Annotated in this window: 63 protein-coding genes and 3 tRNA genes (1 of these 66 only partly in view); 46 read left to right on the plus strand and 20 right to left on the minus strand. The window is 61.3% G+C overall.

What is annotated here, in order from left to right:
* Nucleotides 1-320 precede the first annotated feature (320 nt).
* From rnr to DIE08_RS29595, 6 genes are all read left to right on the plus strand, one after another.
* The gene (gene rnr, locus DIE08_RS29570; protein ID WP_124905107.1) at nt 321-2,774 is read left to right on the plus strand and encodes a ribonuclease R; all 2,454 of its coding nucleotides are present in this window, start codon (nt 321-323) and stop codon (nt 2,772-2,774) included.
* Nucleotides 2,775-2,925: 151 nt separating this feature from the next.
* Nucleotides 2,926-3,669, plus strand: coding sequence for a 23S rRNA (guanosine(2251)-2'-O)-methyltransferase RlmB (gene rlmB / locus DIE08_RS29575; protein ID WP_059467602.1), 744 nt, complete (start codon nt 2,926-2,928; stop codon nt 3,667-3,669).
* Between the two features lie 100 nt (nt 3,670-3,769).
* On the plus strand, nt 3,770-4,642 hold the full coding sequence (locus DIE08_RS29580) for an N-acetylmuramoyl-L-alanine amidase (protein ID WP_124905109.1): 873 nt from the start codon (nt 3,770-3,772) through the stop codon (nt 4,640-4,642).
* Nucleotides 4,643-4,749: 107 nt separating this feature from the next.
* The gene (gene rpiA / locus DIE08_RS29585) at nt 4,750-5,442 is read left to right on the plus strand and encodes a ribose-5-phosphate isomerase RpiA (RefSeq protein WP_124905111.1); all 693 of its coding nucleotides are present in this window, start codon (nt 4,750-4,752) and stop codon (nt 5,440-5,442) included.
* 283 nt (nt 5,443-5,725) lie between these two features.
* Entirely contained in the window at nt 5,726-6,442 is a 717-nt protein-coding gene (locus tag DIE08_RS29590) for a FadR/GntR family transcriptional regulator (protein ID WP_059603302.1), read from the plus strand.
* Between the two features lie 101 nt (nt 6,443-6,543).
* On the plus strand, nt 6,544-7,530 hold the full coding sequence (locus DIE08_RS29595; protein ID WP_124905113.1) for a Gfo/Idh/MocA family protein: 987 nt from the start codon (nt 6,544-6,546) through the stop codon (nt 7,528-7,530).
* 63 nt (nt 7,531-7,593) lie between these two features.
* On the opposite strand, the gene DIE08_RS29600 is transcribed toward DIE08_RS29595, so the two are convergent.
* From DIE08_RS29600 to DIE08_RS29630, 7 genes are all read right to left on the minus strand, one after another.
* A complete protein-coding gene (locus tag DIE08_RS29600) occupies nt 7,594-8,286 on the minus strand; it encodes an amino acid ABC transporter permease (RefSeq protein WP_059684552.1) in 693 nt (230 codons plus the stop codon).
* Between the two features lie 122 nt (nt 8,287-8,408).
* Entirely contained in the window at nt 8,409-9,203 is a 795-nt protein-coding gene (locus DIE08_RS29605; RefSeq protein ID WP_059603294.1) for a cystine ABC transporter substrate-binding protein, read from the minus strand.
* Nucleotides 9,204-9,305: 102 nt separating this feature from the next.
* On the minus strand, nt 9,306-10,343 hold the full coding sequence (locus tag DIE08_RS29610; RefSeq protein ID WP_059603292.1) for a quinone-dependent dihydroorotate dehydrogenase: 1,038 nt from the start codon (nt 10,341-10,343) through the stop codon (nt 9,306-9,308).
* A gap of 179 nt (nt 10,344-10,522) precedes the next feature.
* On the minus strand, nt 10,523-11,353 hold the full coding sequence (locus DIE08_RS29615) for an arginyltransferase (protein WP_059603289.1): 831 nt from the start codon (nt 11,351-11,353) through the stop codon (nt 10,523-10,525).
* Nucleotides 11,354-11,386: 33 nt separating this feature from the next.
* Complete coding sequence (aat, locus tag DIE08_RS29620; RefSeq protein ID WP_059532910.1) at nt 11,387-12,151, minus strand: leucyl/phenylalanyl-tRNA--protein transferase; 765 nt, start codon at nt 12,149-12,151, stop codon at nt 11,387-11,389.
* A gap of 11 nt (nt 12,152-12,162) precedes the next feature.
* Nucleotides 12,163-12,708, minus strand: a complete 546-nt coding sequence (locus DIE08_RS29625) for an NUDIX hydrolase (RefSeq protein WP_059603283.1) — start codon at nt 12,706-12,708, stop codon at nt 12,163-12,165.
* A 172-nt stretch (nt 12,709-12,880) separates the two neighbouring features.
* Nucleotides 12,881-12,957, minus strand: a tRNA-Met gene (locus DIE08_RS29630).
* A gap of 216 nt (nt 12,958-13,173) precedes the next feature.
* On the opposite strand from DIE08_RS29630, the gene DIE08_RS29635 reads away from it, so the two are divergent.
* From DIE08_RS29635 to DIE08_RS29645, 3 genes are read left to right on the plus strand one after another with little or no spacing between them, the layout of a single operon-like run.
* Nucleotides 13,174-13,671 carry a heme-degrading domain-containing protein gene (locus DIE08_RS29635; RefSeq protein WP_124905115.1) on the plus strand — a complete coding sequence of 166 codons (498 nt, stop codon included), beginning with the start codon at nt 13,174-13,176 and terminating at the stop codon, nt 13,669-13,671.
* A gap of 3 nt (nt 13,672-13,674) precedes the next feature.
* Nucleotides 13,675-14,013 carry a multidrug efflux SMR transporter gene (locus DIE08_RS29640; RefSeq protein WP_034186989.1) on the plus strand — a complete coding sequence of 113 codons (339 nt, stop codon included), beginning with the start codon at nt 13,675-13,677 and terminating at the stop codon, nt 14,011-14,013.
* Between the two features lie 31 nt (nt 14,014-14,044).
* Nucleotides 14,045-15,193 carry an enoyl-CoA hydratase/isomerase family protein gene (locus tag DIE08_RS29645; RefSeq protein WP_124905117.1) on the plus strand — a complete coding sequence of 383 codons (1,149 nt, stop codon included), beginning with the start codon at nt 14,045-14,047 and terminating at the stop codon, nt 15,191-15,193.
* A 124-nt stretch (nt 15,194-15,317) separates the two neighbouring features.
* Here DIE08_RS29645 and DIE08_RS29650 read toward each other — a convergent pair whose 3' ends face one another.
* Complete coding sequence (locus tag DIE08_RS29650; RefSeq protein WP_124905119.1) at nt 15,318-15,746, minus strand: hypothetical protein; 429 nt, start codon at nt 15,744-15,746, stop codon at nt 15,318-15,320.
* A gap of 341 nt (nt 15,747-16,087) precedes the next feature.
* Between DIE08_RS29650 and ssuD the strand changes: the two genes are divergently transcribed.
* The 8 genes from ssuD (at nt 16,088) to DIE08_RS29690 (ending at nt 21,200) form a co-directional block, all read left to right on the plus strand.
* Nucleotides 16,088-17,245: an FMNH2-dependent alkanesulfonate monooxygenase gene (gene ssuD / locus DIE08_RS29655; protein ID WP_124905121.1), complete on the plus strand. Its 1,158-nt coding sequence runs from the start codon at nt 16,088-16,090 to the stop codon at nt 17,243-17,245.
* A 16-nt stretch (nt 17,246-17,261) separates the two neighbouring features.
* Nucleotides 17,262-18,074, plus strand: a complete 813-nt coding sequence (ssuC, locus tag DIE08_RS29660) for an aliphatic sulfonate ABC transporter permease SsuC (RefSeq protein ID WP_059603273.1) — start codon at nt 17,262-17,264, stop codon at nt 18,072-18,074.
* On the plus strand, nt 18,071-19,030 hold the full coding sequence (locus DIE08_RS29665; RefSeq protein WP_124905123.1) for an ATP-binding cassette domain-containing protein: 960 nt from the start codon (nt 18,071-18,073) through the stop codon (nt 19,028-19,030). Before ssuC ends, DIE08_RS29665 begins: the two co-directional genes overlap by 4 nt.
* Before the next feature lie 58 nt (nt 19,031-19,088).
* Nucleotides 19,089-19,304, plus strand: a complete 216-nt coding sequence (locus tag DIE08_RS29670) for a molybdopterin-binding protein (protein ID WP_006400187.1) — start codon at nt 19,089-19,091, stop codon at nt 19,302-19,304.
* Between the two features lie 140 nt (nt 19,305-19,444).
* Nucleotides 19,445-19,642, plus strand: coding sequence for a hypothetical protein (locus DIE08_RS29675; protein ID WP_124905125.1), 198 nt, complete (start codon nt 19,445-19,447; stop codon nt 19,640-19,642).
* Nucleotides 19,643-19,697: 55 nt separating this feature from the next.
* Nucleotides 19,698-19,952 (plus strand): hypothetical protein, encoded by a 255-nt coding sequence (locus DIE08_RS29680; RefSeq protein WP_059524526.1) that lies wholly within the window; start codon nt 19,698-19,700, stop codon nt 19,950-19,952.
* A 126-nt stretch (nt 19,953-20,078) separates the two neighbouring features.
* Nucleotides 20,079-21,065 carry a tRNA dihydrouridine(20/20a) synthase DusA gene (gene dusA / locus DIE08_RS29685; RefSeq protein WP_059603269.1) on the plus strand — a complete coding sequence of 329 codons (987 nt, stop codon included), beginning with the start codon at nt 20,079-20,081 and terminating at the stop codon, nt 21,063-21,065.
* Nucleotides 21,066-21,124: 59 nt separating this feature from the next.
* A tRNA-His gene (locus tag DIE08_RS29690) sits at nt 21,125-21,200 on the plus strand.
* Nucleotides 21,201-21,225: 25 nt separating this feature from the next.
* On the opposite strand, the gene DIE08_RS29695 is transcribed toward DIE08_RS29690, so the two are convergent.
* Nucleotides 21,226-22,404, minus strand: coding sequence for a site-specific integrase (locus tag DIE08_RS29695; protein ID WP_124905127.1), 1,179 nt, complete (start codon nt 22,402-22,404; stop codon nt 21,226-21,228).
* Nucleotides 22,380-22,589, minus strand: a complete 210-nt coding sequence (locus DIE08_RS29700; RefSeq protein WP_124629681.1) for an excisionase — start codon at nt 22,587-22,589, stop codon at nt 22,380-22,382. The genes DIE08_RS29695 and DIE08_RS29700 overlap by 25 nt, the downstream gene beginning before the upstream one ends.
* Before the next feature lie 36 nt (nt 22,590-22,625).
* Between DIE08_RS29700 and DIE08_RS29705 the strand changes: the two genes are divergently transcribed.
* A complete protein-coding gene (locus DIE08_RS29705) occupies nt 22,626-22,835 on the plus strand; it encodes a hypothetical protein (protein ID WP_124905129.1) in 210 nt (69 codons plus the stop codon).
* Nucleotides 22,836-23,103: 268 nt separating this feature from the next.
* On the opposite strand, the gene DIE08_RS29715 is transcribed toward DIE08_RS29705, so the two are convergent.
* Nucleotides 23,104-23,874, minus strand: a complete 771-nt coding sequence (locus tag DIE08_RS29715; protein ID WP_221622480.1) for a hypothetical protein — start codon at nt 23,872-23,874, stop codon at nt 23,104-23,106.
* Between the two features lie 32 nt (nt 23,875-23,906).
* Here DIE08_RS29715 and DIE08_RS29720 point away from each other — a divergent pair, with 32 nt between their 5' ends.
* Nucleotides 23,907-24,149, plus strand: coding sequence for a hypothetical protein (locus DIE08_RS29720; protein ID WP_124629684.1), 243 nt, complete (start codon nt 23,907-23,909; stop codon nt 24,147-24,149).
* 5 nt (nt 24,150-24,154) lie between these two features.
* On the opposite strand, the gene DIE08_RS29725 is transcribed toward DIE08_RS29720, so the two are convergent.
* The 3 genes from DIE08_RS29725 to DIE08_RS29735 form a co-directional block, all read right to left on the minus strand.
* Nucleotides 24,155-24,505 (minus strand): hypothetical protein, encoded by a 351-nt coding sequence (locus DIE08_RS29725; RefSeq protein WP_124629685.1) that lies wholly within the window; start codon nt 24,503-24,505, stop codon nt 24,155-24,157.
* Nucleotides 24,505-26,103 (minus strand): hypothetical protein, encoded by a 1,599-nt coding sequence (locus DIE08_RS29730; RefSeq protein ID WP_124905131.1) that lies wholly within the window; start codon nt 26,101-26,103, stop codon nt 24,505-24,507. Before DIE08_RS29730 ends, DIE08_RS29725 begins: the two co-directional genes overlap by 1 nt.
* A 176-nt stretch (nt 26,104-26,279) precedes the next feature.
* Nucleotides 26,280-26,897, minus strand: a complete 618-nt coding sequence (locus DIE08_RS29735) for a 1-pyrroline-5-carboxylate dehydrogenase (RefSeq protein WP_124629687.1) — start codon at nt 26,895-26,897, stop codon at nt 26,280-26,282.
* On the opposite strand from DIE08_RS29735, the gene DIE08_RS29740 reads away from it, so the two are divergent.
* A complete protein-coding gene (locus tag DIE08_RS29740) occupies nt 26,884-27,738 on the plus strand; it encodes a hypothetical protein (protein ID WP_124629688.1) in 855 nt (284 codons plus the stop codon). The genes DIE08_RS29735 and DIE08_RS29740 overlap by 14 nt on opposite strands.
* Nucleotides 27,739-27,762: 24 nt before the next feature.
* On the opposite strand, the gene DIE08_RS36385 is transcribed toward DIE08_RS29740, so the two are convergent.
* Together DIE08_RS36385 and DIE08_RS29745 are read right to left on the minus strand one after the other, a co-directional pair.
* A complete protein-coding gene (locus DIE08_RS36385; RefSeq protein WP_260436586.1) occupies nt 27,763-27,885 on the minus strand; it encodes a hypothetical protein in 123 nt (40 codons plus the stop codon).
* 137 nt (nt 27,886-28,022) lie between these two features.
* Nucleotides 28,023-28,316, minus strand: a complete 294-nt coding sequence (locus DIE08_RS29745; RefSeq protein WP_124905133.1) for a hypothetical protein — start codon at nt 28,314-28,316, stop codon at nt 28,023-28,025.
* Between the two features lie 258 nt (nt 28,317-28,574).
* On the opposite strand from DIE08_RS29745, the gene DIE08_RS29750 reads away from it, so the two are divergent.
* Complete coding sequence (locus DIE08_RS29750; RefSeq protein ID WP_124629690.1) at nt 28,575-28,754, plus strand: hypothetical protein; 180 nt, start codon at nt 28,575-28,577, stop codon at nt 28,752-28,754.
* Here the strand turns inward: DIE08_RS29750 and DIE08_RS29755 are convergent.
* Entirely contained in the window at nt 28,738-28,920 is a 183-nt protein-coding gene (locus tag DIE08_RS29755) for a hypothetical protein (protein WP_124905135.1), read from the minus strand. The two genes, DIE08_RS29750 and DIE08_RS29755, sit on opposite strands and share 17 nt — an antisense overlap.
* Before the next feature lie 983 nt (nt 28,921-29,903).
* Here DIE08_RS29755 and DIE08_RS29760 point away from each other — a divergent pair.
* Nucleotides 29,904-33,791, plus strand: a complete 3,888-nt coding sequence (locus DIE08_RS29760) for a hypothetical protein (RefSeq protein ID WP_124905137.1) — start codon at nt 29,904-29,906, stop codon at nt 33,789-33,791.
* Nucleotides 33,792-34,273: 482 nt separating this feature from the next.
* On the opposite strand, the gene DIE08_RS29765 is transcribed toward DIE08_RS29760, so the two are convergent.
* Nucleotides 34,274-34,654, minus strand: a complete 381-nt coding sequence (locus DIE08_RS29765) for a helix-turn-helix domain-containing protein (protein ID WP_124905139.1) — start codon at nt 34,652-34,654, stop codon at nt 34,274-34,276.
* Between the two features lie 72 nt (nt 34,655-34,726).
* Between DIE08_RS29765 and DIE08_RS29770 the strand changes: the two genes are divergently transcribed.
* Nucleotides 34,727-34,933: a helix-turn-helix transcriptional regulator gene (locus DIE08_RS29770; protein WP_124905141.1), complete on the plus strand. Its 207-nt coding sequence runs from the start codon at nt 34,727-34,729 to the stop codon at nt 34,931-34,933.
* A gap of 206 nt (nt 34,934-35,139) precedes the next feature.
* On the opposite strand, the gene DIE08_RS35795 is transcribed toward DIE08_RS29770, so the two are convergent.
* Both DIE08_RS35795 and DIE08_RS29775 read right to left on the minus strand, forming a co-directional pair.
* Complete coding sequence (locus tag DIE08_RS35795) at nt 35,140-35,625, minus strand: hypothetical protein (RefSeq protein WP_185633862.1); 486 nt, start codon at nt 35,623-35,625, stop codon at nt 35,140-35,142.
* A gap of 208 nt (nt 35,626-35,833) precedes the next feature.
* On the minus strand, nt 35,834-36,085 hold the full coding sequence (locus DIE08_RS29775) for a hypothetical protein (protein ID WP_124905143.1): 252 nt from the start codon (nt 36,083-36,085) through the stop codon (nt 35,834-35,836).
* A gap of 143 nt (nt 36,086-36,228) precedes the next feature.
* Here DIE08_RS29775 and DIE08_RS29780 point away from each other — a divergent pair, with 143 nt between their 5' ends.
* The 23 genes from DIE08_RS29780 to DIE08_RS29890 form a co-directional block, all read left to right on the plus strand.
* Nucleotides 36,229-36,528 carry a DNA-binding protein gene (locus DIE08_RS29780; RefSeq protein WP_081056699.1) on the plus strand — a complete coding sequence of 100 codons (300 nt, stop codon included), beginning with the start codon at nt 36,229-36,231 and terminating at the stop codon, nt 36,526-36,528.
* 82 nt (nt 36,529-36,610) lie between these two features.
* Entirely contained in the window at nt 36,611-36,784 is a 174-nt protein-coding gene (locus tag DIE08_RS35800; RefSeq protein WP_156429861.1) for a hypothetical protein, read from the plus strand.
* 10 nt (nt 36,785-36,794) lie between these two features.
* Complete coding sequence (locus DIE08_RS29785) at nt 36,795-37,601, plus strand: ParB N-terminal domain-containing protein (RefSeq protein WP_124905145.1); 807 nt, start codon at nt 36,795-36,797, stop codon at nt 37,599-37,601.
* On the plus strand, nt 37,598-38,605 hold the full coding sequence (locus tag DIE08_RS29790; protein ID WP_124905147.1) for a helix-turn-helix domain-containing protein: 1,008 nt from the start codon (nt 37,598-37,600) through the stop codon (nt 38,603-38,605). The genes DIE08_RS29785 and DIE08_RS29790 overlap by 4 nt, the downstream gene beginning before the upstream one ends.
* Nucleotides 38,602-38,778, plus strand: a complete 177-nt coding sequence (locus DIE08_RS35805) for a hypothetical protein (RefSeq protein ID WP_185715914.1) — start codon at nt 38,602-38,604, stop codon at nt 38,776-38,778. Before DIE08_RS29790 ends, DIE08_RS35805 begins: the two co-directional genes overlap by 4 nt.
* Nucleotides 38,775-39,338, plus strand: coding sequence for a hypothetical protein (locus DIE08_RS29795; RefSeq protein WP_124905149.1), 564 nt, complete (start codon nt 38,775-38,777; stop codon nt 39,336-39,338). Before DIE08_RS35805 ends, DIE08_RS29795 begins: the two co-directional genes overlap by 4 nt.
* Entirely contained in the window at nt 39,338-39,670 is a 333-nt protein-coding gene (locus tag DIE08_RS29800) for a hypothetical protein (protein ID WP_124905151.1), read from the plus strand. Before DIE08_RS29795 ends, DIE08_RS29800 begins: the two co-directional genes overlap by 1 nt.
* The gene (locus DIE08_RS29805; protein WP_124905153.1) at nt 39,667-40,110 is read left to right on the plus strand and encodes a nuclease domain-containing protein; all 444 of its coding nucleotides are present in this window, start codon (nt 39,667-39,669) and stop codon (nt 40,108-40,110) included. The genes DIE08_RS29800 and DIE08_RS29805 overlap by 4 nt, the downstream gene beginning before the upstream one ends.
* Nucleotides 40,111-40,172: 62 nt before the next feature.
* A complete protein-coding gene (locus DIE08_RS29810) occupies nt 40,173-40,445 on the plus strand; it encodes a hypothetical protein (RefSeq protein ID WP_260436587.1) in 273 nt (90 codons plus the stop codon).
* Nucleotides 40,442-40,690, plus strand: a complete 249-nt coding sequence (locus DIE08_RS29815; protein WP_124905155.1) for a phage portal protein — start codon at nt 40,442-40,444, stop codon at nt 40,688-40,690. The genes DIE08_RS29810 and DIE08_RS29815 overlap by 4 nt, the downstream gene beginning before the upstream one ends.
* A 44-nt stretch (nt 40,691-40,734) precedes the next feature.
* A complete protein-coding gene (locus tag DIE08_RS29820; RefSeq protein ID WP_124905157.1) occupies nt 40,735-41,181 on the plus strand; it encodes a hypothetical protein in 447 nt (148 codons plus the stop codon).
* A 315-nt stretch (nt 41,182-41,496) separates the two neighbouring features.
* On the plus strand, nt 41,497-41,982 hold the full coding sequence (locus DIE08_RS29825) for a hypothetical protein (protein WP_124905159.1): 486 nt from the start codon (nt 41,497-41,499) through the stop codon (nt 41,980-41,982).
* A 570-nt stretch (nt 41,983-42,552) separates the two neighbouring features.
* The gene (locus DIE08_RS29830; protein ID WP_124905161.1) at nt 42,553-43,503 is read left to right on the plus strand and encodes a DUF2971 domain-containing protein; all 951 of its coding nucleotides are present in this window, start codon (nt 42,553-42,555) and stop codon (nt 43,501-43,503) included.
* Nucleotides 43,504-44,242: 739 nt separating this feature from the next.
* Nucleotides 44,243-45,202, plus strand: a complete 960-nt coding sequence (locus DIE08_RS29835; RefSeq protein ID WP_124905163.1) for a hypothetical protein — start codon at nt 44,243-44,245, stop codon at nt 45,200-45,202.
* A gap of 276 nt (nt 45,203-45,478) precedes the next feature.
* Nucleotides 45,479-45,778, plus strand: a complete 300-nt coding sequence (locus tag DIE08_RS29840) for an H-NS family nucleoid-associated regulatory protein (RefSeq protein ID WP_059684580.1) — start codon at nt 45,479-45,481, stop codon at nt 45,776-45,778.
* A 142-nt stretch (nt 45,779-45,920) separates the two neighbouring features.
* Nucleotides 45,921-45,997: transfer RNA gene (locus DIE08_RS29845), tRNA-Met, on the plus strand.
* Between the two features lie 282 nt (nt 45,998-46,279).
* Nucleotides 46,280-46,636, plus strand: coding sequence for an HNH endonuclease (locus DIE08_RS36590; RefSeq protein WP_124905165.1), 357 nt, complete (start codon nt 46,280-46,282; stop codon nt 46,634-46,636).
* A 152-nt stretch (nt 46,637-46,788) separates the two neighbouring features.
* Nucleotides 46,789-47,265: a phage terminase small subunit P27 family gene (locus tag DIE08_RS29855; protein WP_124626012.1), complete on the plus strand. Its 477-nt coding sequence runs from the start codon at nt 46,789-46,791 to the stop codon at nt 47,263-47,265.
* Between the two features lie 3 nt (nt 47,266-47,268).
* Nucleotides 47,269-50,031, plus strand: coding sequence for a terminase TerL endonuclease subunit (locus DIE08_RS36395; RefSeq protein ID WP_260436588.1), 2,763 nt, complete (start codon nt 47,269-47,271; stop codon nt 50,029-50,031).
* Nucleotides 50,028-50,213: a hypothetical protein gene (locus DIE08_RS29875; protein ID WP_124626014.1), complete on the plus strand. Its 186-nt coding sequence runs from the start codon at nt 50,028-50,030 to the stop codon at nt 50,211-50,213. Before DIE08_RS36395 ends, DIE08_RS29875 begins: the two co-directional genes overlap by 4 nt.
* Nucleotides 50,214-50,217: 4 nt before the next feature.
* A complete protein-coding gene (locus DIE08_RS29880) occupies nt 50,218-51,477 on the plus strand; it encodes a phage portal protein (RefSeq protein WP_124905167.1) in 1,260 nt (419 codons plus the stop codon).
* Nucleotides 51,474-52,442 carry a S49 family peptidase gene (locus tag DIE08_RS29885; RefSeq protein WP_124905169.1) on the plus strand — a complete coding sequence of 323 codons (969 nt, stop codon included), beginning with the start codon at nt 51,474-51,476 and terminating at the stop codon, nt 52,440-52,442. Before DIE08_RS29880 ends, DIE08_RS29885 begins: the two co-directional genes overlap by 4 nt.
* A gap of 103 nt (nt 52,443-52,545) precedes the next feature.
* Nucleotides 52,546-53,736, plus strand: the 5' portion of a protein-coding gene (locus tag DIE08_RS29890) for a phage major capsid protein (protein WP_124905171.1). 117 nt of this gene lie beyond the right edge of the window; 1,191 of the gene's 1,308 nt are visible here — the first part of the coding sequence; it begins with the start codon at nt 52,546-52,548; the stop codon falls past the right edge of the window.

Genomic DNA, 53,736 nt, shown 5'->3' on the forward strand with positions numbered 1-53,736 from the left:
ACTCGAACCTCCACGGTGTTGCCACCGCTAGGACCTGAACCTAGTGCGTCTACCAATTCCGCCACCTGGGCACGTTTTGCAGTAGCTGCTTGCTGCAAAGAAGTGAAATTATAGCGCCCCAATTAATTGTGTCAACATTTTTTTGCAATGCACTGCAAACCCGCCGCTGCGGCGCCGGCACGCGGCATTCGCGTCTTTTGGCAACACAGGCGGGTGATAGAATGATCCGCCGCCGTCACTATAGAACTGTCTGACGGACACTTCTATGTTGATGCCGTGCACCATCAGTCAACGCAACGAGAACAATCATCGACAAACCCTTGAGCAAATATCCGTACCCCATTCCGAGCCGTGAAGAAATTCTCGGCGTGCTGCGTACGAGCGACGCGCCGCTGGCAGCCAACGACATCGCCGAAGCGTTGTCGATCAAACGCCAGGAACGCGAAGGGTTCTTCCGGCGTGTCGCCGCGATGGAACGCGACGGCCAGATCCGCCTCGACAAGCGCGGCCACTATCAGCTCACCCATCCGTCGAATTTCGTCGCCGGCCGCGTGCAGGGGCATCGCGACGGCTACGGATTCGTGATCCGCGACGACGGCCAGGACGACCTGTTCTTGCCGAACGCCGAAATGCAAAAGGTCATGCACAACGACCGCGTGCTCGCGCGGATCGTCGGCTACGATCGCCGCGGCCGTCCGGAAGGCCATGTCGTCGAAGTGACCGAGCGCGCGAACAAGCGCGTGATCGGCCGCCTGCTCAACGAGAACGGCGCGCTGATCGTCGCACCCGAAGACAAGCGCATCGGCCACGACATCCTGATCACGCAGAACGTGAAGAAGGCGAAGGTCGGTCAGGTCGTCGTCGTCGAACTGACCGACTTCCCGAGCCGCCATTCGCAACCGCTCGGCCGCGTCGTCGAGGTGCTCGGCGACATCGACGATCCGGGCATGGAAATCGAGATCGCGGTGCGCAAGTACGGCGTGCCGCACGAATTCGGCCAGCGGGCGCTCGACGATGCCGCCGCGCTGCCCGACGCGGTCCGTCCGGCCGACCTGCGCTTCCGCGTCGATTTGCGCGACGTGCCGCTCGTGACGATCGACGGCGAGGACGCCCGCGACTTCGACGATGCCGTCTACTGCGAGCCGACCAAGGTCGGGCGCGGCGACGGCTACCGCCTGATCGTCGCGATCGCCGACGTGTCGCACTACGTGCAGCCGGGCAGCGGCCTCGACGCCGACGCGCTGGAGCGCAGCACGTCGGTCTATTTCCCGCGCCGCGTGATCCCGATGCTGCCGGAGAAGCTGTCGAACGGGCTGTGCTCGCTGAATCCGCAGGTCGACCGCTGCGTGCTCGTGTGCGACATGGTGATTACTGCGCGCGGCGAGATCAAGGCGTACCAGTTCTATCCGGCGGTCATCCATTCGGCCGCGCGCCTGACGTACACCGAAGTCGCGGCCGTGCTGTCGAACACGAAGGGGCCGGAGGCCGCGCGCCGCGCGGACCTGCTGCCGCACCTGCAGGATCTGTACGGCGTCTACAAGTCGCTGTTCGCCGCACGCCAGAAGCGCGGCGCGATCGACTTCGACACGACCGAGACGTACATCGTCTGCAACTCGCAGGGCAAGATCGAACAGATCGTGCCGCGTCAGCGCAACGATGCGCACAAGCTGATCGAGGAATGCATGCTGGCCGCGAACGTCTGCGCGGCCGATTTCCTTAAGCGCAACAAGCATGCGGGCCTGTACCGCGTGCACGCGGGGCCGACGCCGGAAAAGCTCGAGAACCTGCGCGCGTTCCTGCGCGGCATGGGCCTGTCGCTCGGCGGCGGCGAGAAGCCGCATGCGAGCGACTATGCGGCGCTGATGGCGCAGATTCGCGACCGGCCCGACGCGCAGATGCTGCAGCCGATGCTGCTGCGCTCGATGCAGCAGGCCGTCTACAGCCCGGACAACATCGGCCACTTCGGTCTCGCGTATGAGGCGTACGCGCACTTCACGAGCCCGATCCGCCGCTATCCCGACCTGCTCACGCACCGCGCGATCTACGCGATCCTGTCGGGCAAGAAGTACACGCCGAAGGCACCGGACGGCTTCGAGCTGAACACCGCGCTGTCGCCACGCGCCCGCGCGATGCAGCAGGCCGACGACGAAGCGCGCGGCCGTTCGCGCGTGAACACCGCGATCTGGGAAGAGCTCGGCCTGCATTGCTCGGCGAACGAGCGGCGTGCCGACGAAGCGTCGCGCGACGTCGAGGCCTGGCTCAAGTGCTACTTCATGCGCGACAAGCTCGGCGAGGAATACGGCGGGATGGTGAACGGCGTCACGTCGTTCGGCATCTTCGTGCAGCTCGACACGCTGTTCATCGAAGGGCTCGTGCACGTCACGGAACTCGGCTCGGACTACTTCCAGTACGACGAGATCAAGAACGAGCTGCGCGGCGAGCGCACGGGCATCCGTTATCGCCTGTCGGATCGCGTGCGCGTGCAGGTGAGCCGCGTCGATCTCGATGCGCGCAAGATCGACTTCCGCCTCGTGCGCGACACGCCGGTGAAGGCGCCGCGTCCCGCATCGGCGCCGGTTGCTGTCGGCAACGGCAACGATCGCGGCGGCCCGCGCGTGCGCTCGTTGCCGCCGGTGGAGGAAGCCGCGCCGCGTCGCAAGCGGACGGCCAGCGCACCGGCCGCCGCGGTAAACGACACGCGTGCGGCGAAGAAGAAGGGCGGCGTGGCGGCGAAGACGGCCGCGAAGAAGGTACACGCCCGCAAAAAGTATTGAGCGTTTGGGGCAGCGCACGCGCGTGCCCCTGCAGTATCGAGAGACGCCGCGTTCTACCGGTCACCGGCCGGCAACGCGGCGCTTTCCTTTTCCATGGATCGCGGCTGCGCCCATCGCGCGGCCGCACGTTTGATCGAAGGTTGTTCCAGTCATGTCACGTCTGAAGGTTCTTTACGGTTTTCATGCGGTGACCGCACGTTTGCGGCACGATGCGTCGACGGTTGCGGAGGTGCTGTACGACCAGACGCGCCGCGACCGCCGCATGCAGGACTTCCTGCACGCCGCGAAGGAAGCGGGCGTGCGGCTGATCGCAGCCGATGAAACCCGCCTGTGGGGTCTCGCGCATACCGAGCGCCACCAGGGCGTCGTCGCGCGCGTCGAGGACGTTCCGCTCGCACAGAACCTGTCCGAACTGCTCGACGGCATCCAGGGTCCAGCGCTGCTGCTGGTGCTCGACGGCGTCACCGATCCGCACAACCTCGGCGCATGCCTGCGTGTCGCCGATTCGGCCGGTGCGCATGCGGTGATCGCCCCGCGTGACCGCGCGGTCGGCCTGAACGCGACCGCGGCGAAGGTCGCAAGCGGCGCGGCCGACACGGTGCCGTACATCACGGTCACGAACCTCGCCCGCGCGCTGCGCGAGCTGAAGGAGGCCGGCGTGTGGATCATCGGCACGTCGGACGAGGCGCCGGGGACGCTGTACGACACGAAGCTCGATGGTCCTGTCGCCATCGTCATGGGTGCGGAGGGCGAAGGCATGCGTCGGCTCACGCGCGACACCTGCGACGAAGTGATGAGCATCCCGATGGCCGGCAGCGTCGAAAGCCTGAACGTGTCGGTCGCGAGCGGCGTGTGCCTTTACGAAGCGGTGCGGCAGCGGCGCGTGAAGGGCTGATATACGGGCTGACCCACGCGGCCCGATGCGCGGGCCGTTACGCCCCGAACGACGCGTGCCGCGACTGCGCGCGGCACGCGGCTCCCGGAACTCGCGGACCATGACCCTGTTTCGCCTCGGCGCATTGTGCGCCATCCTCGGCCTGCTGGCCGCCTGTACATCGCCGTCGCTGGTCGAGCGCGGTGCCTACTACGCCGATACGAGCCTGCATGCGCGCGGCGCCGATTCGCGGATCCGCTTTCTCGTGATGCATTACACCGAAAGCGACGAAGCGAGATCGCTGAGCACGCTGACGGGCGATTCAGTCAGCGCGCACTACGTCGTGCCGCCGCAACCACGCGTCGAACACGGGATGCCAGTCGTCTACCAGCTCGTTCCCGAATCGAAACGCGCATGGCATGCGGGTATCAGCGAATGGCAGGGCACGACCGAGCTCAACGCGGCGTCGATCGGCATCGAGAACGTGAACCGCGGCCCGCTCGATCCGCAAGACCGCACGTGGCAGCCGTATCCGCCCGAACAGGTCGATGCGCTGATCCGCCTGTCGAAGGACATCGTCGCGCGCTACGGAATTTTGCCGACGCGCGTGGTCGGGCACAGCGACATCGCGCCACAACGCAAGATCGATCCGGGGCCGCTGTTCCCGTGGCACGCGCTTGCGCAAGCCGGCGTCGGTGCGTGGCCGGACGATGCGACCGTAGCCGCGCGACTAGGCGGCCGCGATCCGCACGCGCTCGTCGACGTGCGGGAACTGCAGCTGAAGCTTGCGCGCTACGGCTATGACGTGCCAACCGACGGCGTGCTCGACGCGCGCACGCAACGCGTATTCTCGGCGTTTCAGATGCATTTCCGGCCATCCGACTATGCGGGCAACCCGGACGCCGGGACCGATGCGATCGCGCAAGCGCTGCTCGACAAGTATTTCCCCGCCACGCCACCTGCGGAGGACGGTGCCGCAACGGGCGCGCCCTGACGATCGATCAGCGCGCGAGGCACTGCAACACGCACCGAAAAAGCCCGGGTCGTCATCCGAGTCCGGTAAACTGCCGGTTTTCCGCAATCCCGCTGTATTCCCACCCCATGACTCAAGACGAACTCAAACGCCTGGTCGGCCACGCAGCCGCCGATTATGTGATCCAGAACGTGCCGGAAGGCGCCGTGATCGGCGTCGGCACCGGCTCGACCGCCAACTGCTTCATCGACGCGCTCGCGGCCGTCAAATCGCGCTACCGCGGCGCCGTGTCGAGTTCCATCGCGACGACCGAACGCCTCAAATCGCACGGCATCAAGGTGTTCGACCTGAACGAGGTCGAATCGCTGCAGGTGTACGTCGACGGTGCCGACGAGATCGACGCAAGCGGCGCAATGATCAAGGGCGGCGGCGGTGCGCTGACGCGCGAGAAGATCGTCGCGTCGGTGGCCGATACGTTCGTCTGCATCGCGGATGGCAGCAAGCGCGTGCCGGTGCTCGGCGCATTCCCGCTGCCGATCGAGGTCGTGCCGATGGCGCGCACGGCGATCGGCCGGCGCTTGGCCGCGCTGGGCGGCGTGCCGGTGTTGCGCGTGACGAAGGACGGCGAGCCGTACATCACCGACAACGGCAACGAAATCATCGACGTGAGGGGGCTGCAGATCACCGATCCGCGCGGTTTCGAAGCGCAGGTGAACGCATGGCCGGGCGTCGTGACGGTCGGCCTGTTCGCCGAGCGCGGCGCGAATCTGTGCCTGCTCGGCACGGCAAACGGCGTTGAAACGATCGTTTATCCCGATTAATCGAAACTGAATGAGAAGCAGTCCGTAATGGCGTCAGGATGCCGTAATGGATTGCATGTTTAAATTCGACGAAAAGCCCGGCCCGGCAAGCGCAGCGCGCTTTCCGGGCTTTTTTTGAAGCCTTATAAATCACCACATCAGAAAGAGGGATAACCCTGTCAGGTGTTTACCAGATAGCGAAATATCCCCGAACTCATCAACTTATAGATCATAAGAACAGTAGTAACCAGGGCCGGCGGAACTGCGGAGCAGGTGTTCGCAAATCGACGCACGGGGAGGTGTCATGGAGCAGGGCAAAGACCGGTCACTGGTCGCCAAAGTGATGGATGGGCTTGTCTCGGGTATCGTCGAGGACAAGTACGGCGGCATCTTGCCGCCGCAGGACGTGCTGTCGAAAGAGTTCGACGTGAGCCGTACGGTGATGCGCGAAGCATTGTCGATGTTGCTTGCGCGCGACATGCTCGACGTGCGTCCGAAAGTCGGTACGCGCGTTCGACCGATGCGCGACTGGCGCATGATCGATGAAGACGTGGTGAGCTGGCGGTTCCGTGCAAAGCCGGATCCGCAGTTCATGCGCGACGTCATCGAATTCCGGATGCTGATCGAACCGCGCGCGACCGCGCAGGCGGCCGTTCGTGCGACGGCGGTCGACATCGCGGGCATTCGTGAGGCATTCGAAGCGTTCAAGGTGTTGCAGCCGGGCGACCCTGGATACGACACGGCGGACGAACTGCTGCACACGCGGATCGTTCAGGCGAGCGGCAACCAGTTTTTCCAGCAGATGGCGGCCATCGTGCGCGGCGCGGTTCGCCTTGTGAATCCGCGCGTTGCGCAGAAGGAGGGGGCGCACGACGTCGCGGTGAAGGCGCATGCGCGCGTCGTCGATGCGATCGAACGCCGCGACCCGCGCGAAGCCGAAGCGGCTTCGCTCGCGTTGATCGATTTCAGCGCCGACGAGATCTCGCGCGATTTCTCCGTCGACGTACCCGTGCGCGCCTGAATCGACACGCGTCGCTTATCCGTGTGCCGGCGAGCCGTTTATCATGACGGCCGACCGGCAGCGTGCCGGCCACCGTCATACGACCGACACGGAAGATCCGGATGAACGACCTCGACAACCGCCCGGTGCGCTTCGGCATCGTCGGCGCAGGCAGCATCGCACGCCGATTCGCGCAAAGCCTCGCTCACGTGCCGGGTGCCACGCTCGCCGGCGTATGGGCACGCCGCGCCGACGCGGCAACCGCCTTTTGCGACAGCTGCGGTGGCGCGCCTGCCGCCAGCCTCGACGCGCTCCTCGCGAGCGACATCGACGCGATCTACATCGCGACACTCCACGACAGTCACGCGCACTACGCGCAAGCGGCGCTGGCCGCCGGCAAGGCCGTTCTGTGCGAAAAACCCGCGACGCTGAACGCGATGCAACTCGACGCCGTGCTGGATGCGGCACGCGTTGCCGGACGGCTCTTCATGGAAGCGATGAAGCCGCCGTTCTTTCCGCTGTATCGTCAGTTGCGCGCGCACCTGCACGACGACCCGATCGGCGAAATCCGGCTCGTGCGCGCGGGCTGCGCGTCGTCGTCGGTGCCGGGCGACCATTCCGTCTATCGACTTGACCGCGCCGGCGGCGCGCTGCTCGACATCGGGATCTACGAAGCGTTTCTCGCGGTCGACTGGCTTGGCGAGGCAGTCGACGTGCAGACGCTCGGCCGCATCGGCGCCACAGGCGTCGACGTGTTCGCGAGCCTGAACAGCCGTCACGCGAACGGCGGCATCGCACAGCTCTTTTGCGGGCTCGACGTGATGGGACGCGGTGACGCGCTGATCGCCGCGGCAGGCGGGCACGTGACGATTCACGAGAAGTGGTGGAACCCCGCGCGGGCGACGATTCGCTATGCGGATGGGCGCACGGTCGAACTCGATGCGCCGATCGATGGCGGTGGCCTGAACTACGAGACCGCGCATTTCTGCGACCTGCTGCGCGCCGGCGAACTCGAGAGCCCGATCATGACGCACGACCATTCGCGGCGAATGATTGCGATGACCGACGCGGCACGCGCGGCGCTCGGCGTGCGCTATTCGGGCGAGTAGGCGGGAAGAAGGGAAGGCGGCAGCCGGGCGCGCAATCGCGGCCCGGCGGGAGATGTTTCGTGATCAGTGCCGCGCGGGCAGCGACAGGCGCTTTTCGTACCAACGCTGGACCCATTCGAGAATCTGGCACAGCACCCAGTAGACAGCGGCGGCGGCCAGGTACAGCGGCAGCGGCTGGTAGGTCGCCGCGATCACTTCCTGTGCGCTGCGCAGCAGTTCGGTCACGGTGATCACCGATACGAGCGACGTGTCCTTGATCAGGCTGATCAGGCTGTTCGACAGGCTCGGCACCGCGATGCGCAGTGCCTGCGGGCCGATCACGTAGCGCAGCGTCTGCCCCCACGACAGCCCGAGGCTGTAGGACGCGAGCCACTGGCCGCGGTGAATGCCGTTGATCGCGCCGCGCATGCTTTCGGACATGTAGGCGGCGACGTTCGCGGACAGTGCGATCACGCCGGCCGGCGTCGGGTCGAGCGAGATGCCGAGGCTTGGCAGCCCGTAATAGATGACGAAGATCTGCACGAGCAGCGGCGTGCCGCGCATCAGGCTCACGTACGCGCGCGCGAGCCCCGCGAGCGCGTTGACCCAGATGCGTTCGAAGCCGTCGAGCGGCTCGCTTTGCCGGATGCCCATCATCGCGAGCACGACGGCGCCGAGCAGGCCGAACACCATCGACAGCACGGCGAACTTGACGGTCAGCACGGCACCCTGGGCGAGCACCGGCAGCGATTGGACGAGCAGGGACGTTGTCGACATGGAATACGAAGCGAATGCGTGCGCGAAAGCGCAATCATAAACCGGACCGATAAAACAAAGGGCGGCATCGTTTCGGATGCCGCCCTTTCCGGCCCGCCGTCAGGCGGGAAACAGAGGCGTGCTTACTTGATCGGCTTCGTCACGTCGATGCCGAACCACTTGTCCGAGATCTTCGTGAACGTGCCGTCGGCTTCGAGTTGCGCCATCGCGTCGCCGATCGCCTTCTGGAACTTCGGGTTGCCCTTCTTGAACGGGATGCCCGACGGGTTCGCCGAGCCGACGTTCGCGCCCGGGCGCAGCGGCAGTTGCGAGTTCTTCGTCAGGTACGCGAGCATCAGGCGGTCGTTGAGCGCCGCATCGAGACGGCCGGCGGCGAGGTCGCGCAGGTACTCCGGCGCGCCCGGGTACGTCTTCACGTCGACGCCGGGCACCGACTTCGCCATGTCCATGTAGTTCGTGCCGAGCGCGACGCCGAGCTTCTTGCCCTTCAGGTCGTCGAGCGACTTGAACTGGCGCGTGTCGTCCTTGCGCTGGATCAGCTGAGCGGACGAGTACGTGTACGCGGGCGAGAAGTCGAGCGTTTCCTTGCGCTTGTCGGTGATGCCGACCTGATTGGCGATCACGTCGAACTTGCCGGCCTGCAGGCCCGCGATGATGCCGCTCCATTCGGTCGTGACGAACTCGGTCTTCACGCCGAGCTTCGCGGCGACGGCCTTCGCGATGTCGACGTCGAAGCCGACGAGTTCGCCTTGCGGATTCTTCGAGTTGAACGGCGGGAACGTACCTTCGAGGCCGACGCGCAGCGTGCCGCGTTGCTTCACCTCGTCGAGGAGGTCGGCCGCATGCGCGGTGGCGGCAGCGAACGACGTACCGATCAGGCCGGCGACCAGCAGCTTCTTCAGCAGCGAAATTTTCATCGTGTGGGCTTCCTTGCCCCAGCGGGGCGCTTGATTCTGAATGTGAGGTCGATCATAGCAAAAACGCAATCGACATCTAAATATCGTTTGATTATAGCTATATTACGCGGCGCGTTCGTGCGCGATCGCCTTCACGCATTCGGCGACGAGTGCAGGGCCGCGATAGATGAAGCCCGTGTACAGCTGGACGAGCGACGCGCCGGCCGCGAGCTTCGCGCGTGCGTCCTCGCCCGAGAAGATGCCGCCGACGCCGATGATCGGCACCGCGCTGCCGACTTCGGCATGCAGCTTGCGGATCACTTCGTTCGATGCGTCGAACACCGGGCGGCCCGACAGGCCGCCGGCTTCGTCCGCGTGCGGCAGGCCCTGCACGGCTGCGCGCGACAGCGTCGTATTGGTGGCGATGACCGCTTCGATCTTGTGGCGCAGCAGCGTGTCGGCGATTTCCTTGACCTGCTCGTCGTCGAGATCGGGCGCGATCTTCAGCGCGAGCGGCACGAGCTTGCCGTGCAGGTCGGCCAGGCGCTGCTGCTTGTCCTTCAGCGCGGCGAGCAGCGCGTCGAGCTCGCCCGCGCCCTGCAGCTGGCGCAGGTTCTTCGTGTTCGGCGACGAAATGTTGATCGTCACGTAGCTCGCGAACGGATACACGCGCTCGAGGCAGTACAGGTAATCCTCTGCGGCGCGTTCGATCGGCGTATCGGCATTCTTGCCGATGTTCAGGCCGAGGATGCCGCGATAGCGGGCGGCCTGGACGTTCTTCACGAACTGGTCGACGCCGTGGTTGTTGAAGCCCATCCGGTTGATCAGCGCTTCGGCCTGCGGCAGGCGGAACATCCGCGGGCGCGGGTTGCCCGGCTGCGGGCGCGGCGTGACCGTGCCGACCTCGATGAAGCCGAAGCCGAGCGCCGCGAGGCCGTCGATGGCCGCGCCGTCCTTGTCGAGACCGGCGGCGAGGCCGACCGGGTTGCGGAACGTGAGCCCCATCACCGTGCGCGGCGCATCGGGCACGCGGGCCGACAGCGCGCAGGCGAGGCCGGTGCGGCCGGCCGCGCCGAGCGCGCGCAGCGTGAGGTGGTGAGCGTCTTCCGCATCCATCTTGAACAGGGATGCGCGGGCCAGCGGATAGAGGGAACTGAACACGGGAATTGGGCGGACGGCCGGAATGAATGACAACCCGCTATTTTACCGGGAGTTGTGCGGCAAGGGCGGGCTTCGCTTCGTGGCGGCCCGCGGCGACGGTCGGCGTGCCGCGCGTCAGCCGCTTCATGGCCGGGACGGACGCGCGCCGCTCTCGTGCAACCGCGCCGGTGTCGCTCACGTCAGCCCGACCCGGAATGTCCACCCGGCAGCGGCGCGCGGGCGAGTGCCGCGTCGACCGGCGGCAGATCGACCCGATCCGGATCGAGCACTTTCCAGCGGCCGTCGAGCAACCCTTCGAGCGGATGGAAGTTTGCCTTGTAGGCCATCTTCGGGCTCTCGCGGATCCAGTATCCGAGATACACGTACGGCAGACCGAGGCTTTTAGCCTGTTCGATCTGCCACAGGATGTTGTACGTGCCGTAGCTCGTGTGCTGGTCGTCCGGCTCGAAGAATGTATAGACCGACGACAGTCCGTCGCCGAGGATGTCGATCATGCTGACCATGCGCAGCTTGCCGGGCTCGCCGCCCGGCGCGTCGAGGTCGCGGAATTCGACGAGGCGCGAATTGATCCGGCTCTGCAGCAGGAATTGCTCGTACTGGTCGCGGCTGTCGCGATCCATGCCGCCGCCCGCGTGGCGCGCCGACTGGTAGCGCATGTAGAGCGCGTAGTGCTCCTCGTCGTAGTGCAGCGGCGAGACCGTCGCGACGAGCGCGCGGTGCCGCTTCCACATCCGGCGTTGCGTGCGGGACGGCTTGAACGCGCCGACCGGCACGCGCACCGGCACGCAGGCGCGGCAGCCGTCGCAGTATGGGCGATAGGTGAACACGCCCGAGCGCCGGAAACCGGCCTTCACGAGCTCGGTATAAATATCGGAATTGATCAGGTGGCTCGGCGTCGCGACTTGCGAGCGCGCGACGCGGCCGTCCAGATAGCTGCACGGATAGGGCGCCGTTGCATAGAATTGCAGCGCCGAAAGCGGTGAAAGCGGCAGCTCAGTCGGGTGAGTCATGGGCAGCTCTCGATGCAGGGAGGGAGTGCCGCGCTAGCGCTCGATCCCGGAGGGGGCGGCCGGTTCTGCGGGGCCCGTCAGTGCGGCGAGCGCGCGCTTGTCGAACTGCCACGGAATCGGCGGTTCGGCTACCGCGCGGCGCACGTGAGCGACAAAGGCCTTGCGTGCGATCTCGCGGCCGCCGAGCGACGCTAGATGCGACGTATTCTGCTGGCAGTCTATCATCTCCAGCCCCTGCTCGCGAAGATGGGCAACGAGCGTCGCCAGTGCGATCTTCGACGCATCGGTGGCATCCGCGTACATCGATTCGCCGAAAAACATCCGTCCGAACGCGACGCCGTAGAGGCCGCCGACGCGGCGCCCGTCATGCCACGTCTCGATGCTGTGCGCGTTGCCGGAACGATAGAGCGACGTATACGCGTCGATGATTTCGGCCGTGATCCAGGTGCCGCGCTGCCCGCGACGCGGCGCCTGCGCGCACGCGCGCATCACGCCCGGAAAGTCGTGGTCGACGCGCACTTCCCACGCGGGGTCGCGCAGCACGCGCCTGAGCGTCTTGCGCAGCGACGGGGACACCTTGAATTCGGCTGGCACGAGGACCATCCGCGGGTCGGGGCTCCACCACAGCACGGGTTGACCGTCCGAATACCACGGGAAGATGCCGCGCAGGTAGGCCTCGATCAGGCGCGACGGTAGCAGGTCGGCGCTCGCGGCGAGCAGCCCCGGCGCGCCGGTCGCCGGACCGAGCGCGCGTTCGATGGGCGGGAACGGATCGTCCGGGCCGAGCCAGGGGACCATGGGGCGCGGGCTCAGCCGTTGCGCAGCGAGCGGAAGATATCGCCGGTATGCACGCCGTAGTCGCCGGCGGCGCGATCGGCGAAGAAGAAACGCAGCGTCTGGCTGACGGTCGGGAACGCGATTTCGTCCCACGGAATGTCGGCTTCGTCGAACAGCTTGACTTCGAGGCTTTCCTCGCCGGCCTCGTAAGCCGGATCGGTGAGCCGCGCCAGATAGAACAGGTGGACCTGGTGCACGTGCGGCACGTTGAGGAGCGTGAACAGGTTCTGCACCTCGACGCGTGCGCCGGCTTCCTCGAGCGTTTCGCGCGCGGCGGCCTCGGCCGTCGTCTCGCCCATCTCCATGAAGCCCGCCGGCAGCGTCCAGAAACCGTAGCGCGGTTCGATCGCGCGGCGGCACAGCAGCACCTGTTCGCCCCAGACCGGCACCGTGCCGACCACGTTACGCGGATTCTGGTAATGGATCGTGCCGCAGTGATCGCAGACGAAGCGCTCACGGTTGTCGCCCTGAGGAATGCGCGCGATGACTTCGTGACCGCAGACGGAGCAGAATTTCATGTCGAGTGGGAGGGACGAGGTGATGCGAGTGTATCACCGGGGCGGGGCATTCTTGAACGCGAGCGCATGCGCGCGGCGTGCGGTGCGAAGCACAACGTGTGATGCGCGGAATCGGGCGCCGAAAAACAAAAAGCCCGGCATTGAGCCGGGCTTTTTGCATGAATCGGGACGTTGGTTGCGGGGGTAGGATTTGAACCTACGACCTTCGGGTTATGAGCCCGACGAGCTGCCAGACTGCTCCACCCCGCGTCCGTCGAAGAAATGAATTATATGGACTATCCGGAACGCTTGCAAGCACTTTCTGACAATCGCGTCGCAATCGCCGGCGGGGCGTTTGCAGGGCCGGTACGGCAGGCGCGTGAGCTAGAATCGAGCGGTTTGCTTGTGTCGTTCATTCCTGCAGCGGAGTCGCGCGCGAATTGCGTCGGTGCCGTTGCAACACTTGACTACTGCATCGACGGATTCATGGACATCGCTCACGATCTGCAATCGATCGGCGCGCAGGAACAGGCGCTTGTGTTTCCCCATTTCGACCCGGCTCGCGCCTGGGCGCTCGGCAACCGGATGCACGCGCTCGCGACGTCGCGCGGTCATGCAATCGCGATCGACATCGTCACGTTCGGCCAGCCGCTGTTTTATGCGGCGCTCGCCGGTGCGACCCCCGACAACGCCGACTGGGTGCGCCGCAAGCGCAACGTCGTCGCGCATTTCCGCCGCAGCTCGTATGCGATCGGCCTGCGCATGCAGCAGACCGGCGTCACGCTCGCCGAGAAGCACGGACTGCCGATCTCGGAATATTCGCCGCACGGCGGCGCGTTTCCGCTGACTGTCGCGGGGGCCGGCGTGATCGGCTCGATCACCGCATCGGGGCTGCCGCAGCGCGCGGATCACGAGTTCGTCGTCGAAGCGCTGTGCGCGGAGCTTGGGCAGGACTACGCCGTGCTGGCACTTGCAAGGAGCTGAGCGATGCAGCTTCCGGGTTACGCATGGCTCGCGATCGCGATCGTCGCGGAAGTGGTCGGCACGTCCGCGCTGCGCGCGGCGGACGGTTTCACGCGCTTCTGGCCGTCGGCGCTCGTCGTGGCCGGTTACGGCATCGCGTTCTACTGTCTGTCCCTCACGTTGCGCACGATGCCCGTCGGCATCATCTATGCCGTGTGGTCGGGTGCCGGCATTGTGCTGATCACGCTCGTCGCGATGCTGCTCTATCGCCAGGTGCCGGACCTGCCGGCCGTGATCGGCCTCGGGCTGATCATCTCGGGCGTCGTGGTGCTGAACCTGTTCTCGAAGATGCAGGCGCACTGAGCGTGCGCCCGCGATACGCCGGATGACTCACATGACCGATTCCACTTCCGCTTCCGCGGAATCCGCCCAGCACGATGTCCGCGCGTATGTCGCGAACCGCATCGGCTATCTCGAACTGAACCGGCCGAAGGCGCTGAATGCGCTGTCGGTCGGGATGATCCGGCTGATGCAGCAGGCGCTCGACGCGTGGCGCGACGACGCCGACGTGGTCGCCGTCGTCGTGCACAGCCCGCATCCCCGCGCGTTCTGCGCGGGCGGCGACGTGCGTTTCTTCCACGACGCCTGGCAGCGTGGCGACCGCGATGCGGTCGATACGTTCTTCATCGAGGAATACACGCTCAACCATACGATCTTCACCTATCCGAAACCGTACATCGCGTTGATGCACGGCGTCGTGATGGGCGGCGGCATGGGCATTTCGCAGGCGGCACGGCATACGGGCGGCCTGCGTGTGGTCACCGACTCGACGAAGATGGCGATGCCCGAAACGCGCATCGGCCTGTTCCCCGATGTCGGGATGAGCTGGTTCCTCGCGCGCACGCCGGGCGCGATCGGCGCCTATCTCGCGGTGACCGGCGCGACGCTCGACGCGGCCGGCGCACTGTATGCGCAGCTTGCCGACGCATACCTGCCCGACGCCGCGCTGCCGGCGCTGTTCGATACGCTGCGCAGCGCGCGCATCGACAGCGGCGCGCAGGCGGTCGCGTGCGTGGCCGACGCGGCCGCGTCGCACAAGGTCGTGCCGACGCCCGACACGTCGGCGCTGGCCGACGCGCACGCCGGGATCGACCGGCATTTCGCGCAAGCCGATATCGGTGCGATCCTCGCATCGCTCGACGCCGAGCAGGATTGCGCTGCGGTCGACGGATGGGTCGGGAAGGCGACCGATGCGATGCGCAGCCAGCTGTCGCCGCTGTCGATGGCCGTATCGCTCGAAGTCGTCGAACGGGCGCGCGGGGCGACGATGGCCGATTGCCTGCGGCGCGACCTCGACCTCACGCGTTCGACGTTCGCGCACGGCGACGTGATCGAAGGCGTGCGCGCGCTGATCGTCGACAAGGACCATCAGCCGGCCTGGCGTTTCAAGTCGATCGCCGATATCGACCGCGCCGACGTCCTCGCGATGTTCGACAGCCCGTGGACGCCCGACACGCATCCGCTGCGCAACCTGAAGGACTGACGCGCCGCGGTATCGCCGCGAAAAGCAAAAAGGCCGCCTGCATTGTGCGCAGGCGGCCTTTTCATTTGGGGATGCCGACCCGGCCTGGCGGCAGTGGGCCGGGGGCCGTGCCGCAAGACGTGCGTTATTCGTCGCCGGCGTCGTCCGACATGAACGCGCGCATGAACACGAGCGCGCCGAAGCCCCAGACCGCGTTCGCTGCGAAACCGGCGGCGAGCACCGGCATCATGTTGCCCGACGGCCAGATCCCGCGCAGCGGATCGATCGCGAATACGCGGGCGGCCGTCAGCACGATGCCGCCGAACACCAGCGAGCCGATCCACGGCGCCTCACGATCCGGCGTCACGCGCAGCAGCCACGCCATCGGAATCGCGCAGCACGCGCTGATCAATGCGTTCGCAACAAATTCAGGAATGCCGAGCGGCGCGAAAGGTTGCGTGGAGAACCCGGTGGCGGCGATCAGGTCGGCCGTATGCAGGAGCGCGAGCGTCGCTTCGCGAAAGAAGAGGGCGGCCAGGAAGCCGGACAGGAACGGCAGGATGACTTTCTGCATCGGTGAGTGCATTGCACGCGCGGCCGGCCGGGGCCGTCCGGGCGAAGTTATTCGGATAGGTGCGTCATTATAGGGCCCGGCCGACGCGATATTCGCTGGAGCGTCGTGCTAATCACGAAAGCGGAAAACCTAAGCTCAAAAAAATCGTTCCAAAGCCCTGCAGCGATCCATAGACTGATTTCCCAGAAACAGCCGTGCAATAGCGTACTCGCCCGCGGCACGGCCTGACCGGCGAGCCATCCCGATTCGAACGCACACCATGCATGCGTCGCTCATCCGCGACGCGAGCAGGGGCTCGTTTTATCCAGATTCCGGCAAGAACAGTCAAGCAGGAGCAGCAGATGAATGTTTTTTGGTTTATTCCCACACACGGCGACAGCCGTTACCTCGGCACCGCTGAAGGCGCGCGCGCCGCGGATTACGATTATTTCAAGCAGATCGCCGTCGCGGCCGACACGCTCGGCTATGAAGGCGTGCTGCTGCCGACTGGCCGTTCCTGCGAGGATGCGTGGGTCGTCGCGTCGAGCCTGATTCCGGCGACGCAGCGCCTGAAGTTCCTGGTCGCCGTGCGTCCCGGCATCGCATCGCCCGGCCTGGCGGCGCGGATGGCCGCGACGTTCGACCGTCTGTCGGGCGGCCGCCTGCTGATCAACGTCGTAACGGGTGGCGATGCCGCCGAGCTCGAAGGCGACGGACTGTTCGCCGACCACGACACGCGCTACGAAATCACCGACGACTTCCTGAACATCTGGCGCGGGCTGCTGTCCGCATCGCACGACAACGGCGGGTTCGACTACATCGGCAAGCACCTTCAATCGAAGGGCGGCAAGGCGCTGTATCCGCCCGTGCAGCGCCCGCATCCGCCGTTGTGGTTCGGTGGATCGTCGCCGGCCGCGCACGCGATCGCCGCCGATCACATCGACACCTATCTGACCTGGGGCGAGCCGCCCGAGGCCGTCGCGAAGAAGATCGCCGATATTCGCGCCCGCGCCGAGGCGCGCGGCCGCAAGATCAGGTTCGGCATCCGCCTGCACGTGATCGTGCGCGAGACCGAGGACGAAGCCTGGCGCGATGCCGAGCGCCTGATCAGTCGTCTCGACGACGAGACGATCGCTCGCGCGCAGAAGGCATTCGCGAACATGGATTCGGAAGGCCAGCGCCGGATGGCCGCGCTGCACGGCGGCAAGCGCGGCGGCCGCGAGGCGCTCGAGGTGTATCCCAACCTGTGGGCCGGTGTCGGTCTCGTGCGCGGCGGCGCGGGTACCGCGCTCGTCGGCAACCCCGAGCAGGTCGCGGAACGCATGCGCGAATATGCGGATCTCGGCATCGAGACGTTCATCCTGTCCGGCTATCCGCACCTCGAGGAGTCGTACCGTTTCGCCGAGCTCGTGTTCCCGCTGATCAAGGGCAAGGGTGCGGCGCGGCCGTCCGGTCCGCTGTCGGGGCCGTTCGGCGAGATCGTCGGCAACAACTACCTGCCGAAGGCGAGCCAGAGCTGAACGAAGGAGGCCTGAGATGACAACGAAGACGTCGACGACGCGCGCGGCCGTGGCCGCCCGCGCCTGGCGCGGCATCGCGCCGTGGCTCGTGCCGCTCGTGCTGCTGGTCGCATGGGAGGTCGGCGCGCGCGTCGGCTGGCTGTCGACTCGCGTGCTGCCCGAGCCCGTGGCGGTCGTGCGTGCCGCGTGGTCACTCGTGACATCGGGCGAGCTGTGGGCGAACGTGAAGGTCAGTACCTGGCGCGCGCTGTTCGGTTTCGCGATCGGCGGTGGCGTCGGCCTGGCGCTCGGGCTCGCGACCGGCCTGTCGAAAGCAGCGGAGGTCGCGCTCGATTCGACCATCCAGATGATCCGCAACATCCCCGCGCTCGCGATGATTCCGCTCGTGATCCTGTGGTTCGGCATCGACGAGAAGGCGAAGCTGTTTCTCGTCGCGCTCGGCGTGTTCTTTCCCGTCTACATCAACACATATCACGGGATCCGCTCGGTCGACGCGAACCTGATCGAGATGGCGAAGAGTTACGGCGTGCGCGGCTTCGCGCTGTATCGCGACGTGATCCTGCCCGGTGCATTGCCGTCGATTCTCGTCGGCGTGCGCTTCGCGCTCGGGCTGATGTGGGTGATGCTGATCGTCGCGGAAACGATCTCCGCGCAGTCGGGCATCGGCTACATGACGATGAACGCGCGGGAATTCCTGCAAACCGATGTGGTGGTGGTCGGCATCCTGCTGTATGCGGTGCTTGGCAAGTTGGCCGACGTGCTCGCGAAATCGATCGAGCGCGTGACGCTGCGCTGGCACCCCGCTTATCAATCTGGAGCAAAGGCATGAATGCGACGACTTCGGCGGTCTCCTACGGCCCGCTCGCCGGTGCAGACCTTGAGGCCGAGCTGGCGCACGCACGCGTGACGGACGACGACGCACGCAATGCGGCGATCGTCGACCGGAACGGCGGTGCATCCGTCGTTCCGCTTGCGCGGCGGCGGACGGGCGGCCCGGCACAGGACGACGCGGTGACGCTGTCTGGCGTCAGCAAGCGCTTCGGCGCGCGCACCGTGCTCGACAACGTCGAACTCGGCATCGCGCGCGGCAGCTTCGTCGCGATCGTCGGCCGCAGCGGCTGCGGGAAATCCACGCTGCTGCGTCTCGTCGCGGGGCTCGAGGAACCGAGCAGCGGCGCGCTCGTGACGCGCGGCGACGGCGGCGGCGCGCTCGACACGCGGATCATGTACCAGGATGCACGGCTGCTGCCGTGGAAGACCGTGCTGCAGAACGTGATGCTGGGCCTTGGCCGCGGCGCACGCGATCAGGCGCGTGCGGTACTCGACGAAGTCGGTCTGATCGAGCGTGCGAACGACTGGCCTGCGCAGCTGTCCGGCGGCCAGCGGCAGCGCGTCGCGCTCGCCCGTGCACTCGTGCACCGGCCGCAATTGCTGTTGCTCGACGAGCCGCTCGGTGCGCTCGACGCGCTGACCCGCATCGAGATGCATGCGCTCATCGAACGGTTGTGGCGCGAGCATCGGTTCACCGCGCTGCTCGTCACGCACGACGTGCAGGAAGCCGTGGCGCTCGGCGACCGGATCCTGCTGATCGAGCAGGGACGTGTCGCGCTCGACCAGCCGGTGCCGCTCGACCGGCCGCGTGCGCGCGCGTCGGCCGCGTTCGCGGCGCTCGAGGACCGCGTGCTGCAGCGTGTGCTCGCGGGCGGGCCCGGCGGTGCCGGGCAGCACGTCGCGGCTGAAGCCGATCACGTACGGCCGGCCGGGCAGATTCGCTGGGCCGTTTAAATCCGGGCGGCACCGGCCGCCCGTTCTCAGACTTTTTTTGTTCGGAGCGATCAACCCGATGAGCATCACTGCAATCAACGTGCGCAACCAGTTCAAAGGCAAGGTGAAGGAGATCATTCGCGGGCCCGTGGTCTCCGAGGTCGACGTCGAGACGCCGTTCGGCATCGTCACGTCGGTGATCACGACGCGCTCGGTCGACGAACTCGAACTGAAGGTGGGTGCGGAAGTCGTCGCGCTCGTGAAATCCACCGAAGTGTCGATCGCGCGACTCTGAGCGTGTTTCCGATGCCGGGCGCCGCGGACGGGCCATCCGGCCATCCGTCGCGCCTGGTATTTTGGTTCTGCGTTTGCCTCGGTATTCGCCGTCCGGACGAAGTGCTAGGATGGAACGACACCGACCCCGGAGGGCAACGCATGACCCCCATCCTTTCACCCGAAGCCTTCGAGGCGCTGAAGTGGGTCGACCAGTTCGGCGACACCCGTCCGGTCCCCGCCGCGTTCGACGATGTCGTCTATGCGTTGCTGAACGAAGGGCTGATCTATCAGGCGGCGGCCGACCGTGTCGACCTGACCGCCGACGGCAAGTCCGTTTTGTCTAACGAATACGATTGAGCGCACGGCGCCGGCTGCCGAGGCGGCCCGGCGTTGCTTCGCCACGGAGCGAGCGATGGAACCGAGAGGCAGCGATCTCGGCGATTTCAGCGAGCCGTACCGCGGCTACGAGATCGAAGTGAAGACCGAGCAGGTGTGGGACGGCGAGCATGCGCACTACCGCGTGCTGCAGGGCGCGGCCGTGCGGATCGACTGGCGGCTCGTGAAAGTCGACGGGATGCTGCTGACCGAACGGCGCGTGATCGAGCGCGTACTCGAAGAGGCGCGGCGGGCCGTCGACGCCGAACTGGGCGAGGGCGGGCCGGTCTAGTCAGGCTGCCGGGCCGGCCTGGTCGCGTTGCGGTAAAATCTCGGGTTGTTTCCCGCGCCGCTTGCTGCCCCGAATTCCATGTCCGCATCGTCCTCGCTTCCCCCCCGCCGCGTTTCCGTCGCGCCCATGCTCGACTGGACCGACCGTCATTGCCGGTCGTTCCATCGCACGTTGACGCGCGACACGTGGCTGTATACGGAAATGATCACGACGGGCGCGCTGCTGTTCGGCGACGCCCAGCGGCATCTCGCGTTCACGCCGAACGAATCGCCGGTCGCGCTGCAGCTGGGCGGCAGCGAACGGGACGATCTCGCGCGCGCCGCGAAACTCGGCGAGCAGTGGGGCTATGACGAGATCAATCTGAATTGCGGTTGTCCGTCCGAGCGCGTGCAGCGCGGTGCGTTCGGCGCGTGCCTGATGAATGAGCCGCAACTCGTTGCCGATTGCGTGAAGGCGATGCGCGATGCGGTGTCGGTGCCGGTCACGGTCAAGCATCGGATCGGGGTCGACGCGGTCGAGGACTATGCGTTCGTGCGGGACTTCGTCGGCACGGTGGCTGAGGCGGGCTGCGAGACGTTCGTGGTGCACGCGCGCAATGCGATCCTGAAGGGGCTGTCGCCGAAGGAGAACCGCGAGATCCCGCCGCTCAAGTACGACTACGCCTATCAGCTGAAGCGCGATTTCCCGTCTCTGGAGATCGTGATCAATGGCGGGATCAAGACGCTCGACGAAGTCGCGCAGCATCTCGAACATGTGGACGGCGTGATGCTCGGCCGCGAGGCGTATCACAACCCGTATGTGCTCGCGGGCGTCGATGCGCGCTTCTATGGGTCGACTGCGGCGATGCCGACGCGCGAGGAGGCCGAGGCGAAACTGATCGAATACTGTGCGGCGGAACTGAAGCGCGGCACGTATCTCGGTGCGATCGTCCGGCACGCACTCGGGCTGTATCGCGGCGTCGCGGGCGCGCGCGGCTGGCGTCGCGTGCTGTCGGACAACAAGAAGCTCGCACGTGGCGATCTGGCCGTGTTCGACGAGGCACGCACGCATCTGAACGATGCTCTCGAAAATTTTGAAAAAAATGCTTTGCAAGACGGAAAAGTCTTCGTATAATCTTGTTCTTCGCTGCTGAACACGAAACGAAACAGCGAAGAATCAAAGCAGTATCAGTGGTGGCTGTAGCTCAGTTGGTAGAGTCCAGGATTGTGATTCCTGTTGTCGTGGGTTCGAGTCCCATCAGCCACCCCAAAGAATGCATTAACAAAACAGGCGCTTAGGCGCCTGTTTTGCTTTGCGGGGGACAACTCGGGGACAATAACGTCGATTCGAGCCTCGCCATCTCTAGAGCGTTCTGCTCGCCATCCATCCATTTCGCGTACGTTGTCAGGAACATCTCGATGCTATGCCCGAGCTGTTTCGCGCAAAAGGCTGGGGTCATTCCGGCCATCAGCATCGCCGTCGCGTAGCTATGTCGCATGTTGTACGGCCGGCGGTAGCGAATTCCGAGTCGTTTCAGAATCGGCGTCCAGAAGCTTCGTCGGAATGCGCGCTCGTCCTCCCACCGGGTGCTGTATCGCGGATCATGAAAGATCGCGGCGCCAGCGATCTGGGTGAATGAGCGCTGACGCGTCAACGCGGCTATGGCCCGGCTGTTCAGGCGAACCGTACGGGCGACCGCTGTCTTGGTTCGATCCTTGTGCTCGCCGCGGACTAGCGCTTCGGCGACCAGGATGGTCCCGTTCTGCAAATCCACATTTAGCCACTGCAGGCCAAATATCTCCGATGTCCGAAGGCCAGTCCAGAACCAGAATTCGATGAGATTGTGGACCTGTCCGGGATAAGCGCGCTCGGCCTCATCTATGATTTTTTCAGACTCGTCGCGGGAAAACGGATCGGGCGGGGGCTTTTGGTGTTTCGCACGAGGCACATTTGCCGCGGGATTGTCGGTCAACAGATTGTCTGACACGGCCAAGTCGAGCGCCTTTCTCATTACTGAGACGTAATTGTTGACCGTTTTGCCGCTCAGGTCAGGTCGGCCCGCAATCGCAGTCAATATGTGGCTCAACTTCAATCTGCGTAGGGGAGTCGGTCCGAGCGGATTCTGATTCTTGTCGCACGCCGCGGCTTTCCAGAATCGGATGGCGCTTTCGTATCCGTCTTTCGTCGACGATTCGATTCGCTGGGCGGCGAGCCAGGTATCGAGCCAGCCGCCGACAGTTAGAGTGCTGGGAGCGCCAGCGGTCGGAAAATATTCGACCAAGCTGAATGTCCCGAGACGGATCCGATCGACGATCTCCGCGATCAGGCGATAGGCATACTTCACGTTCGCGGGAGTGGGCGGCATCGGTTTGCCGTTTAGCATCAGAGTTTGTCGCTCCCGCTTGCCTTCGAGCGTAAAGTTTAGTCGGATGGAGGCTGCGCGGATTTCTACGCCGCCGCTTGTTCTACCCATTGTTGATACCCTTTGATGGAAATGAAGATTCCGCCGTCTGGCGAGCGGCGGTACTCGCGACCTTCGAGCCACTTTCCGTCCTCGATCTTTCGACGGATGGCTTTCTCGGTCAGGCCGGTGATCATTGCGGCAAGCGCCACAGTTACGTAGGGGGCAGGCGCAATCAGAGTAGGCGAGTCGACCATGCTACGATCCCTCTGTCTCAAATAAGCGTTGAACCAATGCAGAAGAAATTTGTGATGCGCGGGTACGAGATGAACTGCGAGTCGCGCGTGACGGAGGACGGCAAGTACGCCGCCCAGGTTGAGGTAACGAAGTTGCGTTTCAGTCGGGAGGCTGCGTTCCGCCAGCTTGGAACGTTCGACACTGAATCCGAGGCAGTCGTGTACGCGAAAAGCTTCTCTGTTGAGTGGCTCAGTCGCTACGGCTGATCGGTCGCTTGGCGGTCAATGACGAAGACCTCTTGGGAGCCCGCAATGTCACAAGGAATCGAGTTCGTTCGTAAATGGGATACGACTGGCGATGCAGTTCGTTTTCGTGTGCGGGTCGACGGGCAAGATCACGATGGCAGGATCTCTCATACCGCTCTGATATTCGTTTCAGGACAGAATCCGCAGACCATCGACTATGGGAAAGCCTTCTCCGAAAATTTGCAGAAGATTCTCGAAATTGTTGACTGGGTGATACGACGAGGCGCCATTAACCCTGACGGATTTTGGATCTCAGAGCGCGACGTTCGGCGCAGGCCTTAGATTCCGCACTTTCAAGGCGTCTGAATTCGACAACCCACACCCAGGGGGTTGCATCCCAGCGTTGGTCGCGTGGAGCGTTCAACCTGTCCCAGAGACACCGGAATAGGCCGCGCGCGTCGAGTGTTTCGTCCGCGTCAGGCCCGCGCCGCAGGAAGTCGATTCCCTCAGCCTCGGCGTCGATCTCACAGATGTCCTGCAGGCGCTCGACGCGCAGGCCGGTGATCTCGAGCGTGATGCGTGATGCCCAGCGTCGCATATGGATGCTGGGCGTCCATCGGACCGGCTGACTATCACCTACGTGGTGCCACTGCACATTCGGCATGGGGCCATCCGCGAGGTAAACGTAACGAGATTTCCAATCCGGACGCGCCGGCGATCCCGCCGTGCCTATCGGCCCTCTCGGTCGGCCTGCTGGAATATCAACTTCGAAAACTTCGGCGTGCGTTTCGCGCACCCACAGACGATCGCCGACCATTCCGTGAGGGCACGCAAGCTGGTGACAGTCCTCGTTGCCGCGGAGCGCCCACCAGAATCCGGTGTTCAGGTCTTCGAAGCCCCAGCACGTCGGATCATTCCAGTCCGGGCCGTGCTTCGGCCCTCCGCCGATGAAATCGACGCAGCTGCGACTCGGGATCGCGACGCGGCGCGTCTGCGTCTTGCGGCCGTCGAGGATCGCGCGCACCATGGGCCCGCTGAACAGAATTGGTCGCTCTTTCACGATTTGTTCCTCAATGCCGAATGGAGCTGAAAATGCCGCGCGAGATCATCGATGCTGACGAGCTGCTGAAGATCATCAATGACCACATGGAAGGGCTGCATGCGTGTCGAAATCTGCATGTTTCCAAGGTTGTTACGGATCCGGACCGAGCGAACGGGGGAAACTGGACGACGAGCGGGATTCGCCGGTCCGGCGTCGACCACGACCAGGTCGAATGCGAAGGTGCCATTCGAGAATTCATGGCCGGTCTGCAGGCCCGATACGACATCCGGTAGTCCTTTCACCGCCGCACCATCATGCAAAGGTCGGCGCGGCGCCTGATCTCGGACATGTACGCGTCGAGGTCGCCCGTCGTGACGACATACGTGCGCGCCGCTGCCGGGATTCCGACATAGCCGTCGCTCTGCGTCATGTTCTTCTCGGTACCAGCGAGGATGTAGTTCGGCAGCTTGACGCGCGGGCGGCGCACGCGGCTGAGCGAACCGGCGGTGACGAGCTGCTCGAGCACCGGCCGCACGAGCGCGGCCGCAGTTCCGAACCGCTTCGCGACATCGGAGGGGCTTTGCACTTCGCCTGGTGTCATCGCGGCGAGCACGCGGTCGGCCGCCGGGGTCTTCTTAGCATATGTCATCACTGACCTCCTGCGCGGACGGCGTCGATGACTGCATCCAGTTCACCAGCGCTGAGCGTGTCGCCAATGCCGTTGATCACGCTCCAGTGCTGCCCCCGCCGCAGGAGCCGATACCGCTCGGCGCAGAGCTCGTCGTCGTCCTTCACCTCGGCGCGCGGCTCCGCTGTGGGCTGCGATGCTGCCGCGCGGGCCTTCGCTGCGTCGACGAGATCGAGCAGACGCTGCGCCACCCACGTGCGATTGCGTTGCACGCCTTCGATCGGAACATGCGTGACGGCATGGTTGCTCGTCAGGAACAGCGCGGCACCCTGCATCGACTCGAACGCCAACCGCTCGTCTGGCGGCGCTCCCGCTGCGGGCGCGTCTTCGTGCGCCTTATCGCGCAGCGGATGATGGAAGCCTTTCCAATCTCCGATACGGTGGCATTTGCACGTCTCGTCTGTCGGCGCTGCAGCTGCATCTGCGAATGGTTCCGACAGTGCACGTTCCGCCTGCGCTTTCATGCGGTTCAGCACATCAATCTGCTTTTCCCAGTACGCGTCACTGTCGTCGTTTATCGCATCGAAGTGCATCACTTTGCACGCGTTCACGAAGTCACGGTGATGGCTCACCACGGCCATCAGGCATTCGCTCGCGTCGCCGGACAGCATCGCTCCCGCCACCTCAGTGCGAGGGGCGCAGTGCCAATCGTGATGACGTTCTTGCACGAGCGGCTTGATACAGTCGTCGATCCATTGCTGGACTTCGGTGCCGCTCCACATTTTCCGCAGCATAGTCGGGAAGCTCGGCAGGTCAGCAACGGCCACACGTCCTGTGGCCCGCGTCTCCAGCTCGGCTTGCTTGCGCCCGACATGCCAGTACGGCGCGAGCCAGTGATCGGCGCTCGGCGGCGGATTCGTGTTCTGGTAGCCAAACGCCATCGCGCCGTCGATCGCCCTGCACGTCAGCTTGTGTTCGGCTTCATCCGCCCCATTGCCTGTGCCTTCGAGCGGGGCGGATGGTGCGGGTTGCGTGGCGAGATGCTCCTGTTTCTCGCGTTTCCAGCGTTCGCGCATCGATTCCGGCTTCTTCTCGCGCACGTACAGTGCGACCGGGCCGTCCTCGGTGTCGTAGATCTCGAGCAGCAGCCAGCCGTCGCCGGCCGGTGTGCTCGGCGTCCAGAAGCTGCAGTTCGGATCGTTTGACTCGACGTACCGCTCGTACGCGTCGCAGTCGACGTCGGTTTCCATGCAGACGAACGTCGATTCGATGCCGAACGCGGCGAAGAACGTCTGGTAGTTCACGTCCTCGTCGAGGGCCGGGATAGCCGGATGCGTCAGCATCCCGTATTCGTCGCGCACGAACGCGCGTGGCGTGAGGACCGCACGGCGCAGCCCTTCGAGGCTGGCCGGTGCTGCTTCGTGCTGCTCGACATGGCGATCCCATGCGGCACGAGCTTGATCGACGATTGCGAAAAGACGGTCATTATCCGCAGGCGGCATGCCGAGTTCTTTGCAGTAATCCATCAATTCACACCACAGCCAGTCTCCGATGCTGCGGTGGCGGGTGCTGTAGGGTCCGGTCAGTGCATCAGCGCGGCTCTTGTCGGTGGTTGTCATATCCGTTCCTTGAATACAGTAGTGGCCGAATTCAATGCGGTTTTGGCGGAACTCGGAGGTGCTTCACGGTCTTTTGCGGGCGTACGATGGGCCCGACAGTTCCTCGTCCCATGCACGTCGCATGGTTCGTTCGCCCCGGCGAGTTTCACGGCCATCGTCGGGGCATTTTTTTGTGGTCATCGGGGCAGCCACTCGGTGCCGCGCACGATCCGGCCGATCGGTTCGAGCACAAGCACCTCGGATTCCTTTTCGCTGCGCACGAGGGCGCGGCCGCGGCGCTGGGCCTTCTCAAGCGATTCGTGGCGCTGCGGTTTGCAATTGCGGCCGACAGTCACGAACAGCGGCGCGCGTGCGCCGACCGGGCCGATCGTCAGCTCGTCGATGCGGGCCTCGAGCGTCGCAGCGTTCGCCCGCCAGGTGTCCGCCTTCAGCTGCGCGGCGTCGCGCTCGGCGGTGAGGCGCTCGATGTCAGCACGCAGCTCGGCGATGACGTGCGAGGTGTCGATTACGCCGAGGGCAGCGACCGGCAGTTTCGCGATCGCTGCGGCCAGCAACGGCGCGGGCGCGGAGGACTCGGCATCGCTTGACTGTTGCGCAGCCGGCGCGCCACGCGAGAGCCAGTACACGTATTCATTGCCGGCACCCGGGCGCTTTTCGCGCTCGACCATGCCGCTCGAGTACATCTTGTTGATCGCTTTCACGACGTCAAAATGCGGCAGGCCAATACCAGTCGCGACTGCCTTCGCTGTCGCCTCGGGCACAGTGCCGAGGAAGTTTTCGATGTCTTCCGTCATGCTGTCCTCACGCGTTCGAGGGGAAGCCTCAATGGCGGGTGCTTGGCCGCACTGGGTAGCCGAGCGTCTGCCGTTGAAGCCGGGAAGAAAAAAGAAGGGCGCCGAACAAGCCGCCCACAAGAAAAAGCCGCGCATCCAAGGCACCGAAATTTGCGCGGCTCGGGTAACGGCGCATGCTAGGATTCGCGCGTCATTTCACAACGAGGACGCGATGAGGCACTGGAACACGGTGTTCGGAATTCTTGGTGGAATTGCGATTGTGATTATGGTTTCTCTGTTCGGCGCGACATCAGCCGGAACGCAAACCTACAAGCCAGACTTCATGGCGTCATGGGTGCAAGCCACTGGGGGCATTGTTGCCATCTTTGCTTCGGCCATAATGGTCAAATGGCAGTTCGACAAGCAAAGGCTGCAGCAAGAGAACGACAAAGCAGAAAGCATTCGTAAGCGCGCCCGTTATCTTCGCCAGGTCGCGAGCGAGGCAAGCGCGGTGGCCGATCAGCTCTTGACCAATCTTCGAGATCCCGAGAGCACATTCGAGTACTTGCAGAACTTGTACGATCCGAATCGCCTTGAAGTAGTCGGTGTGGCTCTCCGTGAAATTCCGGTATTGGAGCTGCCATCTCCAGAATTCGTTATGCCAATTATTGCGATTCGAACTGCATGCGAACGCATTGCGGATGCTGCTCGCGCACTTAAGGACGCGAAAGTGCCTGGGTTAAGTGCGTATCCGAATGTCTTGCAGATGCCGGAGCACGCGGTTGTTGTGTCGCAGGCCGGCTACATCAAGTATTCGATGGAATTGATCGAAAGCTTGATATGGACGCACCACCGGGAATGAAGACGTCGCGGCAACGTGATTGGACTACGTGCAGTAGGTCGCTGCGCAGCGTGCAGTCTCGTCCCACTGTTGTGTGGTGGCGAGAACCAGGATGGCGACAATCAACACGCCAAGACTTTTGAGCCACAGGATGAGAAGGGTTTTCACGACCACACTCCCATCAGCGCTTCGATCGGGGGAGCGACGGCGCCGGCAAGCAGGTAGAACCCGGCGATCACACAGAATGGAATCCAATCTCGATTCATCGTTACCTCACGTTGTTATTTGACCTGGCGCTGCAGGTATCAGACGATGGCGGTCAGCGTCGCGCCACCGTCGCCGTGCTCGGTGCGAAGCATCAACGGCGCTCCACCGAATAGCTCAGGGCGAAGTTCTCGCAGAGCGTTGCTGAAGTTCTTCGGTGCTTCGAAGCCGTCGCCGAGCAGGGCGGTTGTGACGGCGAGTTCGGGATCGTCGTCACCGGGCGTGAAGAACGACGCGACGATCGGTATCTTGTGTTCCTTGCAGATTGAGATGATCTGCGTCATGAGCGGCGAGATCTGCTCGTCGTAGATCTGTTCCTTGGTGGCCGTGGTCATGCGTTTCTCCAATATGATTAGGAATGCGAATACATGACAACGCTCAACGAACGACACTGGCGTTCAATGTCGTCCGATCAACGCTGTCGAAACTCTCAAGGGCGCGCACACGGCAGGGTGCTGCCGCGCTGGGTTGATGGGTGCGGATGTCCGCGAACGAGTGCGCTTTTTTGAGAAATTGAGGGAATGTTCCTTGCGATAATGGATGCGCCGAGCTGAGAGGCGGCATCCATTAACCACCGTCACAAGGAACGACCCATGAGTGAGCAAAACGAAGACAGCAAAGCTACAAAGATCCTTGTCGAACTGATTCGGAGCGGATCATTGAAACTCCCTAGTCCTGACCGCATCGGGGATGAGGCTGACGCTGAGGCGCTTGGAAAGATCGCCGCAACATATCTGCGCGCGATTCATAGCGGTCTTAAGGCGATTGATTGAGCCGTTTCGAGGTCGCCAGTGCTTTGTCCACGGCAAACACTGAGTCGATCGCTCGACCGATGAAGGAGTCGAGTGGTTCGACGCCGTGCGGCTGATAGCGAATCATGTCGCGCACTAACTCGAGTGCCATGCCGGGAGTGAGGTATTCGAGCTTCTGCTCTGCCATGTCGATCTCCTGTAGTTGATGGCCGATACGCTTTCGTGGAAAGCGCATTGGTCATCGTCGCTTCACTCGCGCGCCCGACTACTCCCGGTCGTGCCGGCTCCGGGCCGCGCGAGGTTTGTGCCGATTACGACGCCATCGGACACGTGTTGCTGGCTGTCTTGCATCAGGCTCGTTCGAAGCACAGCGGCTTTCCGCTATGTCCGTCCTGACTCACGACGCAGATCTCGCCGGCCTGTCGCTTGCGTGAGCAAGCTCGGCTTACCTTCGATTGTTAGAGAGCGATCCGCCTGGGGCGGTGGCGCAGCGTCCTGTGCTGCGTTGAGATAAATAATCACATACGTGATCTATCGTGTCAACACATTTGTGTTTATTTCGCGCAAAGCGATCGAGATAAACGTATGAACGATATCGACTTGGCGGAGATGTGCGCCTTGACGGATAAAACTGCTGCTGAGCAGGTCTCGAAGGCTATTGTTGTCTGGTAGCGGCCAGTTCCTGAGGGGCTGTATTGGTCGATCGCGATTCGCGGGGGAATGACATTTCCTTTGTCAACTCGGTCTGCCATTCCGGATGCTCATGACGGATGCCTCTCGACCCAAAGCCGTCATTTGAGTCGCTGTAGTGGCTACGACCGCTTTCGAGCATCAAGAGCCATCCTGCTACGCGATTTCCGGAGGCAAGGGATTCCCCCGGCCCCGCACTGTCCATCCGGCGCATACATTGGCAGGAGCAACCATGCAAGGTTGGCAGCGGTCTCGCGCTTCAGGAAATTTGACCTAGGTGCAACGTTCCCCGGACTTGGGCACTCATGCCGATCGCGTTAATGCGCATCAAAAGTGTCGTGTAGTCCAATCTTAGCGGTCGCAGGGGGCAGCAAGAAGGTCGTAACGACCGAAACCTGTGTTCGATGCGAGCCGAGAGACTAAACTCTGGGTCAATCGGCGTAACGGCGTGGTGTCGTTCGCTATGCAAGCACACGGAAAATGATTTTCAATATCTCACCCACCCAGATTGAATCTCTGAACGGCTTGCAACTGGTCGAATTGTTGCGAAAGCTACTTCATGCCGAAGCACAAAGCGCAGGAATAGCCCTGCGGGGCGTCTCCGTGCCCCTGCAGATCACCATTGCGGACGGCGGGGAGGATGCCCGGGTGCAATGGAACGGTGGGAATGAAGACACTGACTATCTCCCTTGCCGCATGAATGTATTCCAGTCCAAGGCAACAGATCCCGAGCCAGCTGGCTGGAAGAGGGAGGTCTGGACAAAGGCCTCACAGAAAGAAGGTATGCCGCGGGTATTGAACGACGCCGTTTCGGCCGCGATTGCCGCACGCGGTGCATATATTGGATTTACGTCGGCTGCGATCGTTGGTAACAAGCTAACTCGGCGTATCACCGGAATCAGGGAGGGCATTCGCGAGGCTGGCGCGAATCCCGACGATCTGATTGACATCAGGATCTATGACGCCAATCAGATCGCAGCCTGGGCCAGCCAGCATCCTTCCGTCGCGGTCTGGCTGAACGAAGCACAGACCGGCCTTCCTTTGGGCGGGTTCCAGACGATTGACAGTTGGGGCAGACGCGCCGATTTTGCTACCATCCAGTTCGTCGATGATGAGGCTCCCCGCTATGACGTCGGCGAGAGTGGCAACGGAAAAGCCCATTCCGGCGATGTGCTGAATTCCCATCAGGCACGCGAGCGCATTTTTGAGCACATAGCCGAACCGAAGCGATGTGTTCGTGTCATCGGTCCTTCCGGGATCGGCAAGTCTCGCTTCGTATATGAGCTATTCCGTGACCGGAACACCTTGGAAAGAGTCATCACAGGCGTATCGGCGATCTACTGCGACTTTCGGAGCATTGGACAGGAGCGTCTTCTCCAGGTTGTCAAAGCCATGGCTGGGCGGAGCGTTCCGGCGCTAGTCGTTGTCGATGAGTGCCCGCGTGAATCAGCGTCAGTTTTGGCGGACATCGTGTCTGACGCGCGTAGTCGACTTCGACTGATCACGATCGATATAGACGATCGCACGATTACTGCGGAGAGTGTTCTCAATATTTCGGTGTCTAGAAGCGATGATGCGCTCGTTGAAGGAATCATTCGGCAACGGGCCCCGACAAGAGACGGCACAACGATTTCTTACCTCAAGAATCTCAGTGGCGGGTTTCCCCGAATCGCCGTTCTTGCCACGGACAATCATCTGGGAGGTATGCCGGCACTTAAGTCCATGGAGGACGTGGTCGAACGGGTCTTGACAGGCTGTGGCGTTGGCGAGCGAGAGCAAGTACGCGCCATCGAATGCTTGGCGCTATTCGATCGCGTAGGGGCTGAAGACAACGTGGCAGGACAGCTCGATCTCGTTGCCGAACGGCTCGCGCGGCAATCCGGTGACGAAATGTATGAGCACCTGTCCGCGGCATCGAGGCACGAACTGGTGGGCCGCCGCGGTCCATTCTTTCGGGCGCAGCCATTGCCCATCGCCGCCTTTCTCGGCGCCAGAAGAATCGAGCTACTGCGCACCGAAACGATCATCCATTTCATCGAGTCTGCTCCGAATGAGCTGGTGGTCGCGCTTTTAGAGCAGTGGCGGTATTTTGATCGGACGCGCGCCGCCGTCTCGGTGGCCGAAAGGCTGGTAGGGCGAGAAGGGCGTTTCGGGACGCTGGCCGCTTTGAGTTCTGAGTTTGGAGCTCAATGCCTGCACGCCTTATGTCACGTCGCACCGGACGCCTGCGCCGAAACAGTATGGCGAGTCTTCGGCGAAATGCCGCTTGATGAACTCAGGGAGCTCGGAGATGGGCGGCGTTTCCTCGTGCACACGCTCGAAAGACTTGTCTTTCGCCATCAGTCGTTCCATTTGGCAGCTCATCTTCTGATGCGTCTCGCAGCAGTCGAGACGGAAAACTGGAGCAACAACGCAACGGGTCAGTTCAAGCAGCTGTTCCAGATAGATTTGAGTGGCACCGAGGCAGAACCTTCGGAGAGGTTTGCGGTAATAGATCATGGCATAGCATCTGGCGACGAGCGAATCATTGCAGTATGCATCGAGGCGCTCGAGGTGAGCCTTGGCCGCACATATTCCTCCCGTATCGCGGGCGCTGAGGAAATCGGCAGCGAACCGCCATTGCGGGATTGGCATCCGCAAACTTGGGAGGAGGTATTCGATTTCCATCGACGAAGCCTCGTTACGCTTGAGCGGATTCGTTCCACGTATGCGTCTTTCGAAAGCCGCTGCGATGAAGTTCTTGCAACGAGTCTGCGGGGAATTATCTGCGAACCTCTCATCGCCGAAATTGAGACAGCCGCGAATGCCGTCGCGCAGCGGCGTGGCGTCTGGCTGGAAGGAATTCGGGCGGTTGGATCGTGGCTCTATTTTGACCGCAAGGCCTATCCAGAGGAATTGCAGGGTCGAGTAAGGGATTTGTATGACAAGTTGATGCCGACGGACCTGATTCACCTCGCCCTTCTTTACACAAAGTTCTGGGCGAGTGACCTTTACGACCCCGATCTGGAATACGACCAGAGTGACGATACCACTCTGGCCTTCGATTACTCGTCGCGAAAGGCCAAAGAGGTTGCCGTGCAGATTGCGCAGGACGATGAACTGGTCGCGCGTGCAGTTCGCGAAATGGCGCCTCAGAAGCTCAACAACTCCCAGCCCTTTGGCTACGAGCTGGCAAGAAAAGTCGCTGACCCGCTGGCGACTTTCAGGCTTGCTGTCGAGATGATTAGCGCCTCCGCGAATCTGGAGGGACTAGGATTTCTTCAGGGCCTGCTCGGTGGTATCGACGACCGCGACAGTGACGTTGCTGATGAGTGCGTGCGACTGGCGCTCGAGTGCGACGCGCTAAAACGCGGAGCCATCAATATCTACACATCCGTGAAAGTCTCGGCGGAGCGGCTCAAGGAAATCGTCGAGAGCGTCAAGGCAGGGACCCTGGCCGCGGCTGAGTGCGTCTATCTATCCTACGGCCAAGGGTTAGCGCACATGAACGCCAATCAGATCCTCCCGTTAGTCGACGAACTTGCGAACAATCACAATGGGGAAGGCGTCTGGTCTGCCCTTGAAATCATCGCGATGTACCAGCATGGTCGGACTGATTTCGATTCTGGCCTAGTTGAACGCTCGAAAAGCATTCTCGTATCACCGACGCTAGTTGGGAAAGTCAGGCGTGGCAACCGGAACGGCTACCTTTTCGAAAACATGGCCAGGCTACTTCACGAACACGCTGCACTTGACGACCGTTTTGCGGCGAAGTTGGGCGAGCAGTTCGTCCGTCTCTGCGTACTCAGCAAATATGATGCCTTCGATGCGCTTGATGATGCGGTCCGGAAGGTCGTCAAACTCCTAGTCACAGAACGGCCGCTCGAATTGTGGGAAGTGGTTGCGCGGTTTGTAGAGCGCGCAACCCCGACCGAGCGATCCCGCCTGACTCGGCTCGTCGGGCAGTCAAGCAGAGGGTTTAGGCGTCAAGGTGATAGCGAGAACGGCGCAGGTCCCTTGTACGGGATTCCAGAGTCAGAGTGTTTCGCATGGGCGGATGCCGATGCGCCAAACCGCTCGCCGTTTCTTTGCGAGTTCTATCCGCTCTTTGACAAAGATGATGCTGGAAATATGATGTGGAACCCTGCCATGGAAAGGCTCGCGGCCAGATACGGCGAGCATGCAGCATTCCGTGATGCGCTCACCAGCCGACTCCATATTGGCGCCTGGTCGGGTTCATTGATCCCTTATCTCGAGGCCTACTTCGTTCCTCTCGAGATCTGGTGCCGCCATACAGTTTCCCAACTTGCTCAGTGGGCGAAGAAAACGCGCCGCGCGCTCGACGTGCGCATCGCGTCAGCAAAGCAGATGGAAGGGGAGGAATCTTGATTGGGCGAAGTTTGATTATCCGGCGTTCGCTCGACGAGGAACAGAGCAGAGGCGACAGATCCCGTGCGGACCATGCGTGACGAGAAGCAGCCGTGCTCGGTCGGTCTTATGCAACCGCCGAAGCTGGTTGAAAGCTAGTCGATTCCTTGGCAAACTACTGTTCATATATACAGTATTTTGAGATTGCTGGAATACGAGGGCGGCCGATGAGAGAAGAAGCAACACCGCACCTTCGGTGCAAACCGGGGGATCTGGCAAGGGTGATCCATTCGATTAATCCTGCATTGATCGATCAGATTGTCGTCGTCGAAGGGTGGAGGGAGGAGCATGGCCGCTGGGCCGTTTGCCTTCTGGGAAGGGCGGTGCTGGGTGTTACGTTATCGGACCAAGAGCCGATCATCACATCTCGGTATGGATTTCGCGACTCATCTCTTGAGCCACTGCCGCCGGAAATTGCCGTGCCGTGCCGCGCTGAAAGACGGTTAGTCACCCGCGCCGAGATTGTCTGATGCGTGGAGCATCCGAAGTATCAGCTTGAACGTGGTTTCTGGTTCGCCCGCCTGATCGGCCTTTATGATGGCGTCGATCACTGCGCGGGCTGATTCGCTCGCGCTCGTGATCGCGTCGTCGTAGGTGGTAGGGGCTTTTGAATTTGCTGCTGGCTCGCCTCGCCCTTCGGCAAGCCATAGAGCGTTGACTCCCAGAACAGCTGCGATCTGCGGGAGGCGTCGGGCGCTATTGCGAGTTCCAGCCTCCAAGTTTCCTATGGTCGACTGGGATACGCCGGCTTTCTTGCCAAGCTCTTCTTGGGACAAGTCTGCCTTCTGGCGGGCCCACTTCAGTCTGTCGGCTAATGTATACATATCACAATCGTAATAGGTAGCGCCATTCGATTTGTGTTGACGTAGTCAAACACAAATGTGATACTTGGGCGCATGGATATTCAACTCGTCATCACCGAGCTGCTCCGCTCGGGCCTGACCCAGGCGCAACTTGCCAGGATGATCCCGTGCTCTCAATCGCTCGTTTCGGCACTTCTCAACGGAACGAGGGGGGCGCGTACGTCACACAAGATCGCAAGCAGAGTGGTGGAGCTTCACCGGTCACATGTGGCGAGCATTCGCCAGGCGGAGATCGCATGACGCGCCTGTATGCACGTCTGGTCTCTGGTTCGACCGTCCGAAGCCCGGTCCCTGGATGGAGAGCACCCGAGTGAACATTCCCTTCGACGCCATTGTGTTTGCAAATGGGCATGTAGTCATAGAGTCATCCAGTGAGTTGATCGAATTCTGGGTTGAACTCGGACCTGAGGTTGGCTGGGGCCGATTCGAGCGCTTACCAGGGCCTATCACGAACCGATGTGAAGAGCCGTTTGTACTGCGTGAAGTGCGCCCGGCGCGTGAGACAGCGCCAAGTCCAGTAGCTTCATCGTTAGGTGTTTTGTGGCGTCGGCAGGCAGCGATCGAAGCGCATCGACGAATCGAGGCTTATCGCCGGCAGGTAGATCGGATTCCATGATCTTCGATTCGATGAGCGACTTGATTGTGTCTTCGTGCAGCTTGATCGTCACGACGCCGAGGATTGCAGAGAGACCACCATCCTCAGCAAGGAAATCCATCCCGTCTTTTGTGATGCGCGCTGGCTGGTAGTGGAAGGAGCTATCGAGATTGGGTTTCACGGAATCAGTGATTAACCCGTGCTCCGCCAAGTAGTAGAGGTTCGCTGAACGCGCTTCTTCGGATACATCGCCAACGAGTTCAGCATGTCCCAGAGAAGGGTAAATCTCAGCAAGTGCCGTCAAGACTTCCTTTTGATATTCGCGGTCGAGTTTCATCGGGATCTCAATATGGAGATGGGTTCAATGGAAGAGGGTTGTGTGAAGCGCCTGTACACACGTGTGGTCCGCTGGCTTCGGGTGCGGTGGAATTTCGAGGTCCATCGCTCAGACGGATATGCCGTGTTGCATGCCGATGGGGTGCGCGGGATCGACCCGGCGTCCGGTCGGGTCATATGGCGCATATCGAAAGACGGGGCGATCGAGATTACTGGTGCCGCAGCACAGCCCTCAGAAGATCGCTCCGATCGGCAAGTAGAGCTCTGAGGGGGCTTTCGAACGCTTCTTGGTCGCCAGAGGACGGCGGCGACGCCAAGAAATAGGAAACGCTGTCCTCGAGTGCCGTTTGGTTGAAGGTGGGTGAGTCTTGAATCGACGCCTTCAGCGCCGCAAGCGCGGCGAGAACGCCGTAACGGAAGCTGTCCAGTTCGTTGAGTATTTGTTCGTTTGATGTGGTCATGCGAACCCCGTTGTGTGGTTGTTGAAGAGGTTAGAGCCTTCAATTCTCGCATAGCGGTGGTTCGCATCCAGTTGTGATGTATGCAGTTTAGAAAATTCGACCTTCAAGGTCATTCAATCAGATTTGAACGGAGTTGAGTTGCTATGAGCACCATTGAGGTCATCCGGAAACCGAGCATCGAGCGGGCATTTCGGGAAGCGCTGAGCGATCCGCGCAGCCGAGGGCCGGTGGCGGATGCGCTCGGCTGGGACGACTCGCAGGTGAGCCGATTCCTGTCGGGGAACCTTGGCGTTCCGATCAACAAGATCGACGCCGGGCTGAATGCGCTCGAACTGCGCGTGGTCTCGCGGGAGTATCTGGACGGGCTGTCGACGATGAGCAAGGTCGGCGTGAACTGCCACTGCGCACGTGAAGGTTTCGGGGAGTGTGGCGGCCGGTGGTGATGTAAGCGACGGGCCCGGGTAAAAGCGTTTTCGACGGAGAACGTTTCTATACGGGTTCAGTAATCCTAATAGATCGAGATTTATGGAAACCACGCAGATCAACCAATCGGCCGATACGCATGAGCGGAACGAGATCGGCTCCCACGAAGTGCGGCGCATAGTGCGCGACGCCAGCCAACACCCGACGTATCCGCGCAAGTGTCTGTCGTGCGGCGCGCTCGAATCTCTCGACGGCTCCGTGCCGTGCGGTCACTGAGGATCCTCGAATGGCAAAAAATTCCATCGACGTCTACGGAGCGAAGGGCAAGGGAAACGCGCTCGACTTCGATCCCGACAAGCTCATGCTTGTAATCGATCCGGCTCATCCGCTCTTTGACGAGCGGGTTCATTGGCCGGTCGACGAGAGCATGGTCCGCAACATCATGTTCCAAGGCGTGATCCAGCCGATTGAGGTGACGAAAGATCCGGATACCGGTGAGGTGCAGGTTGTCACCGGGCGGCAACGCGTAAAGGCTGCCCGGGAAGCGAATCGTCGATTGATCGATCGTGGCGATCCGCCGATCACGGTGCCAGGAATTGTCCGCCGTCTCGCGCGCAACGAGCGCGCATCGGTATTGTCGGCCGCGATCGCCAGCGAGAACGCGATCCGGCAACAAGAGACACCGCTTTCCATGGCGGCGAAGATGGCGCGCCAGCTGCGCATGCGGTCCGAGGACGATGTAGCAATTCTGTTTGGGTGCAACGTCCAGACAGTTCGCGCGACCGTAGCTTTGCTCGACTGCTGCGAGGACGTTCAGAAGGCCGTCGACACCGGGCAGATCAATGTCACGCATGCGCGAACGTTGGGGAAGCTTGAGCCTGCCGAACAGCGTGCAAAGGTGAAAGTCGTTATTGCGGCTGGGGAAGGCAAGCAAGGGCATGAACGGTCGCGCGCGCAGAAAGCCGCGCTTACCGGCAATGCAGCCCCTCGCATGCGCACCCGAAAGCAGATTGCCGCGGAACTGGCGACGGCGACGGGCGAGCGCGCGGACGCTCTCCGGTGGGTGCTCGGCATGGTCGACGAGGCCGCATGAGCATCAAGGTCCAAACGATGGTGTGGGACCGGTATCCGGGCGAGGACCATGAACTGTTGCTCGCCCTCAAGCTGGCCGACTACTGCGACGACAACGGAGAGCACATTTTCCCGAGCATCGAAACGATGGCGGAGAAGACACGCCGCTCGGCGCGTGCTGTCCAGTATCAGATCAAGAGCATGGTTGAGCGCGGCTGGTTGATTCTGGTCGCGAACGCGAGCGGCGGCCGTGGCCGTGCCTGCGAATACCGAATCAATCCCGATTGGATAAACGGTGCAGAGATTGCACCCATTTCCGCTGGCCAAAAGGGTGCAACGGATGCACCCATCGAAAAGGGTGCAACGGGTAGCAAAAAGGGTGCAACGAGCGACACAAAGGGTGCAATGGGTTTCGCAAAAGGGTGCAATGGGTTGCACCCGATTCACCATGAACCACCACAGGAACCATCAGAGAACCACCAAGGCGCACGGCGTGCGCCGCGAGTTGCGTTGCATGCCGAGCTGCGCTCGATCGAACTGCCCGACTGGCTGAAGTTCGAGGATTGGGACATGTGGTGTGAGCACCGCGAGGCAAAGCACAAAGACGCCCCTTGGACTCGCCCGGCGGCAACCGTATCGATCCGGAAGCTGACGAAGCTGCGTTCGCTGGGGCAAGACCCGACGGCGTGCATCGAAGAGGCAGTGCTGCGTGGCTGGACGGGCTTGTTCCCGCTGAAAGGGGACGTGGCCGCGACGTCATCGGGTGCTGGCATCACTGTCGCACCGGACTGGTGGAAGACCGCGCCGGGCATCCGCGAGAGAGGCAAGCAGCTTGGTATCGAGGAAAAACCGAATCAGGTGTTCGAGCAGTACAAGGCGCGGGTGTTCAAGGCAGCCGGACCAGGCGAGTGGATGGAGGACATGCTGCGCACGGTTAGCCGCGAGAGCGAAGAGCGCTACGAATCGCTGTACGCCTATTTCAACGACATTCCGCGCGAACAGGTCGCGCAGCAGGCAGCGGAATGACGGCCGGCGAGTGTCGCGAGCGGTTCATGAACGCCGTGCGGGACGCACGGGCCGGCAAGAACAGCAAGACTCACGCGCTCATCGCATCTGTGCGCGAACGCTTTGGGAATGCGGCAGCCGAGACGGCGCGCCGTGAGTTGAAGAATTACGTGGATAGTGACAGGAAGGCATGACGAAACGAACCACTTGGCCGATGCGCGTCGATGTGGGTACTACGAAGGTCGCCACAGCGCGCGTGCGCAACGACTCACGTTCAAAGATGACTGCGGCGCAAAAGGCCGTTTTTGATGTGACGGGCAACCGACCGCAGGTCGACGCTGGTTTCGACGACATCAGTGACGGAATCGGTGCGGCACCGGTGGCGACGCCGGCTTACCGCCAGTCTGACGCCAAGACCCGCATGCAAGCACTTGGACGTCTGAAGGCTGGCGAGATGAACAAGACCGAGGAACGCTATGCCAAGCATCTGGAGTCGCGCAAGCAAGCCGGAGAAATCGCCTGGTATCGGTTTGAGGGCATCAAGTTCCGGCTCGCTGACAACACGTTCTATACGCCGGACTTCGCTGTGATGCTCGCCAACGGCCAGCTCGAGGCGCATGAGGTCAAGGGGCACTGGCAAGACGACGCGCGCGTGAAGGTGAAGGTCGCCGCGGATCAGTACCCGGTGCGGTTCATTGCGGTGAAGGCTGGTCGTGCAGGGGACGGCGGCGGTTGGCAAACGGAGGAATTCTGATGAGCGGCGAAAAGATGAGCTTCACGCAACGATGCATCTGTGAGCGTCTTGGAGAAAGTCCCGGCATTACGTTGCGGGCGCTTTCATCGCAGCTCCGATCCACGCCTGACAGCATGAAGCGCACCGTGAACCGTCTGATTTCTACCGGGTATATCAGGCTGGGGCGGCGGGGCAGGAAAGGTTACGAGTTGCATCTCACTGGCAAGGCCTTCCCAGCATCAAACGAGGTGATGCCGGCCGATAAACGCCGGCACGTCGCGTTCGAGGTGGGAATTGCCACGGTCATTCCGGCGATACGCGCGATGGTCGATGTTGGGCGAGCGTCGGCATGAAGCGCTCAGGATTCAAACCGCGCACGAAGCCGATGTCGCGAGGGTCATGGTCCCGGAAGAGTTCGCCGTTGCCGGGAGCGGCCCCGCAGCAGGTGACGAAGCGCCGCCGCCCGAGACGACCGACCGTCGGAGAAGGTTCGAGGTATCTGGAGGCCTGCCGCGGCGAGCCCTGTTATCTGCGCGTGCCAGGCCTTTGTCGGCGGAATCCAATCGACGAAACCGTGGTGCCGTGCCACTCGAACCAATCGCGCCACGGGAAGGCTGGTGCGATGAAGGCGAAGAACGAATTCACGGTTCCTGGTTGCGGAGCCTGTCACGCGTGGATCGATCAGAACCGCGTTGGTACACCCAAGCAGGTCAAGTTCGATGTGTGGGATCGGGCATTTGAGGACTGGGAGCCGGTTCGGTCCCGAAAGATGGGAGAGGCAAATTGCCAGTGAGGATGTGGGTGCATATCCCTGCGGGGATGCGTAGTACGCCCCGTAAGCGAGGCATGGGGGCGATGGTCATTACCGAGATCACGCGAAAGATCGATGCGACTGTATTTCGGCTGGCGCGCATTCCGACCGTGAAGCGGCAACTGGTAGCTGCGGTTGAGGCGGACGTGTTCGTTCCTGAGATGTACCGAACGCATATCGCGAAGGGCGATCCGCGCTGGGTCGCGCCTGGCGTGTTCCGAACGAAGCTGTATTGGGTGGACAACCAGAAGTCGCGTGTGCTCGGGCAGTTCCTCGCTAGTGGCGCACTCGAGATCGACCTGAGGGATGAGACATGAGTGCTGCTGCGTGCATCTCATACAGCGACGTGCCTGAGCGGCTTCTGATCTCGGCGATTCGTCACTTCGATGGGCAAACGGGAGCGGATCTCATCGCGTTCGACGAATGCCCGTTCTCAGGAGAGGTCACTGAGACGGAACATGGAACGCAGGTCTCGTTTCCATGGCCCCGTAACCGGACGATGCGTCATGCGATCGGTGACTGGCTCACGCACCACGGCATCAACTTCACGGTCGTCATGTAACGACGAATCACCGGCCTCTCAAGCAAATCGAAAACGGGAACAACATGACGATCGACGAAAGCAACCAGATCGAAGAACTGCTCGGCGAATGGTACGACTGGCAGGCAGGGTATGTGCCGAGCCTTGGCTATGGGCGCATCGATCCGTCGTGCCGTGGCTTCTCCGAAGACGAGCGCACGCTGACGTCCGACGAGCGCTCGGAAGAGGCAGACCGGAAGGCGGCGAAGAAGCGGGCGGAACAGGTCGACGTGTGCGTTGACGCTCTGACGTGGCAGGAGCGCGCAGCAATCCAGCGACACATGAAGGCGAAGCGAATCGGCGCGATGAACGCCGCATGCGGCGCAACTGTTTGGAGCAATCCGCGCGGACTCGATCTGTCGGATGTACATGCAAGCTATCAGGCCGCGAAAGCGCAACTGTATCTGCACGTGGAGCGTCGGGGCCTCTTGGTGAAAGAACAGTACAAGCCTGTTCGCGATCCGCAATATTAACCACGTCGGGTGCGAGGGGGCTCGAGAATGCGTGCCGGCTTGCCACGCTGCTTTTTTTGCGTTTCCCACCTTGCTTGCGAGATGTGATTTACCGGTCCGCCGATTAACTGAGATCTGGATGTGGTAGTCTCGTTGCGCTTGGTTTCCAAGCATTAAAGAGATCAACAATGGGCGACTACGTCGGGGGTTGCACTAATGGGACATAGGCTTAATATCGAGGTCTTCGATCTGCCAAATGGTTCGCGCGTCATCGAAGCGTATGATCGGAGACAAGGGGATTTGAAGAGGCGAAATAAAACGGTAAAGAGAGGGAAGGTGTCGCACGAGGATAAGGCTAAGGCGAAAAATCTAGTTAAAAATAATGATCCTGATAGCTGGCAACGTTTTAAAAACGGCGAGGCCGGCAGCAACCCTGACATCATTCTCGATCGTGACACTGGAAACATCATCCTCCGGCCGGTCAAGCGCGATGGGAAAGTAGTGGGGGAAGAGATCTGGACAAATGTGGGCAAAGACGAAATACCGGCCGATCTCTACGATCGGTTGCGTCACGCTAGATTCATGACTGACTCGGACCCACTGGTATCTGTACTAAGCGGTTTGATTGTCGGTGAACCTCACTCGAGACAGGTGCTCGAGGCAGTGGAAGATGCAGTTGAGCATCTCTACGATGTCCAGTCTGACAAGGGCGTCCGAATTGAGGTGGCTGGCTGCGCCATTGCTATCCGACTTCATAATGATGGAGTTCGCGTGCGAATCATACTGCCGCAGTTCACTGAATTTGACGATGTCCGAGTGTGACGATTGTATTCGCCGATCGCGGCCCCGCAGTACGCGGGGCCTTTCATTTTCAGATGATGTCGCGTCAATCGTCGGCGCTGCTTTTAGAAACATGAACGCGAAGCGGATCGGCGCGATATAACGAGGTATGTCGCGGAAAAGTCTAGAGCAATCCGCGCCGACCCGACCTGTCGGACGCACATGCGAGCTATCAGGCGGCGAAGGTAGCGCTGTATCCGCACGTGAGGGCGCGCGGTCTGTTGAAGGAGCTGCAACCGGCACAAAGGGGCTAGACTTGAGCTCTTTTGTCGATGCCCGCTCACCAAGGGCAGTGATCGACCCACAATGGACCGTCGATTCAACATACCTAGAGCGGCGGCTTCCAAGGTACAACGGTCGTCCGCGCATTAATGTCGGTCTGCGGCTTAAGGCTTCGGGGCTACGCAAGAGCGTGGTAACATTTTCAGCACGCCTGCCGTGAGGTCTAGGGCAATTGGGTAGATAGAAGTGGCGCAGCTGAAACGCGCCCAATCATGATTCAAAGATATTCGCATCGAAATTACTAATTATTTATCGGTCGGGGCTGCCTGTATGAATTGGATTGATGACTTTGTTGCCAAACTCTTCCCGCTGGATACATCTTCGCGGAAACTGGAAGCCGCTTTTTTGCTTAAATATCAAAACATTCCAAATAGATTATTCAAATATCGCGAGGCGAATGAGTATTCGATAAAAAATCTTCTCGACGACACTGTTTGGCTTGCAGACCCCGCGACATTCAACGATCCGTATGATTGTCACCATTTCATCGACTACGACAAGTTATCAAATAATTTTTTGAAACTGATGCCGCAGGAATTGCGTGATCGCCTTCCACAGGACAAACTCGAAGAGATCGAAAATTCCATCTCGCTTGCAGAAGACCCAAATTCTGCAATGATCGACATTCTTTTGCGCGACGAAGCCCCGGGAAAAGCCGCCGCAATGAAAACGGCTCTACTTGGAGCAACATCGGCCATGTTTGAGAAAATGGGCACGGATGGCGCCAATCGAATGAAAGACGGATTCAAAGTCTGCTCGTTTTCGGAGCGTGTCGACTCGACATTGATGTGGGCGCACTATGCGAATTATCACAAGGGGTTTTGCATTGAGTATGACATAAAATCAGTGCGCCCCGATGATTATGTTTCCAGATTCATGTATCCGGTAATTTATAGTGAGCATCCGTTCGATGCAACGCAAAATATATTGCAAGTTGGGAAGGCTGGATTTAATAATTTATATTTGAATCTTGCTGGACTTATTAAATCGGTAGATTGGAGATACGAGAAAGAGTGGCGCCTGATTTTTACAAATGGCGTACTCGACAAGGCGCAGTCTTGGAAAATGCCATTGCCCAAAGCAGTATATCTCGGATCACATATTTCGCCTGACGATCAGGCGAGGCTCACCGATATTTGCACGAGTAAAGGAATTTCCCTTTTAAAGATGCATCACTCACGGGGTGCTTTCGCCATGGAGGCTCGGCCTATAGTTGCGTAGCGTCTAGTGTGAACTGCGGTCAGGCGAGAATATGGCTGAGATCGATTTAGCTTTGCGAGCTTTGTGGTCAAAAAGCTGGGACGATGAATCTAGGCCATCTTGATCAGAGTCTCCTTTCGACCTCCTCATCCCCGCGCATTGTGATCTGCGCGCTGCTTCTGAAAGAAGTGGAACTAATCCGCGAGACTCGCGCGCTGCTTGCGCCGAGGTATGTGCAAGCGGTCATCCGCTTGATGCGAATGACCGCTGTCGCAGGCGGAAGCGTCGCTCATGCGTCCTTGCTAGTCGAAAACGAACGTCTCTTGATGGCCGAACGCGGCCGGCCGCGGCTCTGTGACGCGCGACCGGCGCAGATCGACCCGAAGCCGCCTTAGCGCCGAACGACGGGTGAACGTCCGCTTCCCGAGCGAGTTCTGTCGCTAGAATCCCCCAAGGACCGCCGCCATGCGTCGCATCTTCATCGCCTCAAATTTATCTGGTTAAGAGTTCGAGAAAATACGGCGAGAGTTGTTGGCTCGCCGTTCATCGCCGTCATACAAAAACCAACCGATTACGATTGCAGATGTGCTTAACGAGCCGACGGTTGACATGACAAACACCATCCCGATGGCGAACACCGACATAGCACGAAAGCTTGTACAGTAATTCAGTTGGGCAATCGAGCATAGAAGGACCGTTGGGGCCCGTCCTTTTTGCTGACTACTTTATACTCCTCGATTAAACGACGGAGACTTGCTGCATGAAGATATACATTGCAAATCTCGGCATCCAGAACCATCTCTGGCCAACGTGTCTTGAGCGATCCACGATCGCCCTGTTCGAAGATGTAAGACTGCGTCCGTTCTGGGAACGCCGTGATCGTGAGGGCTATATTGCCGTTGCTAAGACGCTTGGCACGGCAGCGCAGACGGCAGGACGCTGGTTCAATCTGCCAGAGATCATTCTTGGCACAGCAGGTGACATCTGGATCCATCGCGATCGCGACTACCTGTGGTGGACAGTGTCGAAGGCAGAGCCGGCTACTACCACGCTCGAACCATGGAACGATCCGAGCGGTAAGACGAGCGAGATCTACATAACGCATAAGCCGGTGGAGCCGTGGTTGAACCGCGACAGGAAAGGCAACCGTCTCCTCTGGAAAGAAATTCATCCAACCGCTCGCTGGTTCCTCACGACGGAGGCTACAGTTCAGTCTGTGGCGACCCATCCCGACTATGCACTCGCACTGATCAACGGCGACAGTCTTGCTCAGTGGCATTCGCAGCCGCTTTGGGAGGCCGCTCGTCAGAAGTCCGGCAAAGGCCAAGTGACCAACTACGATCCGATCGCGAAGTCCGCATGGCAAATGGCGTACACAGCCATGCAGACGACGGCCTACGCGAACGGTCAGGACGTCACACGTACCTTGAAAAACAAGGACATGATGTTCTCCTCGCAGCCCGAACTTGAGGAGTACATCAAGGATCTCGCTAAGCAACAGCAAAACCTGTGCGCGATCACCTCTCTTCCGCTTCAGTTCATGGGTGTGGAGACAGACCCGGAAATGCTGTGCTCGCTTGATCGCATCGACAGCAGTGGCCATTACGAGCGCGGCAATCTGCAACTGGTTTGTCGTTTCATCAATCGATGGAAGAGCGACGGTGACGTCGACGAATTCCGACGCCTAATCAAAGTTTTGCAAACGTCCGGCCTGACGTAGGTCTCGGATCGTCCCGCACTATTTTGGCAGACGTCGCCAACGGCTATGGTCGCCTCGCGTCAATTTAGGGTGGATCGTGACGCGCCGGTTTTTGATGCTAACCAGCCGCCCGCACACCCAACTGGCCGACCGAATAAGTGTCACCTTCTGGTCGAACTGAGTCAGTCGATGTGAGCCGATGTTCCCGTTGGGATCCACACTTGTGGGATATCGATGTGCTCCTTCGCGTAGGTCAAAACGTCTATCATATGTACAACACAACAATTGGAGGAATGCATGGCAACTTACAAGGAACTGAAAGCCCAAGCGGAGGCATTGGCTGAGAAAGCAGAAGCTGCTCGCCTAGCTGAGTTTCGGGCCGTTGTCGAAGAGATCCGTGCCAAGGTCGCGGAGTACGGCATTACCGAGAAAGACATTTTCGGTGCGCGTCGTGGCAAGTCAGGAACGCAAACGAAGGCGCCAACGGAGGCGAAGTACCGCGATCCGAAGACCGGCGCGACCTGGTCGGGCCGTGGCCGCGCGCCGGCCTGGATCAAGGATGCCAAGAATCGGAATCGATTCCTGATCCAAGAGTAAATTAACTTGGGGGTTGTAAACTCGCTCGCGTTTCGTTATATTGACGACGTCGGGCGCGAGGTGCGCCAAAGCGAAGCCCGCAAGCGAAAGCAAGCGGGCTTTTTTGATTGCAGTGATGCGCCAGTTCGCCTACAATCGCGGCCGCGGGGTGGAGCAGTCTGGCAGCTCGTCGGGCTCATAACCCGAAGGTCATAGGTTCAAATCCTATCCCCGCAACCAACAGCGAAGCCCGCTCTGCGACAGCAAGCGGGCTTTTTGCTTTGTGCCATCACGTGATCGAGTGGCATTTGAGGCGGGGTGTAAGTTGAAGGCCGAAGACCGAAGACGACTCGAGAGGCTTGCCTGGTTGCCTGGGCATTGACCCGGGTTGGACCGCCCGCCTGACCTTGTCGGCTGGAGTTGGTAGTTCGAATCTCATCACCCGACCATTTGTTGAAGCCCGCAAGGTGAAAGCCTCGCGGGCTTTTTCGTTTACGCGTCCAATCCGCATGAGGTGCGTCTATGCCCGCCCGACCGATGAAGCCTTGCAAGCACCGGGGATGCGGTGCGCTTGTTGCGGATGGCAAGTCGCACTGCGATCAGCACGCGCACGAGGCCGTCAAGTGGAAGCCAGATACCGTTCGTGGCAATCGCCATGCGCGGGGATACGGAAGTGCGTGGGAAAAGATCAGATTGCGCATCATGCGTCGCGACTGCGGTCTTTGTCAGCCGTGCTTGCAAGTTGGGCGAGTGACGACGGCGACTGCGGTTGACCACGTAGTTTCGAAAGCGCGAGGCGGAACTGACCGCGACGAGAACCTGCAAGCAATCTGTCGCGACTGTCATGCGACGAAGACGGCGCGCGAGCGGCTGCAGTGACGCGGGCGCGGTCGAGCCCTGTCGTCGACCGCTCGGCGGGCGGGGCAGGTGGGGAGGGGGGGTAAAAAGTCTGAGAGGCGTCGCCTCCGGGACCGCCCGCCTCGTCAAATTTTCACACCCGCGAAAAATGAAATTTAAAGGTTGAGCGAAATATGCCCGGAGTCGCGGGCCGCTCCGGACGTCGACCGAAGCCCGTCGCAAGAAAGGAGGCCGCCGGGAATCCGGGTAAGCGGCAGTTGAATACCCAGGAACCCGATTTCGGTTTGGTCACGAATATCGAACCGCCGGAATGGCTGGATCCTCAGGCGGTGGAAATGTGGGAGCGCGTAGCGCCCCTGCTGTGCAAGCAGAAAATCCTTCAGTTCACGGATCTGCATAACGTCGAGATCTTCTGCGCTGCATATGGCAACTGGCGGCGTGCGCAAGAGCAGCTTGCGCGCGAAGGCCCGGTGGTAATGGGGGCGCAGGGTGGTCCGGTGAAAAACCCGGCCGCTACCGTCGTGAAGGAGGCCGCCGGTCAAATGGCAACGTTCGGAGCCATGCTCGGGCTCGATCCGTCGAGCCGTCAGCGGCTAATTGGTCCGAAAAAGAAGAACGCCGGCAATCCATTTGCCGATTTGCTGGGTTGAAAGATGGCACGAGAGTCTTTTCCGCTGGTCGCGCGAGCGAACCAGTTCGCGCGCGACGTTGTGCGCGGGAAGGTTCTGGCATGTCGGTGGGTGAAGCTGGCGTGCCAGCGCCATCTAGACGACGTTGTTGCGAGCAGGTCAGCTTCGTTCAAGTACAAGTTCGACCCCGCAAAAGCTGAAAAGAAGCTGCGGCTGATTGAGCTTTTGCCGCATACGAAAGGTGAATGGGCGTACAAGCGCCAGCTCGTCACGCTGGAGCCGTGGCAACTCTTCGGACTGGCGTGCACGTTTGGTTGGGTCAAGAAGAAGACGGGGTTTCGACGCTTCCGGGAGTCGTATTGGGAGGTGCCGCGAAAGAATGGGAAGGCGCTGGCTATTGACACTCCGGTAGCTACTCCGAACGGTTGGAAGAGGCACGGTGATCTGCGCGCAGGTGACATTGTGTTTGCTGCGGACGGGTCTCCCCAGCGAGTGCTTGCTGTCACGGAGCACTACGCAGGCCCCTGCATGGAGCTCCGACTGTCAGATGGCGAGACTATAGTTGCTCATGAGCGGCACGAGTGGGTAACACAGCGAACCTGGTACACGAAGCGCCCGAAAGGCAGCCGCGCGCCGCTTCCGACGGTGGAGACGCGCGAGATTGCTGAAACACTTCGTGGAGGCGCGCGCGGTGACTTCGTGCATCGGATTGCGCTCGCAGGTGCTCTTCAACTGGCAGAAGCGAAACTGCCGGTGCCGCCGTATGTGCTCGGCGCGTGGCTGGGAGATGGGCATTCGAGATCTGCGACCATCACTTCAGCGGATCCAGGAATCCCGGAGGAAATACGTCGTTCTGGTGTGCCGTGTATTGAGGTGGGGCGCTATCGCAATGAAACGAAGCTGTATCGGTTAAGCGACGGTGACCGCTCGCAAAAGGCTCGAAACAAATGCGTCGCAGCGCGTCTGCGCCAACTGGGGTTGCTTTGGCCCAATCGCAAGCATATCCCGGCTCAGTATCTCCGCGCATCCTTTGACCAGCGGCTCGAGTTGCTGCGAGGGTTAATCGATACTGACGGGTATGTATCGGTACAAGGGCAGGTGGTGTTCGGCACGATTTCCGCGCGCCTGGCGGACAACGTCATGGAGTTGCTTCGCTCGCTTGGGATGAAGCCGTCGATGCGGATGGATCGCGCGAGCTTGAATGGCAAGGATTGCGGCGCGAACTACGAGATTCAATTCTGGCCCCCCGATGGGCTTAGCGTCGCGCATCTCGAGCGAAAACGATCTCGCCAGCTTGCGCCGCATGGCAAGAAGCGGCGTAGCGCGTCTCGCACGGTCGTTTCGGCGACGCCGGTCGGTGATCGAGTCGTAAATTGCATTCAAGTCGAGGCGGGCGTGTATCTGGCCGGCCGGGGGATGGTTCTGACGCACAACAGCGTGATTGCTGCTGGCGTCGGGATCGCCATGTTTACTGCCGACGATGAATTCGGTGCTGAGGTGTACTGTGGCGCGACGACCGAGCGGCAAGCTTGGGAAGTTTTCCGTCCCGCACGTCTTATGGTTAAGCGGTCGCCGATGCTCGTCGAACACCTTGGCATCGAGGTCAATGCGCAGGCACTAAACCGCCCCGAGGACGGTAGTCGTTTTGAGCCGATCATCGGCAATCCGGGCGATGGCGCCTCGCCATCGTGCGCGATCGAAGATGAGTATCACGAGCACGATACGAATGCTCAGTACGAGACGATGATCACGGGTATGGGCGCGCGCAGGCAGCCGCTAATGTTCATCATCACGACGTCGGGCGCGAATATCGAAGGCCCGTGCTACGACAAGCGCCGACAGGTGATCGAAATGCTCGAAGGGACGGTTCCCGACGACGAGCTTTTCGGGTGGATCTGGACGATTGACGAAGGGGACGATTGGACCGATCCGCGAGTGCTGGCAAAGGCCAATCCGAATATCGGAGTTTCTGTCTACCAGGAGTATCTGGAGAGCCAGCAGCAGCGCGCGATCAAGTCGGCGCGTTTCACAAACACGTTCAAGACGAAGCATCTGAACGTCTGGACGTCGGCGAAGACGGGCTATTTCAACCTCGAAGACTGGAAAGCCTGCGAAGACCGCACGCTGACCCTTGAACAGTTCGAGGGGCAAGATTGCGTGCTTGCGCTCGACATGGCGCGCAAGCTTGACTTGAACAGCATGGCTCGCCTTCTCTGGCGCGATATCGACGGGCGGCGGCACTACTTTTGCGTGGCGCCGCGATTCTGGGTGCCCGAGGACACCATGCGAAACACCGAAAACCGTCGTATGGCAGAGCGGTATCAAGCGTGGGTCAATCAAGGCTTTCTGCTCGAAACGGATGGCGCGGAGATCGACTATCGCGACATTCTGGAAGAAGCGAAGGACGCGAGTCGGGTGTGCCCGGTGCAATGCACGCCGCTCGACCCGCATGGCGCAACGAACCTATCTCATCAGCTCGAGGACGAAGGGCTGACGCCCGTCACGATCGTGCAGAACTACACGAACATGTCGGACCCGATGAAGGAGCTGGAGGCGGCGATTACGTCCGGCCGGTTCCATCACGACGGCAACCCGATCATGACCTGGTGCGTCAGCAACGTTATCGGCAAGAACCTGCCGGGAAATGACGACGTCGTGCGCCCAATCAAGCAGGGCAACGACAACAAAATCGACGGCGCGGTTGCGCTGATCATGGCGATAGGTCGGGCCATGCTGGCCGATCGAGTCAATTCTGAGTCGATCTACGATCAAGGAGTAGGCGTTTGAATTCAATTGGTATTGCGGCCTGGGTGGCCGGCCTGCTCGGGTTCGCGCTGCTGGTGACGGGCGTGGCGCTGATCAGTCTGCCGATCGGGCTGATTGTCGCGGGTGTCCTGCTTCTGTTGTGGGCGCTCTTGGCGGATATGGCGGCGGCTCGTGTACAGCGAGTCGGGCAACCGAAGGAGTAGCCCGATGTTCTTCAGTAGGCAATTGCTGTCCCATGGCAGTCAGACGCAGATGAGCGGAGGAGGATGGCTGTCGGCACTGTTAGGTAGCGCGCGGTCGGATGCCGGTCAGGTGGTTACGCCGGCGAGCGCGTTGTCGCTGACGGTCCTGCAAAACTGCGTCACGCTGCTTTCGGAGAGCATCGCGCAGTTGCCGATCGAACTGTATAAACGTTCGGGCGACGACAGGAAGCCGGCAGTCGACCATCCGCTGTATTCGATCCTGAAATATGAGCCGAACCCCTGGCAGACCCCGTTTGAGTACCAAGAGCAATCGCAGGTCGCGGCAGGTTTGCGCGGCAATAGCTACAGCTTCATTGATCGCGATCAGGACGGAGTTATCCAAGGGCTGTATCCGCTCGACAATGAGGCGGTGACGGTCATGAAGGGCTCGGACCTGATGCCCGTTTATCAAGTCTACGGTTCCGAACCGATGCCGAAGCGGTTGGTACATCACGTTCGCTGGATGTCGATCAACGGTTACACCGGATTGTCACCGGTTCTGCTGCATGCAAACGCAATCGGGCATGCGCAAGCGATCCAACAGTACGCTGGAAAGTCGTTCATGAATGGCACCGCGCTATCGGGCGTTATCGAGAGGCCGAAAGAAAGTCCGGCGCTGAAGGATCAGGCCAGCGTGGACCGAATCACGGACGGCTGGAACGCGAAATTTGGCGGGTCCGGAAACGCGAAGAAAGTCGCTCTGTTGCAAGAAGGCATGACCTTCAAGCCGTTGTCGATGACGAACGTTGACGCAGCGCTGATCGACGCACTGCGCCTGTCGGCGCTCGACATCGCGCGGATCTACAAGATCCCGGCTCACATGGTGAACGAGCTCGAGGGGGCCACATTCAGCAATATCGAGCATCAGTCGCTCCAGTTCGTCATCTACACGCTGTTGCCGTGGGTCAAGCGGCATGAGCAGGCGAAGACGCGCGACCTCTTGCTGCCTTCGGAGCGCAAGCAGTATTTCATCGAATACAACCTCGCGGGGCTGCTGCGCGGCGATCAGTCGTCGCGGTACGCCGCATATGCGGTCGGGCGCCAGTGGGGCTGGCTGTCGATCAACGACATTCGGCGGCTTGAGAACATGCCGCCGGTCAACGGCGGCGACATCTACCTGAGTCCGATGAACATGGTCGATGCGTCAAAGCCGCAGCAATTCCCCGCTGGCAAGACCGAGCCGACGAAAGCGCAGATCGACGAAATTGGGAGGATCCTATCTTGAAGCCGCACCTCAGACTTGCAAGTCTGATTTTCAATCAACCGCAGCTCGTCACGGACCCGATGATGTCTCTCGCGGTTCAGTGGGCGAACCAGGCGCTCAACCTCAACATCGTCAACCTGACCGTGAACGGCGCGCAGCCGAAAATCATGGAGGATGACGATTACGACAGCGGTGCGCAGATGGCGGCGGCATCCGAGCGTCGGCGAGCGTTGGTTGCTGATACCGGCATGGACATCATTCCTGTGTCGGGGATCCTTGTGTCGCGTTCGGCGCACATGAATCCGTGCGAGCCGATGACCAGCTACGAGGGCTTGCGTTCCTCCGTGAATCAAGCGGTTGCTGATCCAGCTGTCGAGCACATCGTGCTCGATATCGACAGCAATGGCGGCAGCGCGACCGGTGCGTTCGAACTGGCTGACGACATCCGCGCCGCTTCGCTGATCAAGCCGATAACGGCCATCGTCAACTTTTCGGCCTTCTCGGGCGGCTATCTCATCGCGGCCGCGGCTTCGAAGGTGATCGTCAGCCGCACGTCGGGCGTCGGGTCCATTGGCGTGATCGCCAACCATCTCGACGTTTCGCAGCGTGACGAGCAGCAGGGGATCAAGGTGACGTCGGTGTTTGCCGGTGACCACAAGAACGACCTGACGCCACATGAGCCGCTGAGCGACCAGTCGCTATCGTTCCTTACCAGCATGGTGCAAAACAGCTACAAGCAGTTTGTCGATGCGATCGCGAACTTCCGTGGCTTGAGCACTCAGGCGGTGAAGGACACGCAGGCGGGCATCTTCTTCGGGCAGCAAGGCGTCGACGCCGGGCTGGCGGACAGCATCGAGACGCCTCAGGCAGCGATCAACCGGATCGCCGCCGAAGTGCGAGCATCGCGAGTCGAGCGTCAGAGCGGGAGCGCCCGACGTAGTGTGTCGACCCGTGCGGCGGCGATGAATATGCGGGCGATGATGTAACCGTTCGCGAGAAATCGAATTTTCCAGATCAACACCAGAGCGCGTTCGCGTCTCAGTTGAACACGGCCACCTTCGGGTGGCTTTTTTTTTAGGAGAAGGGTAAGTGAACATCAATGAACTCCGCCGCGAACGCGCTGCCATCAACCAGCGTGTTCAAGCGCTGGCTCAGATCGAGTTGGGCGGCACCGCATTGTCGGTCGAACAGCAGGCCGAATTCGACCAGCTCAGCTCGAAATTCAACGAGTTGACCGCACAAATCGAGCGCGCGGAAGCCGCGGAGCGCATGGCCGCCGCCGCCGCGGTGCCGGTCGATCCGACGCCGGCCGCAGTCACTGCACCGGGTGCGGCATCCGTACCTGCACAGCCGAAGGTCCCGGAAGTGAAGGGCGCGAAGATGGCACGTATGGTTCGCGCTCTCGCGGCGGCGCGTGGCGACGCGCAGCTCGCTTCGAAACTGGCGATCGAGCGTGGTTTCGGCGAGGAGGTCGCGATGTCGCTCAATACGCTCTCGTCGAGCGCGGGCGGCGTGCTCGTGCCGGAAAACCTGTCGAGCGAAGTGATCGAACTGCTGCGTCCGAAGTCCGTCGTACGCAGGCTCGGCGCTCGCTCGCTGCCGTTCGAGAATGGCAATGTCACGATGCCGCGCCTGAGGGGCGGCGCAATCGTCGGCTACATCGGAGCCGATAGCGACATGCCGGCGACGGAGCAAAAGTTCGACGACCTGAAGCTGTCGGCTAAGAAGATGGCCGCGTTGGTGCCGATCGCGAACGATCTGATCAAGTACGCGGGCGTGAATCCGAATGTCGATCAAATCGTGGTCGGCGACCTCACTGCCGCGATCGGAGCGCGCGAAGACAAGGCGTTCATCCGCGACGATGGCACGGCGAATACTCCGAAAGGGTTGCGCTTCTGGGCTCTCGCCAGCAACGTCATCACCGCGAGTGACGGCTCGACGCTGCAAAAGATCGAGACAGATCTCGGCAAGGCCATTCTCGCGCTCGAAAACGCCGACGCGAATCTGACGCAACCCGGCTGGATCATGGCTCCCCGCACGTTCCGATTCCTCGAAGGTATGCGCGACGGGAACGGCAACAAGGTCTATCCGGAGCTCGCCAACGGCATGCTCAAGGGCTATCCGGTCGGCAAGACGACACAGGTGCCCATCAATCTCGGTGACGCCGGCAAGGAGTCGGAAATCTACTTCACCGACTTCGGTGACGTGTTCATCGGCGAAGCGGAAACGCTCGAGATCGACTACAGCAAGGAAGCGACCTACAAGGACGCTGGCGGCGAA

This window comes from Burkholderia sp. Bp9004 (assembly GCF_003858025.1).
Classification (GTDB): Bacteria; Pseudomonadota; Gammaproteobacteria; order Burkholderiales; family Burkholderiaceae; genus Burkholderia; species Burkholderia diffusa.

Coding starts and splice junctions, on each gene's coding strand:
- rlmB (WP_059467602.1), top strand. CDS start 2,926: ATGTCACGTCTGAAGGTTCTTTACGGTTTTCATGCGGTGACCGCACGT.
- DIE08_RS29580 (WP_124905109.1), top strand. CDS start 3,770: ATGACCCTGTTTCGCCTCGGCGCATTGTGCGCCATCCTCGGCCTGCTG.
- rpiA (WP_124905111.1), top strand. CDS start 4,750: ATGACTCAAGACGAACTCAAACGCCTGGTCGGCCACGCAGCCGCCGAT.
- DIE08_RS29590 (WP_059603302.1), top strand. CDS start 5,726: ATGGAGCAGGGCAAAGACCGGTCACTGGTCGCCAAAGTGATGGATGGG.
- DIE08_RS29595 (WP_124905113.1), top strand. CDS start 6,544: ATGAACGACCTCGACAACCGCCCGGTGCGCTTCGGCATCGTCGGCGCA.
- DIE08_RS29600 (WP_059684552.1), bottom strand. CDS start 8,286: ATGTCGACAACGTCCCTGCTCGTCCAATCGCTGCCGGTGCTCGCCCAG.
- DIE08_RS29605 (WP_059603294.1), bottom strand. CDS start 9,203: ATGAAAATTTCGCTGCTGAAGAAGCTGCTGGTCGCCGGCCTGATCGGT.
- DIE08_RS29615 (WP_059603289.1), bottom strand. CDS start 11,353: ATGACTCACCCGACTGAGCTGCCGCTTTCACCGCTTTCGGCGCTGCAA.
- aat (WP_059532910.1), bottom strand. CDS start 12,151: ATGGTCCCCTGGCTCGGCCCGGACGATCCGTTCCCGCCCATCGAACGC.
- DIE08_RS29625 (WP_059603283.1), bottom strand. CDS start 12,708: ATGAAATTCTGCTCCGTCTGCGGTCACGAAGTCATCGCGCGCATTCCT.
- DIE08_RS29635 (WP_124905115.1), top strand. CDS start 13,174: ATGGACATCGCTCACGATCTGCAATCGATCGGCGCGCAGGAACAGGCG.
- DIE08_RS29640 (WP_034186989.1), top strand. CDS start 13,675: ATGCAGCTTCCGGGTTACGCATGGCTCGCGATCGCGATCGTCGCGGAA.
- DIE08_RS29645 (WP_124905117.1), top strand. CDS start 14,045: ATGACCGATTCCACTTCCGCTTCCGCGGAATCCGCCCAGCACGATGTC.
- DIE08_RS29650 (WP_124905119.1), bottom strand. CDS start 15,746: ATGCAGAAAGTCATCCTGCCGTTCCTGTCCGGCTTCCTGGCCGCCCTC.
- ssuD (WP_124905121.1), top strand. CDS start 16,088: ATGAATGTTTTTTGGTTTATTCCCACACACGGCGACAGCCGTTACCTC.
- ssuC (WP_059603273.1), top strand. CDS start 17,262: ATGACAACGAAGACGTCGACGACGCGCGCGGCCGTGGCCGCCCGCGCC.
- DIE08_RS29665 (WP_124905123.1), top strand. CDS start 18,071: ATGAATGCGACGACTTCGGCGGTCTCCTACGGCCCGCTCGCCGGTGCA.
- DIE08_RS29670 (WP_006400187.1), top strand. CDS start 19,089: ATGAGCATCACTGCAATCAACGTGCGCAACCAGTTCAAAGGCAAGGTG.
- DIE08_RS29675 (WP_124905125.1), top strand. CDS start 19,445: ATGACCCCCATCCTTTCACCCGAAGCCTTCGAGGCGCTGAAGTGGGTC.
- DIE08_RS29680 (WP_059524526.1), top strand. CDS start 19,698: ATGGAACCGAGAGGCAGCGATCTCGGCGATTTCAGCGAGCCGTACCGC.
- dusA (WP_059603269.1), top strand. CDS start 20,079: ATGCTCGACTGGACCGACCGTCATTGCCGGTCGTTCCATCGCACGTTG.
- DIE08_RS29695 (WP_124905127.1), bottom strand. CDS start 22,404: ATGGGTAGAACAAGCGGCGGCGTAGAAATCCGCGCAGCCTCCATCCGA.
- DIE08_RS29700 (WP_124629681.1), bottom strand. CDS start 22,589: ATGGTCGACTCGCCTACTCTGATTGCGCCTGCCCCCTACGTAACTGTG.
- DIE08_RS29705 (WP_124905129.1), top strand. CDS start 22,626: ATGCAGAAGAAATTTGTGATGCGCGGGTACGAGATGAACTGCGAGTCG.
- DIE08_RS29720 (WP_124629684.1), top strand. CDS start 23,907: ATGCCGCGCGAGATCATCGATGCTGACGAGCTGCTGAAGATCATCAAT.
- DIE08_RS29725 (WP_124629685.1), bottom strand. CDS start 24,505: ATGACATATGCTAAGAAGACCCCGGCGGCCGACCGCGTGCTCGCCGCG.
- DIE08_RS29730 (WP_124905131.1), bottom strand. CDS start 26,103: ATGACAACCACCGACAAGAGCCGCGCTGATGCACTGACCGGACCCTAC.
- DIE08_RS29740 (WP_124629688.1), top strand. CDS start 26,884: ATGTCTTCCGTCATGCTGTCCTCACGCGTTCGAGGGGAAGCCTCAATG.
- DIE08_RS29735 (WP_124629687.1), bottom strand. CDS start 26,897: ATGACGGAAGACATCGAAAACTTCCTCGGCACTGTGCCCGAGGCGACA.
- DIE08_RS29745 (WP_124905133.1), bottom strand. CDS start 28,316: ATGACCACGGCCACCAAGGAACAGATCTACGACGAGCAGATCTCGCCG.
- DIE08_RS29750 (WP_124629690.1), top strand. CDS start 28,575: ATGAGTGAGCAAAACGAAGACAGCAAAGCTACAAAGATCCTTGTCGAA.
- DIE08_RS29755 (WP_124905135.1), bottom strand. CDS start 28,920: ATGGCAGAGCAGAAGCTCGAATACCTCACTCCCGGCATGGCACTCGAG.
- DIE08_RS29760 (WP_124905137.1), top strand. CDS start 29,904: ATGATTTTCAATATCTCACCCACCCAGATTGAATCTCTGAACGGCTTG.
- DIE08_RS29765 (WP_124905139.1), bottom strand. CDS start 34,654: ATGTATACATTAGCCGACAGACTGAAGTGGGCCCGCCAGAAGGCAGAC.
- DIE08_RS29770 (WP_124905141.1), top strand. CDS start 34,727: ATGGATATTCAACTCGTCATCACCGAGCTGCTCCGCTCGGGCCTGACC.
- DIE08_RS35795 (WP_185633862.1), bottom strand. CDS start 35,625: ATGAAACTCGACCGCGAATATCAAAAGGAAGTCTTGACGGCACTTGCT.
- DIE08_RS29775 (WP_124905143.1), bottom strand. CDS start 36,085: ATGACCACATCAAACGAACAAATACTCAACGAACTGGACAGCTTCCGT.
- DIE08_RS29780 (WP_081056699.1), top strand. CDS start 36,229: ATGAGCACCATTGAGGTCATCCGGAAACCGAGCATCGAGCGGGCATTT.
- DIE08_RS35800 (WP_156429861.1), top strand. CDS start 36,611: ATGGAAACCACGCAGATCAACCAATCGGCCGATACGCATGAGCGGAAC.
- DIE08_RS29785 (WP_124905145.1), top strand. CDS start 36,795: ATGGCAAAAAATTCCATCGACGTCTACGGAGCGAAGGGCAAGGGAAAC.
- DIE08_RS29790 (WP_124905147.1), top strand. CDS start 37,598: ATGAGCATCAAGGTCCAAACGATGGTGTGGGACCGGTATCCGGGCGAG.
- DIE08_RS35805 (WP_185715914.1), top strand. CDS start 38,602: ATGACGGCCGGCGAGTGTCGCGAGCGGTTCATGAACGCCGTGCGGGAC.
- DIE08_RS29795 (WP_124905149.1), top strand. CDS start 38,775: ATGACGAAACGAACCACTTGGCCGATGCGCGTCGATGTGGGTACTACG.
- DIE08_RS29800 (WP_124905151.1), top strand. CDS start 39,338: ATGAGCGGCGAAAAGATGAGCTTCACGCAACGATGCATCTGTGAGCGT.
- DIE08_RS29805 (WP_124905153.1), top strand. CDS start 39,667: ATGAAGCGCTCAGGATTCAAACCGCGCACGAAGCCGATGTCGCGAGGG.
- DIE08_RS29810 (WP_260436587.1), top strand. CDS start 40,173: ATGGTCATTACCGAGATCACGCGAAAGATCGATGCGACTGTATTTCGG.
- DIE08_RS29815 (WP_124905155.1), top strand. CDS start 40,442: ATGAGTGCTGCTGCGTGCATCTCATACAGCGACGTGCCTGAGCGGCTT.
- DIE08_RS29820 (WP_124905157.1), top strand. CDS start 40,735: ATGACGATCGACGAAAGCAACCAGATCGAAGAACTGCTCGGCGAATGG.
- DIE08_RS29830 (WP_124905161.1), top strand. CDS start 42,553: ATGAATTGGATTGATGACTTTGTTGCCAAACTCTTCCCGCTGGATACA.
- DIE08_RS29835 (WP_124905163.1), top strand. CDS start 44,243: ATGAAGATATACATTGCAAATCTCGGCATCCAGAACCATCTCTGGCCA.
- DIE08_RS29840 (WP_059684580.1), top strand. CDS start 45,479: ATGGCAACTTACAAGGAACTGAAAGCCCAAGCGGAGGCATTGGCTGAG.
- DIE08_RS36590 (WP_124905165.1), top strand. CDS start 46,280: ATGCCCGCCCGACCGATGAAGCCTTGCAAGCACCGGGGATGCGGTGCG.
- DIE08_RS29855 (WP_124626012.1), top strand. CDS start 46,789: ATGCCCGGAGTCGCGGGCCGCTCCGGACGTCGACCGAAGCCCGTCGCA.
- DIE08_RS36395 (WP_260436588.1), top strand. CDS start 47,269: ATGGCACGAGAGTCTTTTCCGCTGGTCGCGCGAGCGAACCAGTTCGCG.
- DIE08_RS29880 (WP_124905167.1), top strand. CDS start 50,218: ATGTTCTTCAGTAGGCAATTGCTGTCCCATGGCAGTCAGACGCAGATG.